The sequence below is a fragment of the Microbacterium sp. ZKA21 genome (genome assembly GCF_050434165.1).
GTDB lineage: Bacteria > Actinomycetota > Actinomycetes > Actinomycetales > Microbacteriaceae > Microbacterium.
Map to the genome: position 1 here is coordinate 113234 of NZ_JBNPVV010000002.1, position 57671 is coordinate 170904.

Annotated in this window: 47 protein-coding genes (2 of these 47 running past the window's edge); 27 read left to right on the forward strand and 20 right to left on the reverse strand. The window is 68.8% G+C overall.

All coding sequences use genetic code 11. The annotated features are described in order from the left end of the window. The 10 genes from M2317_RS04880 to M2317_RS04925 form a co-directional block, all read left to right on the forward strand. On the forward strand, positions 1-548 hold the end of the coding sequence (locus M2317_RS04880) for an ABC transporter substrate-binding protein (protein WP_429457862.1). 772 nt of this gene lie to the left of the window's left edge; 548 of the gene's 1320 nt are visible here — the last part of the coding sequence; the start codon falls outside the window, past its left edge; the stop codon is at positions 546-548. 79 nt (positions 549-627) lie between these two features. Further along, positions 628-1638: a carbohydrate ABC transporter permease gene (locus M2317_RS04885; RefSeq protein ID WP_429457864.1), complete on the forward strand. Its 1011-nt coding sequence runs from the start codon at positions 628-630 to the stop codon at positions 1636-1638. Further along, a complete protein-coding gene (locus M2317_RS04890) occupies positions 1635-2525 on the forward strand; it encodes a carbohydrate ABC transporter permease (protein ID WP_429457866.1) in 891 nt (296 codons plus the stop codon). Before M2317_RS04885 ends, M2317_RS04890 begins: the two co-directional genes overlap by 4 nt. After that, complete coding sequence (locus M2317_RS04895) at positions 2522-3229, forward strand: hypothetical protein (RefSeq protein WP_429457868.1); 708 nt, start codon at positions 2522-2524, stop codon at positions 3227-3229. Before M2317_RS04890 ends, M2317_RS04895 begins: the two co-directional genes overlap by 4 nt. Further along, the gene (locus M2317_RS04900) at positions 3226-5232 is read left to right on the forward strand and encodes a glycoside hydrolase family 36 protein (protein ID WP_429457869.1); all 2007 of its coding nucleotides are present in this window, start codon (positions 3226-3228) and stop codon (positions 5230-5232) included. Before M2317_RS04895 ends, M2317_RS04900 begins: the two co-directional genes overlap by 4 nt. Beyond that, positions 5229-6122, forward strand: a complete 894-nt coding sequence (locus M2317_RS04905; protein WP_429457871.1) for a family 43 glycosylhydrolase — start codon at positions 5229-5231, stop codon at positions 6120-6122. The genes M2317_RS04900 and M2317_RS04905 overlap by 4 nt, the downstream gene beginning before the upstream one ends. After that, a complete protein-coding gene (locus tag M2317_RS04910; protein ID WP_429457873.1) occupies positions 6119-7129 on the forward strand; it encodes a hydroxyacid dehydrogenase in 1011 nt (336 codons plus the stop codon). Before M2317_RS04905 ends, M2317_RS04910 begins: the two co-directional genes overlap by 4 nt. After that, positions 7126-8667: a glycoside hydrolase family 43 protein gene (locus tag M2317_RS04915; protein ID WP_429457875.1), complete on the forward strand. Its 1542-nt coding sequence runs from the start codon at positions 7126-7128 to the stop codon at positions 8665-8667. Before M2317_RS04910 ends, M2317_RS04915 begins: the two co-directional genes overlap by 4 nt. A gap of 62 nt (positions 8668-8729) precedes the next feature. Beyond that, the gene (locus tag M2317_RS04920) at positions 8730-10127 is read left to right on the forward strand and encodes a glycoside hydrolase family 28 protein (protein WP_429457876.1); all 1398 of its coding nucleotides are present in this window, start codon (positions 8730-8732) and stop codon (positions 10125-10127) included. Between the two features lie 37 nt (positions 10128-10164). After that, a complete protein-coding gene (locus tag M2317_RS04925) occupies positions 10165-13956 on the forward strand; it encodes a carbohydrate-binding protein (protein WP_429457878.1) in 3792 nt (1263 codons plus the stop codon). Between the two features lie 51 nt (positions 13957-14007). On the opposite strand, the gene M2317_RS04930 is transcribed toward M2317_RS04925, so the two are convergent. From M2317_RS04930 to M2317_RS04960, 7 genes are all read right to left on the reverse strand, one after another. Beyond that, entirely contained in the window at positions 14008-15096 is a 1089-nt protein-coding gene (locus tag M2317_RS04930) for a LacI family DNA-binding transcriptional regulator (protein ID WP_429457880.1), read from the reverse strand. 51 nt (positions 15097-15147) lie between these two features. Beyond that, positions 15148-15903, reverse strand: coding sequence for an alpha/beta fold hydrolase (locus M2317_RS04935; protein WP_429457882.1), 756 nt, complete (start codon positions 15901-15903; stop codon positions 15148-15150). Positions 15904-16029: 126 nt separating this feature from the next. Further along, positions 16030-17553, reverse strand: coding sequence for an alpha-N-arabinofuranosidase (locus M2317_RS04940; protein ID WP_429457884.1), 1524 nt, complete (start codon positions 17551-17553; stop codon positions 16030-16032). A 31-nt stretch (positions 17554-17584) separates the two neighbouring features. Beyond that, positions 17585-18496, reverse strand: a complete 912-nt coding sequence (locus tag M2317_RS04945) for a carbohydrate ABC transporter permease (protein WP_429457885.1) — start codon at positions 18494-18496, stop codon at positions 17585-17587. Then, positions 18496-19443, reverse strand: coding sequence for a carbohydrate ABC transporter permease (locus M2317_RS04950; RefSeq protein ID WP_429457887.1), 948 nt, complete (start codon positions 19441-19443; stop codon positions 18496-18498). Before M2317_RS04950 ends, M2317_RS04945 begins: the two co-directional genes overlap by 1 nt. After that, on the reverse strand, positions 19440-20777 hold the full coding sequence (locus tag M2317_RS04955; protein ID WP_429457888.1) for a substrate-binding domain-containing protein: 1338 nt from the start codon (positions 20775-20777) through the stop codon (positions 19440-19442). Before M2317_RS04955 ends, M2317_RS04950 begins: the two co-directional genes overlap by 4 nt. A gap of 145 nt (positions 20778-20922) precedes the next feature. Then, entirely contained in the window at positions 20923-21969 is a 1047-nt protein-coding gene (locus M2317_RS04960) for a LacI family DNA-binding transcriptional regulator (protein WP_429457889.1), read from the reverse strand. A gap of 102 nt (positions 21970-22071) precedes the next feature. On the opposite strand from M2317_RS04960, the gene M2317_RS04965 reads away from it, so the two are divergent. Further along, positions 22072-24267: a family 43 glycosylhydrolase gene (locus M2317_RS04965; protein WP_429457890.1), complete on the forward strand. Its 2196-nt coding sequence runs from the start codon at positions 22072-22074 to the stop codon at positions 24265-24267. Between the two features lie 189 nt (positions 24268-24456). Here the strand turns inward: M2317_RS04965 and M2317_RS04970 are convergent, their stop codons facing one another. The 3 genes from M2317_RS04970 to M2317_RS04980 form a co-directional block, all read right to left on the reverse strand. After that, the gene (locus M2317_RS04970; RefSeq protein WP_429457892.1) at positions 24457-26049 is read right to left on the reverse strand and encodes a DUF222 domain-containing protein; all 1593 of its coding nucleotides are present in this window, start codon (positions 26047-26049) and stop codon (positions 24457-24459) included. A 132-nt stretch (positions 26050-26181) separates the two neighbouring features. Beyond that, the gene (locus M2317_RS04975) at positions 26182-28029 is read right to left on the reverse strand and encodes a glycoside hydrolase family 127 protein (protein ID WP_429457894.1); all 1848 of its coding nucleotides are present in this window, start codon (positions 28027-28029) and stop codon (positions 26182-26184) included. 30 nt (positions 28030-28059) lie between these two features. Further along, entirely contained in the window at positions 28060-28905 is an 846-nt protein-coding gene (locus M2317_RS04980; protein WP_429457896.1) for an NAD-dependent epimerase/dehydratase family protein, read from the reverse strand. 57 nt (positions 28906-28962) lie between these two features. Between M2317_RS04980 and M2317_RS04985 the strand changes: the two genes are divergently transcribed. From M2317_RS04985 to M2317_RS05015, 7 genes are all read left to right on the forward strand, one after another. Beyond that, a complete protein-coding gene (locus tag M2317_RS04985; RefSeq protein WP_429457897.1) occupies positions 28963-29973 on the forward strand; it encodes a LacI family DNA-binding transcriptional regulator in 1011 nt (336 codons plus the stop codon). A gap of 95 nt (positions 29974-30068) precedes the next feature. After that, positions 30069-30788, forward strand: coding sequence for an L-ribulose-5-phosphate 4-epimerase (locus tag M2317_RS04990; protein ID WP_429457899.1), 720 nt, complete (start codon positions 30069-30071; stop codon positions 30786-30788). Further along, a complete protein-coding gene (locus tag M2317_RS04995) occupies positions 30785-32383 on the forward strand; it encodes a xylulokinase (protein WP_429457901.1) in 1599 nt (532 codons plus the stop codon). Before M2317_RS04990 ends, M2317_RS04995 begins: the two co-directional genes overlap by 4 nt. 11 nt (positions 32384-32394) lie before the next feature. Further along, positions 32395-33912, forward strand: a complete 1518-nt coding sequence (gene araA / locus M2317_RS05000; RefSeq protein WP_429457902.1) for an L-arabinose isomerase — start codon at positions 32395-32397, stop codon at positions 33910-33912. Further along, positions 33912-34835, forward strand: a complete 924-nt coding sequence (locus M2317_RS05005) for an aldose 1-epimerase family protein (RefSeq protein ID WP_429457904.1) — start codon at positions 33912-33914, stop codon at positions 34833-34835. Before araA ends, M2317_RS05005 begins: the two co-directional genes overlap by 1 nt. Before the next feature lie 17 nt (positions 34836-34852). Next, a complete protein-coding gene (locus M2317_RS05010) occupies positions 34853-36127 on the forward strand; it encodes a glycoside hydrolase family 27 protein (RefSeq protein WP_429458708.1) in 1275 nt (424 codons plus the stop codon). Between the two features lie 283 nt (positions 36128-36410). After that, positions 36411-37439 carry a LacI family DNA-binding transcriptional regulator gene (locus M2317_RS05015; protein WP_429457905.1) on the forward strand — a complete coding sequence of 343 codons (1029 nt, stop codon included), beginning with the start codon at positions 36411-36413 and terminating at the stop codon, positions 37437-37439. Positions 37440-37443: 4 nt separating this feature from the next. On the opposite strand, the gene M2317_RS05020 is transcribed toward M2317_RS05015, so the two are convergent. Further along, positions 37444-39585, reverse strand: coding sequence for an alpha-galactosidase (locus M2317_RS05020; protein WP_429457907.1), 2142 nt, complete (start codon positions 39583-39585; stop codon positions 37444-37446). Beyond that, the gene (locus M2317_RS05025) at positions 39582-40607 is read right to left on the reverse strand and encodes a LacI family DNA-binding transcriptional regulator (protein WP_429457909.1); all 1026 of its coding nucleotides are present in this window, start codon (positions 40605-40607) and stop codon (positions 39582-39584) included. Before M2317_RS05025 ends, M2317_RS05020 begins: the two co-directional genes overlap by 4 nt. 284 nt (positions 40608-40891) lie before the next feature. Here M2317_RS05025 and M2317_RS05030 point away from each other — a divergent pair, with 284 nt between their 5' ends. The 7 genes from M2317_RS05030 (at position 40892) to M2317_RS05060 (ending at position 49561) form a co-directional block, all read left to right on the forward strand. Beyond that, the gene (locus tag M2317_RS05030) at positions 40892-42217 is read left to right on the forward strand and encodes an ABC transporter substrate-binding protein (protein ID WP_429457911.1); all 1326 of its coding nucleotides are present in this window, start codon (positions 40892-40894) and stop codon (positions 42215-42217) included. A 19-nt stretch (positions 42218-42236) separates the two neighbouring features. Beyond that, positions 42237-43229: a carbohydrate ABC transporter permease gene (locus tag M2317_RS05035; RefSeq protein ID WP_429457913.1), complete on the forward strand. Its 993-nt coding sequence runs from the start codon at positions 42237-42239 to the stop codon at positions 43227-43229. Next, positions 43226-44125: a carbohydrate ABC transporter permease gene (locus tag M2317_RS05040; RefSeq protein ID WP_429457915.1), complete on the forward strand. Its 900-nt coding sequence runs from the start codon at positions 43226-43228 to the stop codon at positions 44123-44125. Before M2317_RS05035 ends, M2317_RS05040 begins: the two co-directional genes overlap by 4 nt. Then, complete coding sequence (locus tag M2317_RS05045) at positions 44122-46587, forward strand: glycoside hydrolase family 2 protein (protein WP_429457917.1); 2466 nt, start codon at positions 44122-44124, stop codon at positions 46585-46587. The genes M2317_RS05040 and M2317_RS05045 overlap by 4 nt, the downstream gene beginning before the upstream one ends. Next, complete coding sequence (locus tag M2317_RS05050; protein WP_429457919.1) at positions 46584-47600, forward strand: glycoside hydrolase family 113; 1017 nt, start codon at positions 46584-46586, stop codon at positions 47598-47600. The genes M2317_RS05045 and M2317_RS05050 overlap by 4 nt, the downstream gene beginning before the upstream one ends. Positions 47601-47704: 104 nt before the next feature. Continuing rightward, the gene (locus tag M2317_RS05055) at positions 47705-47842 is read left to right on the forward strand and encodes a hypothetical protein (protein WP_429457920.1); all 138 of its coding nucleotides are present in this window, start codon (positions 47705-47707) and stop codon (positions 47840-47842) included. 147 nt (positions 47843-47989) lie between these two features. Continuing rightward, positions 47990-49561, forward strand: a complete 1572-nt coding sequence (locus tag M2317_RS05060) for a hypothetical protein (protein ID WP_429457922.1) — start codon at positions 47990-47992, stop codon at positions 49559-49561. Between the two features lie 3 nt (positions 49562-49564). On the opposite strand, the gene M2317_RS05065 is transcribed toward M2317_RS05060, so the two are convergent. Then, positions 49565-50230 carry a type 1 glutamine amidotransferase domain-containing protein gene (locus tag M2317_RS05065; RefSeq protein ID WP_429457923.1) on the reverse strand — a complete coding sequence of 222 codons (666 nt, stop codon included), beginning with the start codon at positions 50228-50230 and terminating at the stop codon, positions 49565-49567. A 102-nt stretch (positions 50231-50332) separates the two neighbouring features. On the opposite strand from M2317_RS05065, the gene M2317_RS05070 reads away from it, so the two are divergent. Continuing rightward, on the forward strand, positions 50333-51241 hold the full coding sequence (locus tag M2317_RS05070; RefSeq protein ID WP_429457924.1) for a LysR family transcriptional regulator: 909 nt from the start codon (positions 50333-50335) through the stop codon (positions 51239-51241). Positions 51242-51245: 4 nt separating this feature from the next. Here the strand turns inward: M2317_RS05070 and M2317_RS05075 are convergent, their stop codons facing one another. From M2317_RS05075 to M2317_RS05105, 7 genes are all read right to left on the reverse strand, one after another. Continuing rightward, the gene (locus M2317_RS05075; protein WP_429457927.1) at positions 51246-51818 is read right to left on the reverse strand and encodes an antibiotic biosynthesis monooxygenase; all 573 of its coding nucleotides are present in this window, start codon (positions 51816-51818) and stop codon (positions 51246-51248) included. An 88-nt stretch (positions 51819-51906) separates the two neighbouring features. Further along, entirely contained in the window at positions 51907-52698 is a 792-nt protein-coding gene (locus tag M2317_RS05080) for an ABC transporter ATP-binding protein (RefSeq protein ID WP_429457928.1), read from the reverse strand. Beyond that, positions 52695-53783 carry a FecCD family ABC transporter permease gene (locus tag M2317_RS05085; protein ID WP_429457930.1) on the reverse strand — a complete coding sequence of 363 codons (1089 nt, stop codon included), beginning with the start codon at positions 53781-53783 and terminating at the stop codon, positions 52695-52697. The genes M2317_RS05080 and M2317_RS05085 overlap by 4 nt, the downstream gene beginning before the upstream one ends. Continuing rightward, the gene (locus M2317_RS05090) at positions 53780-54808 is read right to left on the reverse strand and encodes an iron chelate uptake ABC transporter family permease subunit (protein WP_429457933.1); all 1029 of its coding nucleotides are present in this window, start codon (positions 54806-54808) and stop codon (positions 53780-53782) included. Before M2317_RS05090 ends, M2317_RS05085 begins: the two co-directional genes overlap by 4 nt. A gap of 10 nt (positions 54809-54818) precedes the next feature. Continuing rightward, positions 54819-55709 (reverse strand): siderophore-interacting protein, encoded by an 891-nt coding sequence (locus M2317_RS05095; protein ID WP_429457934.1) that lies wholly within the window; start codon positions 55707-55709, stop codon positions 54819-54821. Beyond that, entirely contained in the window at positions 55706-56671 is a 966-nt protein-coding gene (locus tag M2317_RS05100; RefSeq protein WP_429457936.1) for an ABC transporter substrate-binding protein, read from the reverse strand. The genes M2317_RS05095 and M2317_RS05100 overlap by 4 nt, the downstream gene beginning before the upstream one ends. 103 nt (positions 56672-56774) lie before the next feature. Continuing rightward, a complete protein-coding gene (locus M2317_RS05105; protein ID WP_429457938.1) occupies positions 56775-57563 on the reverse strand; it encodes a helix-turn-helix domain-containing protein in 789 nt (262 codons plus the stop codon). A 56-nt stretch (positions 57564-57619) separates the two neighbouring features. Between M2317_RS05105 and M2317_RS05110 the strand changes: the two genes are divergently transcribed. Next, a protein-coding gene (locus M2317_RS05110) for an ABC transporter transmembrane domain-containing protein (protein ID WP_429457941.1) crosses the window boundary here: on the forward strand, positions 57620-57671 show its start. It continues 1523 nt past the right edge of the window; only the first 52 of its 1575 coding nucleotides appear in the window; it begins with the start codon at positions 57620-57622; its stop codon lies beyond the right edge, outside the window.

Sequence of the window (57671 nt, forward strand, 5' to 3'; positions counted from 1 at the left end):
CCACGACCCTGCTCGTCAACGACCAGGCGGTGATGGCGACATCGTCGGCGGGCCTGGGTCGGCTCATGGACATCAGCAAGGTCGACCCCGACTTCAACGCCGGCATGTTCATCATCCCGGCGCAGGACGGCAAGATCTACGTCCTCAAGAACAGCCCCATCGGCGACACCGCCGGCGGACTCGCGATCTCCTCGCAAGCGGCGGAGGACGAGGACGTGATGGCGTCTTCGGTGGAGTTCCTGACCTATTTCTACTCAGTGGATGCCGCGAACCTCATGCAGGAGAACGGCTGGCTGTCACCGAACATCGCCAAATCGGATGAGGTCACGCAGAACGACACGATTCCTGGCGCCGCCGACTACTTCGCGCTGCTGGAGAACCCGAACCTCGTCTGGTACGAGAACGAGCCCGAGCTGAGCACCATGAGTGCCTTCAACACGTTCTTCCGGCAGACGCGCATCGAGATGCAGGACAAGCAGACGACGATCGATCAGATGATCGAGAAGTCCCAGGCCGAGCTCGACAAGCAGGTCGCAGCCGCCGGCTGACCTGCCTCGGGGTCCGAGCGACGTCGTCGCCGCTCGGACCCCCGACATCCGTCCACGTCCCGTGCCCGTAGGAGGACACATGAGCGATCAGAGCTCGATGGAGGGTGGTGCCGGCGTCGTCAGCGCCACAGCACTGCTCACCGGCGAACAGCCCCTCAAAGGGGCGCCCGATGCACCGCCGCCACCGGCATCGCGACGACGCGGTCTGCGCGTCGCGACGCGGGGGCGACTCGTGCTCCTCGGTTTCGTCGCGCCCGCGCTCATCATCTACCTGCTGATGGTCATCGTCCCGTCGTTGCAGTCCGTGCAGCTGAGCTTCACGAACTGGGACGGCATCAGCGACTCGTACGACTACGTCGGCACAGCCAACTACGAGGACATCCTGTCCAGCGACCGCTTCTGGAACGCGGTGAAGAACACCCTCATCCTGGGGCTCGGCTCAGCACTCGTCATCAACCTGATCGCGCTGGTCGTCGCCCTCATGCTCGACAAGCTCAATCACGCCCAGGGGCTGTTCCGCACCGCCGTGTATCTGCCGGCCCTGGTCAGCGCCTTCATCATGGCGACGATCTGGAAGTACCTGCTCAACTACAACTTCGGCATCGTCAACACGATGCTGCGAGACCTCGGGCTGCCCGATTGGGCGCGCGATTGGCTGGGTGACAGCAGCATCGTCGTCTGGGTGATCCTCTTCATCACCTGCTTCACTCTCGGCGGCAACACCACACTGATCTATCTCGCGAACCTGCAGTCGGTGCCGCAGGAGCTCCTGGAAGCAGCGCGCATCGATGGGGCCGGCAGCTGGAAGGTGTTCTGGAACGTCACGTGGCCGATGATCGCCGGCGCCGTCACGGTCAACATGACGCTGGCGATGATCGCCGGGTGGGTGATCTTCGATCAGGTCATGGTGCTGACCTCGGGCGGTCCTGGCTTCGTGAGCGAGACCATGGCGTTCTTCATCTACAAGGTCGGCTTCGGCGAGTACCGGGCCGGATTCGGTTCGGCTGCTGCGGTCGTCCTGTTCCTCGTCGTGATCATCAGCACGGTCGGTGCGAACGCCTACATGCGCAAGAGGGAGATCCAAGCATGAGTGCTGCAGACGCCACGCGCGCGCAGGTGCTGCCGAAGAAGACGCGGACGCCGCGCGAGAAGAAGAGATGGACGATCGGCGAGATCGTCGTGATGATCGTCCTGTCGGTTCTCGTGATCGCCGTGGCGTCCCCCGTCATCTACGCGCTGCTGCAGTCGTTCCGGTCGTACTCGGAGATCACGATCGACCCGATGGGCCTGCCGACGCAGTTCACCTTCGACAACTACATCGCGCTGTTCCAGCAGACCGACTACGCCGAGGCGCTGCTGAACACCTTGATCATCACCGTCGGCACGGTAGTGCTGCTGGTTGCGATCGTACCGATGGCCGCATACGGCATCGAGCGCGTCGGCGGATGGACCGGACGCTTCCTGTACGTCCTGTTCATCGCCGGACTCATGATCCCGTTCCAGGTCCGAATGATCCCGCTCGTCAAGGGCTTCAACGACGTGGGCCTGTACAGCACCCTGACCGCGGTCATCCTCGTGCACCTCGGCGGCGCCGCGAGCTTCGGCATCCTGTTGTACTGCAGCTTCATCAAGGGCATCCCGGTCGAGGTCGAAGAAGCGGCGCACGTCGACGGCGCCGGTCGTCTGCGCACGTTCTGGCTCATCGTCTTCCCCATGCTGATGCCGGTGACGAGCGCCTTCGTGATCATCCAGGCGCTGGGGCTGTGGAACGACTTCTTCATCCCGCTGGTGTTCCTCGACTCGTCGTCGGCCGGAACGATCAACGTGGCGATCAACCGCATGGTGGGGCTGCTCACCTCGCAGTGGCAGCTCATCTACACCGGTGCGATCCTGGCGATCATCCCGTCGATCGCGATCTTCGCCGGCTTCCAGCGCTACTTCATCAAGGGCATGTCGGTCGGGGCGGTGAAGGGATGAGCGCCGTGACGACCTCGAAGATCGGCCGTGTGCTCGGCTATGACGGCGCCATCGCCACGCTGTTGCTGACGGTGTTCCAGTACTTCCTCGCTTCTGCCTCCTTCGTCGCGTGCCTGATGCCGGCGCTGGTGTTCCAGGCGCTGGTGGGGTGGCAGCTGACCCACCTCGCGCTGTGGCTGGGGGCAGTGTCGCTGCTCCCGCTCGCGCCGGCGCTCCAGGCGCTGGTCATCGCCGCCGATCGGCTGCTGACGCAGGGCGCGACCGCCCATGCCGGGCGGGTCTTCTGGCGGGCGTTCGCGGATGCCGTGCGCGCCCGCCGGGCGGCGGCACTCGCCGTCGGCGCCGGTGTCCTCGTGCTCGGCTACGACGTCGCGCTTCTCGGTGCGGACGCCGAAGTGCTCCTGGGTGGTGCCGCCCTGGCCGCCGTCGCCGTGGTCGTGCTGCTCTCCTCGATCTTCGTGGTCGCCGCAGGGTCCGAGCTGCGCGGCGTCGCGCTCGCCGTCGCCGCGGGGCGGATCGCACTGCTGCGCCCGCATCTCGCGCTGGTCTGGCTGCTGATCGCCGGCATCGCGGTTTTCGCGACCACGCTGCCCGTCGTGGGTGCGGTCGCATGGTTCTCCGCACCGGCGCTCGCCGCTGTGGGCGCCGTCATCTGCAACCGCACGCTGGGGTTCGCGAGTGCGCACGAGCGGGTGGGCGCATGACGGCCCGGCTCGGGGACGTCGTCGTCGGGTGGAACGGCGACGGGCCGGCGACGGTCTCTGTGCACGGCAGTCGTCCGGTGCCCTTCATCGAGATCTTCACCGCAGCCGAGCAACGCGCTCGGACGAGCCAGGCGTACGTCCGCTCGGCCGTCGGATCGCGGCTGCGGCCCATCGACACCGAGGTCGGTCCCGATGCCGTGACGATCGTGCAGCGCGACGAGCGCACCGGGCTCGAGGTGACGAGCTCGCTCACACTCTCGGGAGCGGCGCTGCGCGTGCAGCACGCCGTCCGAGCGTCGACCGAGCCGGTCGTCGTCACCGCCGTCAGCTCGCTCACCTTCGGCCTTGGCGAGAGCGCCGACGCGGGCTCGGCCTACGACTTGCTGACCGCGCGCAGCGAATGGCTGGCCGAGAACCGCTGGCACCGGCGCCCGCTCACGGACGAGCTTCCTCCGCTCTCGCTGTCGATCCACGGGCAGGACGGGCGAGGGCACGCTTCCCTCACCAGCCACGGCGCGTGGCCGACGGGAGAGCATCTGCCCGTCGGCGCGCTCGTCGATGGTTCCGGCGACACCATCGCCTGGCAGATCGAGAGCGGCGCCGGCTGGCACGTCGACATCAGCCAGGGCCTCGACGGCCTCACGGTCTCGCTCCTCGGTCCGACGGATCTCGAGCACCAGTTCGCCTACACGCTGTCCGGTGATGACATCTTCGTCACTGCTCCGGTCGCGCTCGCCGTCGGTGCGGGCATCGAGACAGCGTTCGCCGGTCTCACGACCCATCGGCGGGCGATCCGTCGGCCGGACGGATCGGCACTCCCTATCGTCTACAACGACTTCATGAACACGCTGATGGGGCAGCCGAGCTCTACGGCGCTGCGCCCCCTGATCTCGGCGGCGGCGGATGCCGGGGCCGAGGTGTTCTGCATCGATGCCGGATGGTTCGCGGACCCGGAGATCGGCGACTGGTGGGACACCGTCGGGGAATGGCGGGAGGCGACGAGCCGCTTCGACGATCGCGGTCTTCGCGGGATCATCGACGACATCCACCTGGCGGGCATGCGATCAGGGCTCTGGCTCGAGCCCGAGGTCGTCGGGGTTCGAAGCGCCGCCGCCTCGACGCTCCCGGAGGACGCGTTCTTCCGTCGCTTCGGCGCCCGGGTGCGCGAGCACGACCGATACCACCTCGACTTCCGTCACCCGGCGGCGCGCGCCCATCTCGACGAGACCGTCGACCGTCTCGTGAGCGACTACGGAGTCAGCTTCCTGAAGCTGGACTACAACATCAACCCCGGCGCAGGTACCGAGTGGCTCGCGACAGCAGCCGGCGACGGCTTGCTCGGACACGTCCGAGCCTTCGGTGAATGGCTGGACGACGTGCAGGCGCGGCATCCCGGTCTCTTGATCGAGAACTGCGCCTCGGGCGCGATGCGTGCGGACTACGCGTTCCTGTCGCGGACGCACGTGCAGTCCACCAGCGATCAGCAGGACTTCCGCTTCTATCCGCCGATCGCGGCATCCGCGCCCGCATCGATCCTGCCCGAGCAGTGCGGAAACTGGGCATACCCGGCTGTCGGGATGACGGATGCCGAGACGGCGTTCACGCTCGTGACCGGACTCAGCGGTCGGCTGTATCTCTCCGGATTCCTCGGCGAGCTGCGCGACGCACAGCGGGAACTCGTCTCCGAGGCCGTCGCGCTGCACAAGCAGCTGCGTGCCAGCCTTGCGGATTCGCAGCCGTTCTGGCCGCTCGGTCTCCCGAGCTGGGAGGACGATGCCGTGTGCCTCGGACTGCGCAGCGGGGCGGAAGCGCTGCTGTTCGTCTGGGACCGTGCGGGCTACGTCCGCTCCATCGAGTTGCCGGGGATCTTCGGCGACGTCGTGCAGCTCTTTCCCGAGGGCGACACCTCGTGGACCCTCGATCACGCGAGCGATGGCATCCGCATGGACACCAGCGCGGGGGTCGGGGCTCGTGTGTTCCGTGTCCGGGAGGAACTGGCATGAGCGCCGGCATCCGGACGGGCGAGCTCTTCATCGACGACCGAGGGCGGGTCGCCCAGCTCCACGGCATCGGCATCCAGCGCGTCGGCGAGCACTGGTACGTCTGGGGCGAGGACAAGACCGCCGGCGATCGGTTCACCGCGGTCGCGTGCTATCGCTCGGACGACCTCGCGACCTGGGAGTTCGTCGGCGACGCGCTGCGCGCCGGCGACGGCGACCTCGCACCGGACCGCATCATCGAGCGTCCGAAGGCCCTGCAACGGCCGGACGGACGATGGGTGCTGATCCTGCACGTCGAGAGTGCCGACTACGCGGACGCGAAGGTCGGATACGCCGTCGCCGACCGGCCCGAGGGGCCGTACGAGTACCTCGGAAGCGAGCGTCCGCTCGGCAATATCAGCCGCGACATCGGCGTCTACCAGGAGGACGGCGTCGGCTATCTCCTGTCCGAAGACCGTGAGAACGGTCTGCACATCTATCGCCTGCGGACCGACTACTGCGGCGTGGACACCATCGTGGCGACGCTGCGTCAGCAGGACCGACCCGAGATCGGGTACGAGTCGCCTTCCCTCGTCAAGCACGGCGGCGTCTACTACCTCTTCGGATCGGATCTGACCGGGTGGGATCTCAACGACAACAAGTACGCCACGGCGACGGCGCTCGAAGGGCCCTGGTCGACGTGGCAGGACTTCGCACCGGCCGGCAGCCGCACCTTCGACTCGCAGGTCAGCGTCGTGCTGCCGGTGGATGGTGGGCACGTCTACTTCGGCGACCGGTGGGATCGCGACGACCTCGCATCCTCGGCGCCCGTGTGGCTGCCGCTGCGAATCGAAGACGGTCGCGCCGAGCTGGTCTGGCGCGATGAATGGAACCTCGAGGAGATGACGACGTGACGGCTCGCCCGCGCGCAGAGGCAGCGATGAACCCGCCCGCGCTGATGGACAACCTGTTCGGCCCGCATCGGTCGCGATTGGAGGACCTGGTCGACCTGTCCGGCGATGTGCTCACCGACTTCACCAGCGCAGACGCGCTGGTGCGGCTCGCCGATGCCGAGATCCTTCTCGCAGGGTGGGGCTGTCCGCGCATCGATGCCGACCTGATGGACCGGATGCCGCGGCTCGGGGCCGTGGTCTTCGCCGGTGGATCGGCCGCTGCTGTTCTCGACACGGCGGAAGCGTCCCGGCGCGGCATCGGCTTCACGAACGCCGGCGAGGGCAACGCGCAGGCCGTCGCCGAGTACACGGTGGCCACGATCGTGCTCGCGGGTAAGCGGGCGCGCTATGCCGAGCAGCTCTACCGGGATGGGCGCGTCTTCATCGACCGCGAGCGCGAACTCGCCGACACGGGAAACTTCGGCCGTACCGTCGGCCTCATCGGAGCCTCACGGATCGGTCGGCGAACCGCGCAGCTGCTGATGCCCACCGACGTCCGCGTGCTCGTCTACGACCCGTATGCGTCCGAGACCGAAGTGGCGACGCTCGGTGCGCAGAAGGTCGGGCTCGACGAGCTTCTGAAGGCATCCGACATCGTGTCGCTGCATGCGCCGGCATCCGCGGAGACCGACCGAATGATCGGTTCCCCCGAACTGGCGCTGCTCCGAGACGGAGCCGTCCTGATCAACACGGCCCGGGGGTCGCTCATCGACCATGCGGCGCTGCGCGTCCACGTGCGCACCGGCCGGATCGACGCCATCCTCGATGTGACGGATCCGGAGCCGCTGCCTGCCGACGACGAGCTGTGGAGCCTGCCGAACGTGATCCTCACACCGCACATCGCGGGTGCCACCGGCAACGAACTGCATCGCCTCGGTCGCGACGTCGTCGACGAAGTCGCCCGCTACGTCGCGGGCGAGCCGTTCCACGCCTTCGAGCAGGTGCCGGGGTTCGCGAGCGCGCGATGACAGCGTCCGTGCCGAACCCGATCCTGCGGGGCTTCAACCCCGACCCGTCGATCCTGCGCGTCGGGGACGACTACTACATCGCCACGAGCACGTTCGAATACCACCCGGCCGTTCGATTGCATCACTCGAAGGACCTGCAGACCTGGACGGTCATCGGGCATGCGCTGGATCTCGATCTGCGCGGCATCCCTGATTCGGGAGGCGTGTGGGCCCCGAGCCTCACGCACGCGGACGGGAAGTTCTGGCTCGCATATTCGATCGTCCGCACGATGGACGGCGACGACAAGGACATCGACAACTATCTCGTGACCGCCGAGAGCATCGACGGCCCCTGGAGCGAGCCGGTGCACCTGGGCTCCCGCGGGTTCGACTTCTCGTTCTTCCACGACGCGGACGGCACGCACTGGATCACCGGCGTGCAGTGGGACCAGCGGCCGGAGCACCCATCGTTCGGGGGGATCGTGCTCGAGGAGTACTTGCCGGACGAGAGGCGGACATCGGGAAACGCTGCGCTGCTCTATCAGGAACCCACGCTGGTCGAGGGGCCGAACCTCTACCGCATCGGCGACTGGTACTACCTGCTGCTCGCCGCTGGCGGCACCGGGTGGAACCACGCGATCACGATCGCGCGCTCGCAGGAACGCACCGGTCCCTACGTACGCGACCCCGAGCCGTTCGTGCTGACGAGCCGCGACGCCCCCGGCATCCCGCTGCAGAAGGCCGGCCACGGTGAACTGATCCAGACCCCGGACGGCAAGTGGATGCTCGTGCATCTGGCCAGTCGGCCGACGCTGCATCTCGGCGAGCGGTACAGCACTCTCGGCCGGGAGACCTGCCTTCAGCACGTCGTGTTCGACGACGACGGCTGGCTGCGGCTGGCCGACGGCGGCCATCACGGCTTCGTCGCTCCCGGAGCGCCGCGGGAGTCCTCCTGGGTCGAACGGTTCGGCGGCTCGGTGCTCGACGGGCGCCGGTGGTCGACGTTGCGTGCGCCGCTCGCGTCCGGATCGCTCACCGAACGGCCGGGGTGGCTCCGGCTGCGCGGCGGACACTCCACGGCATCCGTGTTCGATCAGTCGATGATCCTCACGCGCGCGGAGGAGCACGAGATCGACTTCTCGGCGGTGGTGGATGCCGAGCCGCGCTCGACCAGGGAAAGCGCAGGGATCATCGCTTGGTACGACCGGGCCGGATGGATCCAGGTGCAGCTCACCTGGGACGCCGAGAACGGGCGGCATCTTCGGGTTGTATGCCGTGACGGTTCGCGCACCACTCGGTCGGGGGCCGTGCCGCTCGCCGACGGCCCCGTGCGCCTGGTCGCGCGCCTGCGGGGGCCGGATCTGACGTTCGCCTGGACCGATGCCGGTGGCGAGGAGCATCCGATCCCCGGCGTCTTCCCGGCGTGGACGCTGTCCGACGACCACGGCGAAAAGCTGCGGTTCACCGGCCTGTTCCTCGGCGTCCGCGCCGAGGACCTCGACTCGCGCGGCTGGAGCGCCGACTTCGGCGACCTCACACTGATGCAGCGCGAGGTCTGAACCACCCATTCGAGATGTGCTTCTCGTCGAGCTGTCGACGGGGAGTCCGGAGCAGGAGCCAGATGATGCGATCGACCTTGGACCCCCGTAACCACGGCGCGGTGGGCGACGGCACGACGAAGGACACCGCAGCGCTGCAGGCGGCGCTGGACGCCTGCGCGGACGCCGGTGGCGGGCGAGTGGTGGTCGAACACGGCACCTACCTCACGGGGACGCTGTTCCTCCGCTCGAGAGTCGAACTGCACATCGCTGCATCGGCGCGGCTGCTCGCCAGCGCCGACATCGAGGACTATCCCGAGAACGTCCACCACAACCGCTACCGGAACGAGCCGGACCTCGACCGCTGTCTGCTGTTCGCGGAGGACGTCGAACACGTCACGCTGAGCGGGCCGGGCGAGATCAACGGCAACGGTCCCGCGTTCCCGCGGGTCGGACCGCCTCCGCGAGCCATGATGCTGCGCACGCTCCGGGCGAGTCACGTGCGGGTGCGCGACCTCCAGCTTCTCGACGCTCCGGGCTGGACGACGGCGTTCCTGGACTCGCGCTGGATCTGGGTCGAGAACGTGCGGATCCACAACGATTCGAATCTCAACGGCGACGGGCTGAACTTCGACGGGTGTGAGCACGTCTACGTGCGCGGATGCCACATCACCGGCACGGATGACAACATCTGCCTGCAGTCGTCGAGCCGCGAGTACCCCACGCGCGACATCCACATCAGCGACTGCGAGCTGAGTTCGGTCTGCGCCGGCATCCGCATCGGTCTGAAGTCCATCGGCACGATCAGCGATGTCACGATCCAGGGCATCACGATGACGGGCGTGCTGCGCGAAGGCGTGAAGATCGAGTGCACCGAGGGCGGAGTCATCACCCGCATCGCGATCAGCGACCTGATCATGCATGACGTCCGCCGCCCGCTCTGGTTCCTCTTGAACAATCGTTTCGAGCCCGACGACCTCGGCTCCTCCAAGGAGCTGGAGAGCATGCCGGAGATCGGGGAGCTCTCCCACATCCGGGTGTCGGGTCTGACCGCGGTCGACTCCGAGGAGATGGCCCACGAGCAGTGGCGATTCGATCATGACATCCAGGGAACGGCCGAGTTCGCGGGGATCCGAGTGGACGCGGCGCCGACCGCGCCGATCCGGTTCCTCACGCTGCGCGACATCACCTACGTCCCGTGGGGCGGGGTGCAAGTGCCGTCGCATCCGCTGGAGGAGTATCCGGAAGTGGTCGACGCTCTGCGGGAGAGTGCCGACGGCTCATCATCCAACTACTTCCCGACCTGGAGTCGGACGACGTTCGTCGACGTGCGCAACGTCGAGGCGCTCCGGCTCGAGGCGGTGCTCCTGCAGGCTCGGCAGCCCGATGCGCGACCCCCGTACCTCATCGAGGACTGCACCGTGCTCGCAGAAGACGTCACCGTGCTCGATGCGACTGAATCGCGGACATCGGTGCTCTGAACGAGCACGAACTCGCAAAGAAAAGGGAGAGAGATCGATGAAGATCCACGAACGACCTGCGATACGTCGGGTGATCGGCGCCGTCACTGCGGGGCTGATCGTCCTCGGCGGAGCTGCGGTGGCGACGCAGCCCGCGACGGCGGCCGAGGCGCCGCCGGAGATCGTCACGACCGTCAGCGACGCGGGGTTCACACACCCGGGCATCGGCTTCACCGCCGATCAGCTCGGGAACATGCGCACGCAGGTGCTCGCCGGTGTCGAGCCATGGTCGAGCTATCACGAGGCGATGACGCAGACGCGCTACGCGGCCGTGGATTTCCGGGCCGAGAACGCTCAGCCGGGCACCGATCTGCCGAAGAACGACGCCTACGCCAGTGCCGGCATGCGGTCCAGCGCCCTGAGGGACAGCCTCGGCGCGATGGCGCAGGCGCTGGAGTACGTCGTCACCGGTGATGAGCGATACCGTGCGAACGCGCTCCACGTCCTGCGGACCTGGAGCAGCCTGGACCCGGAGAAGTACGAGTACTTCGGCGACGCGCACATCCACACGGGTGTCCCGCTGTACTACATGCTGATCGCCGCCGAGGTGATCCGGGGCACCGAGCCGGTCAACACCGAACTCGACGGATACGACCTGCGGTGGACGGCCGAGGATCAGCAGCGGATCGAGGACAATCTCGTCCGCCCCGTGATGGACACCTTCCTGTACTCGCAGAACAGGTTGTGGAACCAGCATCTCTACGGGGTCATCGGGATGGTCGCGGCCGCGATCTTCCTCGATGATGCCGACCTCTATGCCGAGCGCGTCGAATGGTTCACCGTCAACGCCGGGTATGAGAGCGAGCACGACCTGTACGGCGGGAACGTGAACGGCTCCCTCGCCGAGCTCTTCCGCGAGATCCCGGCCGATGATCCGGCGAATCCCACCGGAGAGAGCTTCATCCAGCACATGGAGATGCTGCGCGACCAGGCGCACGGTCAGGGAGACGTCGACATCCTGGTCGCGCTCGCCCGTATCGTCGAGACGCAGGGCACGAAGCTCGATCCCGTGCACGGCACGGTGTCGGATGCCGCAGACGCCGTCTCCGCCTACGACTTCCTCGATCACCGCATCCTGGATGGCGCTGACACCTTCTATGCCTTCATGACGGGTGAGGAGGTGCCGTACGTCCCGGCGACGGAGGGCGGCGCCATCTCCCAGGCCTACCGTGGACGGCTGCAGGACCCGCTCAGCGAGACGTACCTGCAGTATCGCTATGTCGCGGATGTCGATGTCGAAAACGAAGCCCCCCACGTCGCCGAGCTGTACGAGCAGCGTGATGGCCCGCTGTATCACTACGGGACCGGCATCCAGAACTTCTGGAACGACCGAGGGTCGGACTACACCGGAGCCGAGTACTGGGTCGCCTTCCCCGAGGAACTCGCGGACGCGGAGGACACCGTCTCGCCGGTCGCCGACAGCGCTGAGCTGTCGGTCGAGCAGTTCGGCATCCCGTTGGGAGGAGGAGCGCAACGCGCGGAGGATGCCGACGGGGCGGCGTACATCCGCCTGGACGCCGGCGCGGATGACGCGCAACTCGCGGTGCGCCGTGCCGTCTGGGGCGATCGGAGCACGCGGTCTCTGGTCGGCGTGCGGGTCCGCAGCGACAGCGTCGCCCGGTTGGAGGCTTCGCGGACGTCGACGGATGAGCCGTTCGCCGAGGTGGTCGTCCCGGACACCGATGGCGCCTGGCGATACGTCTGGATCGATCTCGACCAGGCGAAGACGCCTGGTGCTGTGGGCGACAACATCGTGTTCCTCAGAGCGCACGGCTCGGATGCGCGCGTCGACGTCGCGGGCGTGCTCGCCCAGGCCAACGGCACGCTGACCCCGCCGGAGTTCGCGGACGCGCCCGCCCTCGACATCGTCGCGGTGGCAGGCGAGACGCTCATGCGGGGGCTCGAGACGACGGATGCCGGCGGCGAGACGGTCTCGCTCGCGCTGCAGGACGCACCGGTGGGCGCTGAACTCGTCGGAGCGGAGATCTCGTGGACGCCGGAGCGGACCGGCACAGTGAACATGGTCGCGGCAGCGTCGGATGGGACGACCATCACCGCCCTGCCGATCGCGATCTCTGTCGTCGAAACCAGGGCGGCGGCGATCGAGGCGTGGAATGCGCAGGTCGGCGACCAGGCGGAGTACACGGCGGCGAGCTGGGCGTCGTTGAGCGCCGCACGCGACCAGGCCATCGAGGAGGCGGCCACCGCGGATGCCCCGCAGTTCGCCGCGCTCCTGGACCGGCTCGGCGATGCCGTGGCGGGGCTGGTGCCGCTGAGTCCAGAACTGTCGGACGGATCGCTCGACTATCGGACGCTGGTCACAGCACCACCGCTGACGACCGCGCAGCTGATCGCGCTGACGGACGGGGACAACCAGACCCATTGGGGTGATCAGCGCGTCGTGAGCATCGCGTTCGACTTCGGACCCGGGTTCCGCGTCAGCGCGGACCGGTTCGGGTTCCAGGCCAGGGACACTTTCGCGAATCGTTCGGAGGGGACGAACGTCTACGGTTCCGACGACGGGACGAGCTGGACGCTGCTGACCGAGCATCCGAACGCAGGACAGGATGCCGAGATGGAATGGGTCGACGTGCGCACCGAGGTGCGCGACGAGCGCTACCGCTTCCTGAAGTTCCAGGTCGATGAGCCCGGGGTGCCGTCGGACCCGAGCTATCCCGGCCTGTGGAGCATCGCGGACATCCGTATCGACGGTGTACGCAGCGAGGCCGCTGGTTCGATGGACACCGTCAGCATCTCGTCACCGGATGCCGTCGCCGGGCGCGTCGTCGCGGACGATCAGGTGGAGCTGCACCTGGCTGGCCCCGCCGAGAACTCCGATGTCGCGGTGACGGTGCTCGGAGTTCCGGCGGAGGTGACCTCGCCTGCCGCCGGTGAATGGCTGGCGACGGCCACGATCCCCGCAGATGCCGAGACCGGCGGCGCGGTCTCGTTCGCTGTGCACTTCCGGACCTCTGATGGCGGGCCGGCGGACGGAATCTTCGCGACCACCGACGGATCCGAGCTGTACCTGTCGAGCGACATAGGTCAGGTCGACGATGCGTTCCGTGCGGCCGCGTCGCTGCGGCCGGATGGGCAGGCCGACCCGGCATGGAGTCAGTACGCCGCGCGGATGCTGGACGGCGATCCTGCGACCCATTCGGATACCCGACTGAACGCGGGAATCTATGGGAACGTGTGGGACTTCGGTGCGGCTCAGGTCGTTTCGCTGACGGGCGCCGAACTGCTGGTGCGGCAGGACGGCTACGGCACATCGCGGATCGCCGACATGCGGCTGGAGGGGTCGAACGACCTGCAGACGTGGACGCGCCTGACGCCTCGTGCTCCCGCAAAGACGCTCGACTGGCAGCAATGGCAGGTCGATGCGGATGCTCCGTTCCGCTACGTCCGCATCGCGAACGGCCAGATCCTCGGCGTCGCGGAGCTGCACCTCTTCGGTGACGTCGTGCCGGTCGACCCGCCGGTGCCGGCCTGGGACGCGGAGTCGACGTACGGCGCCGGCGATCAGGTGTCGCATGACGGGAAGACCTACGTCGCGCAATGGTGGTCGAGGAGCGAGGTGCCGGGAAGTACAGCCACCGGATCGTGGATGGAGCAGGGAACGCTCGTCGTCGACGCCGGCGAGGAGGTGCGCGCCTGGACCGCATCCTGGGTCTACACCGGCGGCGAGATCGTGGCGCACGACGGACACGCCTTCCGAGCCGAGTGGTGGACCCGCAACCAGAAACCGGGAGATCCATCCGGTCCCTGGGTGGATCTGGGAGCGTACTGACGGTGAAGGGCCGGCCGAGCATGGTCGGCCCTTCGCATCATCGTCTCCGGTCTACCCGCGTGCGCGCCCGGAAGACCCGCGCACGATCAGTTCGCTCGGCAGCACGATCGGTCCGTCGTACGGCATCCCGACCGCGATGCGTCCGGCGAGCTCGCCGACCTCGTGGAACGGTGCCCGCACCGTCGTGAGCGACGGAGTGAGGTCGGCGACGAGCTGCATGTCGTCGAAGCCGACGACCGACACCTGCTGCGGGATGGGGATGCCGGCCTCGTGCAGCGCACGACACACGCCGACGGCCATGATGTCGGTCTGGCAGACGATCGCCGTGACGTCCGGATGGGTCGCGACGAAGTCGCGGGTGGCGCTCGCGGCCTCGTCGGACGTGTTGCCGCTCGGGATGCTGAGCGCCTCGTCGAAGGGGATCCCCGCTTCGGCCAGTCCGTCCTGGTATCCCAGGAAGCGCTGATGGGACGTCGTCGTCTCGTCCAGGGAACCCACGAACGCGATGCGTCGGTGTCCGAGGCCGACGAGGTGCGCGACTCCGCTGTGCACGCCGCCGCGGTGGTCGTAGTCGATGGACGCGATGTGCGGAAGATGGGGCAGCGCTGCACGGCCGCAGAGGATGAGCTGAGCGCCCACGCGGCTGAGAGCGTCAGCGTAGCGTTGGGCGCGTTGCTCGAACTTCTCGGTGGCCGGTGTCGCTCCGACGAGGAGAACCGCGGCTACGCGCTGTTCGGTCAGCGTGTCGATCAGGGCCGCTTCTCGCTCGACGTCGCCGCCGGTGGTGCACATCGTGAACAGATGTCCGTTGGCGGTCGCGACATCCTCCGCGCCGGCGGCCATCGAGGCGAACGTCGGGCCGACCATCATGCTGGACACGAAGGCGATGCTGCGCATCCCGACACCCATCATCGACCGGGCGAGGCCGTTGACGACGTACCCGAGCTCCTCGGCCGCTGCCAGCACTCGCGCATGGCTGGCCGCCTTGCCGGCGGCGCGGCCCGCCAGCACCCGGGATGCCGTGGCGCGCGAGACGCCGGCCAGGCGCGCGACGTCGGCGAGGTTGGCTCCGCCGGCCCTCTCCGGCCCAGGCGACGCGTTGCGCCGTGCGGGGGTCTCATCGCCCGTGGTGATGCTCACAAGGGAAATCTACGCGATGGATGGCGCGTTTCCGCCGTTGGCGGCAACTAGTTACAGGTCTGTCGTCCACGACTTCGTCTCGAGAGCGAACCGCGCGGGGTCCTCGAGATGGAGGAAGTGCCCGTGTCCATCCCACCGTCGGACGACCGATCCGGTGGGCGGCAGCAGAGCGCGTTCGATACCGGCTCCGCGTTCTGAGGAGTGGAATGCCAACAGGGGGCGCACGCGGCGTCGCGCGACCGCTGTCGTCGCCTCGAGGAAACCGATCGCGTCGGCGGCGAGGTACTCGGATTCCAGATACGACGCGAGCACGTCGGCGTGCGTGGCCTGCAGATCGGCGAGGATGTCCTCTCGTTCCTGACTGCCGAGCACTCCGAAGCCGGACTCGAAGAAGTCGACGAGCGCACGCGGACCGGCAGAGCGGATGGCGGCCGCCAGCGTCCGCATGCTCGCGGCCTCGCTCTCGTCCGCGCCGTACGCCGGATCGACGACGACCTCAGCGGCGACGAGATCCGGGCGCCTGGCGTGGACCAGAAGGCTGACCTGACCACCGAGGGAATGACCGACGACGACGGCCGGGGTGCCGGTCTGTTCGGCGACCGCGATGACGTGATCGGCCGCACTCGCGATCGTCGCGTCATCGGAGACCATGCCGATCGGCGAGCCGGGAAGGTCGACCGCGCTGATCGGAGTGCTGAAACCCGCCGTCAGCAGTTCCGGCAGCACGCGCTCCCATGCGTGCGAGCTGCCGCCCCAGCCGTGGATGAGGATGAGCGGCGTGTGAGCGGAGACGGTCGGATGGGTCACTCGACAATGATGCCGCGCCGTCGGCGAGAAACCACTTTCACGACGAGAAACCACCTCCCACGTGGTTCCTCGCGCGGGAAGTGGTTTCTCGTGGGCGTGAAGTGCGGACGCGCCGCGCCGCCGGGGCTACGACAGCTCGATCACCGACCAGGACACCGGCGGCAGCGTCGCGCGGACCGCGCCGTCGACGACCTCGACTCCGGCGAGCGGCACCATGCCGACACGGTCGGGCGCGGTCTCGAGGTTCGCCGTCAGGCGGTCGCCGCCCTCGGGGATCGTGAGGACCTCGGCGCTCGCGACCCGCAGCGCGCCGAAGCCGCGCAGGTCGAGAGTGAGGTCGCTGGACGCCTCCAGCGAGCGGTTCGCGACGAACACCACGACGCGGCCGGTCTCCTCGTCCCAGGTCGCGGCCGCATCCACGGCATCCACGTCGCCGTAGCGCTTGGTGCTGATCTGCGTCGCGTTGACGGCGAGACGCAGGATCCGCCCCTTCGCCAACCTGGCCACGCGCTCGAACGGCCAGAAGCTGGTCTGCCGCCACGCGGGTCCGCCCTCCTCGGAGCGGATCGGCGCGATCACGTTGACCAGCTGCGCCTGGTTGGCGATCTGCACGCGGTCGCCGTGCCGGAGCAGACTGTTCAGCAGGGTGCCGACGACGACGGCATCCGTCACGGAGTAGGTGTCCTCGATCAGGCGGGGGTGCTGCTTCCAGCCGGCCGCCTCGATCTCGTCCGCCTCCACGCTGTTGTACTTGTGCTGGTCCCACACGTTCCACTCGTCGAACGAGATGTTCACCTGCTTGGTGTGCTTGCCCGCTGCCTTGACCGCGTCGACCGTGGCGATGACGCCCTCGATGAAGGCGTCCATGTCGACGGCATCCGCCAGGAACGACTCCGTGTCGCCGTCGTGCTCCTGGTAGTAGGCGTGCATCGAGATGTAGTCGACCTCGTCGTACGCGTGCGTGAGCACGGTGTGCTCCCACGTGCCGAACGTCGGCATCCCGCGGTTCGACGATCCCACCGCGACCAGTTCGATCGACGGGTCGACGAGCTTCATCGCCTTGGCCGTCTCCTGGGCGAGCCGGCCGTACTCGGCCGGGGTCTTGCCGCCGATCTGCCACGGACCGTCCAGCTCGTTGCCGAGGCACCAGAGCTTGATGTCGAAGGGATCGGCCGCGCCGTTGCGGCGGCGCAGATCCGACCAGTACGTGCCGCCCGGGTGGTTGGCGTACTCGACCAGCGCGCGCGCCTCGTCCATGCCGCGGGTGCCGAGGTTGATGGCCTCCATCACCTCGACCTCGGCCTCCCGCGCCCAGTCCACGAACTCGTGCAGGCCGAACGCGTTGGTCTCGATCGTGTGCCACGCGCCGTCCATCCGCACCGGGCGATCGGCGACGGGACCGACGCCGTCCTCCCAGTTGTACCCGGAGACGAAGTTGCCGCCCGGATACCGGATCACGGTCGGTCCCATCTCCCGCACGAGGGCGAGGACGTCGCGGCGGAACCCGCGTTCGTCCGCCTGCGGATGCCCCGGCTCGTAGATGCCGGTGTACACGCAGCGCCCCATGTGCTCGACGAACGATCCGAAGAGCCTCCGGGGCACGTCGGCGATCGTGAAGTCGCGGTCGATGGTGATGCGGGCCTGAGACATTGCTCTCCTTGGTCGATGGGTCTCGTGGGGGCTACTGACCGCCGAAGCCGCTGGTCGCGACGCCCTTGACGATCTGCTTCTGGAAGATGATGAACACGATGATCAGAGGCAGGGCTGCGAGCACGGCCTGCGCCATGACCTGCGCGTACTGCACGCCGTATGCGCTGATGACCGTCTGAAGCCCGACCGGCAGCGTCATGAGCGTGGTGTCGTTGATGACGAGGAACGGCCACAGGAAGTTGTTCCACGCGCCGATGAACACGAAGATCGCGACCGAGGCCAGGATCGGCCGGGACAGCGGCAGCACGATCGACCAGAAGATCCGGAACCGGCTCGCACCGTCCACCCTGGCCGCGTCCTCGAGTTCGATCGGGATGGCGTCGAAGAATCGCTTCAGGATGAACACCATCGCCGGCGCCACGACCTGCGGCAGGATCAGACCCCAGTAGGTGTCGATCATGTTGAACGTGAGCATCTGGTAGAACAGCGGGATGATCAGCACCTGAGGCGGCACGACGATCGACGCGATGATCACGGCGAAAAGCCACTTGCGTCCGGTGAAGTCCAGTCGTGAGAACGCGTACGCGGCCAGGGCGGAGATCGCGAGGGTGATCACGGTGACGGCCACCGACGTCCAGAGGCTGTTGAACGCCCAGATGTAGACGTTGCCCTGCGACAGGATCGCGACGAAGGCTTCGACCGTCGGCCCCGAGGCGCCGATCCAGGACGGGTCGCCGGATGCGGCATCCGTCTCGGTCTTGAAAGCCGTGGCGACGGCCCACAGGAACGGCAGCAGCCAGCCGATCGCCATGAGCAGCAGCACGATGAACGCCGTGACGCGCAGCGGGCCGAAAGGCTTCTGACCAGGTGCGTGCGAGTGGCGGGCGCGGCGGGGCTTCGCGACCGTGATCGCCTCGGTCGGAGAGAGAGTTGCGGTGGACATCACTGCTCCTTCCGGCGGCGCGTGACCAGAGCCTGGGCGACGCCGATGATGACGATGATTGCGAAGAACACGTAGGAGATGGCGGCCGAGTATCCGAATCGGTAGCTGACGAATCCGGCCTCGTAGATGTACTGGACGATCGACCGCGTGGTGTCGCTCGCGACGCCGCCGAGCATCTGATACGCCTGGTCGAACAGCTTCAGGGATGCCAGGATCTGCAGGATGAGGATCAGCACGGTGGCCGGCCCCAGCTGCGGAAGCGTGATCGACCAGAACTGGCGCCACGCTCCTGCGCCGTCGAGAGATGCCGCTTCGTACTGCTGCGGCGGGATGTTCTGCATCGCCGCGAGGTAGAGGAGGAAGTTGAACCCGACCGTCCACCACACCGTCGCGATGACGATCGACAGCATGTTCGTATCCGGGTTCTGCAGCCAGGCGATCGGCTCCAGGCCCAGGGAGGTGAGGATGTTGTTGGCCGCACCGATCTGCGGATTGAAGATCCACACCCAGATCTGCGAGATGACGGTCGACGCCAGCAGGTACGGCATGAAGAACGACAGCCGCCACAGCCATTGCCCTGGGATGCCGCGGTCGACCAGCGCCGCCATGAGCAGTGCGATCACGACGAGGGGGACAGTGGACAGCAGCGTGAACCACACCGTGTTCCACAGCGACTGCCACATGACCGGGTCGGTGAGGGCTTCGGCGTAGTTCGCGAAGCCGACCAGTGAGCCGCCGGCACCCGTGAGCGACTGGTCGGTGAAGCTCAGATAGATGCCGTGCACGATCGGCCAGACCAGGAACAGCAGGAACGCGATGACGAACGGCGCGAGGAACGCCCAGCTGATCAGCTGCTCGCGCTTGACCGGTCCGGACTGGCGGCCGCGGTGGTCGGTGGCCTTGCCGGTCACGATGACGCGTGTGGACGAGGAGGCGGTGGTGGTCATGACTTCCACGTCCCTTCCGGATCGGCCGGGTTCGGCTGGGCGAGCATGGTGTTCACCCGCGACTCGAAGCGGTCGATGGCCGCAGCGGGGTCGTCTCCGGACAACAGGACGCCCTGCACTGCGGCACCGAACTCGCCCTGGAAGTTCGACCCGGATCCGGTGAACCAGGCCACCGGGTCGTACACGACGTGCTGCGCCGCCTCGGCATAGTGCGCCTGCGGGATGAGGTCGGCGTACTCCGGCGATTCGGTGACCGGCAGGAACGCCGGGATGTGCCCGGCCTCGGCCCACCCGAACGAGCCCTTGAGCATGTCGGCGACGAACTGATACGTCAGGTCGCGCTTGACCGGGTCCGCGCTGGTCTGATGCGGCAGCACGAACGAGTGCGAGTCGGCGTACACCGCCTGTTGTCCGTACAGTGCCGGGATCATGGTCGCGTCGAAGGGGATGCCGGCGTTCTGCATGGTGCGCAGCTCCCAGACGCCGGTCATGAACATGCCGCTCTTGCCGGATGAGAACTCGGCGACGGCGGTGCCGTAGTCGGCTTGCGTGTTCGCGATCTCCCCGTCGAGCATCGTCTGCATGAAGGTGAGGACCTCCACCGCGGCATCCTTGTCGATCACGGCCTTGCCACCCACCGGGAGTTCGATCTCGAGACCGTGCTGTGCATACAGGCCGTAGAAGAGCCGCCACATCTGAGCGCCGTCGCCGAGGTAGCCGTACGACAGGGCGTGCTCGCCGGACGACCCGGCGATCTCGCGGAGCTGATCGAGGTACTCTTCCGGCGAGCTGGTCTCGGTGAGCGAGCCGTCCGATTCGAGCACCCCGGCCGCGTCGCAGATGTCGGTGTTGAACATCAGGACGAACGGATGCGCGTCGAGCGCGATGCTGTACATGCCCTCGCCCACGAAGCCCTTCTCCCAGATCGGCTTCGGGAACGTGGAGCTGTCGACGCCGAGCTCGGCCAGCTTGTCGAGATCCCAGGTGTCGAGAAGGCCACCGGGGGCCCAGCCCACGGTGCGGGTGGCGTGCATGATCGCGACATCCGGTGCGCGTCCGCCGGCGCCGGCCATGGCGAGCTTGGTGTAGTACGGCGTCCCCCACGCGAGAACGGTGGGGCGGATGTAATACGCGTCCTGAGCCTTGTTCACGCCGTCGAGCAACGACGTCATCGTGACGCCGTCACCGCCGGAGAGCAGATGCCAGAACTGGAGGGTCCGGGTGTTCGAGCCGGTGGCGGCACCAGGGGCGCAGCCCGCGAGCAGCATGCTGCCGGCGGCCACCGATGCGGCAGCGAGGAACTGCCTTCGGGACAGATCGAGCGGGGGCGTCATCGTCACTCCTTCGTGACAGTGGTCGTTGCTTCGGTTGGGTCGAGCGGTCTCATCATTACATCGTGGTAATCCGGTGCGCAAGCGTTCGGTGGAACTGGCCGCGGATGCCGCGGCGCATGTGCCGCCGAATCCGTGATGGGCGCAGTCAGCGAGGGTGGCCGGACGGCCCGTGCGCAGTGCTGGCGCGTTCGAGCAGCTGATGCGAGAGCGTGAGCGAACGCGGCGGCGTCGACGGGTCATCGATCCGGGAGAGCAGCAGGCTGAGCGCGGCCTCGGCGAACGCCCGCCGATCGAACGCGATCGTCGTCAGCGAGGGAGAGGTGAACTGCGAGAACTCGACGTCATCGAACCCCGTGACGATGACCTCGCCCGGGACGTCGATGCCGTGACCGTGCAAGGTGTGCAGGGCACCGGCGGCCATCGAATCCGTGAAGGCGATCACGGCATCGAAGGCGATTCCGCGAGCGAGCAGCTCCTTCATGCCCTCGGCGCCGGCGGCCATCGACCATGGCAGTCGGTTCACTTCGCGGGCGCGATCGATCGGCAATCCCGCCTCGCGCAGCGCGTCATGCACGCCCTCGAGGCGGAGCCTGCTCGTCGCTGTGGCGACCTCGCCGCGCTCGTCGGCACCGATGACCGTGATCCGACGCGCACCGCGTGCGATCACGTGCCGTGTGACGTCGGCGGCGGCCAGGCGGCTGTCGATGAGCACCTGGTCCGTGCGGTGCTGCTCGACCTCGCCGATCACGACGATCGGGGGCAGCCGGTCGGCATAGCGGATGACGCTGTCCTCCAGACGGATCGGATTCAGGATCAGACCGTCGACGAGGTGGGCGCGTGCGCGCGAGAGCAGTTCCTTCTCGCGGTCGGGCTCGAGCGCGGTCTCCTCGATCTGCACGGCGAGCCCGCGCTCGTGGGCGGCCTCGACGATCCGGTGCACGAGCTCGGCGGAGTAGGCCGTCGCGAGATCGGGGAGCGCGAGCGCGATGATGCCCGAGCGACCTTGACGCAGCCCGCGGGCGCTCAGGTTGGGGACGAAGTCGAGCTCGGCCATGGCCGCTTCGACGCGCGCCCTGGTCTCCTCGCGGACGACGATCGTGCCCGTGACGACGTTCGAAACGGTCTTGGGCGAGACGCCGGCAAGAGCGGCGACGTCCTTCATCGTCGCGCGCGTCGGCGTCGTCGCTGTCATGCGGGCCAGCCTAACGGTGGGCCGACCAGGCGCAAGTACAACGTTGTAGAGTTGACGGACTGCCGGGGTGCCGGCGCCGTTCCCGCAGCAGGAGGATTCCGCATGACCGTCAGCGCCGATCGTCTCGCCGAGCAGTTCGTGCTTCCGCCGGTCATCGCCTCCGGCTCCGCCCTGCCCGATGCGCCCGCCGGCGCTGCGGTCGCCGTCACCGCGGTCACCGGTGACGGTGTGAGCGTCGAGGACGGCATCATCCGCCTCGCCGGTCTCGCGGCCGTGACCGCGCAGATCGACGTCGCCGTCACCGAGGTCGTGTCCGGCGCGAACATCATGCGGCGCTTCGCCGTCACGGTGCTGCCTGCTGCGGCCTCCGTCGATCTGCTCGCCTACAGCAGGACGCCCACGAGCCAGACCGAGGCCAACAACGCCGATGTGGCGCTGAGCATGCATCTCGCGCTCGGGGGCGCCGACGGCTGGGCGCCGCTGAACGAGAACTACGGCATCTTCTTCCCGAAGACGTCGGAGCCGGTGCCGGCGAACGGCCCGGATGAGTCGCTGATCCGCAGCCTCCGCGACCCGCACCTGTTCGCGCTCGCCGACGGTGGTTACGGCATCGTCGCGACCCGGGTCGCCCGCGGCGGCGCATCCGACGGCACGCAGGCATCGTCGGTGCTGTTCGCTCGCACGGACGACCTGCTGTCGTACACCGAGGTCGGGATGCTGGATCTCGGCGTCGCGGATGGCGTGAACGACCCGGCATCCGTGTGGGATTCCGCAGCCCAGCGCTATGTCGTCAGCTGGACGAGCGACTCGGGCGTCACGAACTACACGACCTTCGCCGACCTGGCGGATGAGAGCACGCGAGGCGACGTGCGCCGCGGGACGATCGCGGCTGCGGCCGGCCCCTCGGCGGACGGCGTCGCCGACTACGCCACCGGAAACGCGCTGCCGATCCCGGCCGAGACGGCCGAGAAGCTGCAGGTGCGGTTCGGCCCGATCGTGAACACGAGCGCGAAGGTGCTCGACCGCGTGACCGTCGCGCAGGACGCTGCGATCTCGGCATCCGATCTGCCGGAGCGGGTCGAACTCGGCTACAGCGACGGCTCGGAGGCGACGCGTGCGATCGCCTGGAACGCGGAAGAGCTCGCGGCCGTCGACACCGCGGTGCCGGGCGAGTACACCGTCACCGGCACCGTCAAGCAGCCCGAGTACCCGACTCCGTTCGCGGACGAGCGCGCCGATCCCTCGGTGTTTCGCTACGAGGCGAACGGCCGAGTGCGGTTCCTCATGATCGCGACCGAGGACCTCAACCTCAATCCGGTCGACCCCGCCAATGGTCCGCACATGCCGATCCGCATCGCCGACACGATCGACGACCTGTCGGACGACGCGATCGCCGCGGGACGCAACGTCGAGATCGACCTGCTCAGGGCGGGCGACGAGGATGCGGCGGGCAACGTCATGACCGGATGCTTCTGGGCGCCCGAGTTCCACGTGATCGACGGGAAACTGTCGATCCTGTTCATGCCCTGCTACGACGGTGACAACGGTCGACCCGACATGTGGACCGGGCGTGCCAGCATCATCCAGCTGCTGCAGGATGCTGAGGGCAACGACCTGGACCCGGCTGTGCCGGCGAATTGGAGCAGGGCCGAGCCGGTGGTGCGCGCGGACGGCAGCATTCTGAACCCGGTGCAGCAGATCTCGTTGGACATGACGTTCTTCCAGGACTCCGGGACCTCGTACTACGCCTGGCAGATGCTCGGCGCGATCTATCTCGCCGAGGTGGATCCGGCGAACCCGACGCGTCTGGCCACCGAGCCGGTGCGGATCCTCGCGCCCGAGTACGCGTGGGATAACACGATCGCCGAGGGGCCGAACGTGCTCGAGCGCGACGGCACGCTCTACCTGCTGTACTCCGGGTCGACCGTCGGCGACACGTACACGACGGGGCTTGCGATGGCTGCGGCGGACGCGGGCGCGGACCTTGCCGACCCGGCATCCTGGACCAAGCTGAACCATCCGGTGCAGAAGTCCGGCATGTTCAACGGCGAATGGCAGCTGGGCACCGGCCACGGTATGTGGTCGTCCGATGAGGACGGCAACCTGCTGTACGTCTTCCACGCGCGCACCGACCACAACGGCCTGACCGGACGCGACATGTTCGTGCGCCGCGTGCATTTCTCGGCCGACGGGATGCCGGTGCTCGACCAGGAATCCGCCGAAGAGGTGGCGCCGGAGAACCGGGCGGTGACGGTGACGGTGACCGTCGCGCCGAAGCCGGCGTTCTCGTCGAGCTGACGAGCTTGCTGCGGCGGGCACGGTCACGAACCAGACGATACGACTGACGAACTCGTCGGCGACGGAAGCGTCGTTCGTGGACTCGTCTGCATACGGCGAGGCGTCGAGAACGTGCTTCGTCTGCGTTCCCTCCCGCTGCGTCCGCCGGCTCGGGTGCGGAGCACCGCACCCGGGCATCCAGCTCCGTTCTCAGCCGCCGACCCATTCCGGGAGGAGCGGTCGGGGAGTGCGCCATTTCTGTTCGGGGTCCCACCAGGCGGGTCCGCGGATTTGGGGTTTGCCGTCGACCATGCGGATCTGCCATCCCGAGATGTCGATGGTGCGGTGGTGCCAGTAGCACAGCGGTACCCCGTTGTCGGTGTGGGTGGGGCCGCCGCGGGAGTGTTCCTCGACGTGGTGGATCTCGCACCAAGATGCGGGGACGTGGCAGCCGGGGATGATGCATTCCTTGTCGCGCAGGGTGATCGCTCGCCGCTGGTAGGCGTTGAAGAGGCGGTCGGTGGTCGTGATCCCGACGATGCGGCCTTCGTCGAACAGGACGCGTTGGATCATCCCCTCGCAGACGGTGTGCGCGGCGACGGAGACGGGGACCGGGGCGTCGGCACCGGCGATGTGCGCCCAGCCGGTGCCGTGCGCGAAGTCGGATGCTTCGACTTGGACCACGAGCGTCGGGGCGGCGCCGCCGAGGCTGGGCATGTCGTCGTGGCGGGCGGCGATGGAGAGGGCTGTGGCGAGGGCGTCGTGCTGTTTCTGCGGCCTGGTGCGGGAGTCGATCACGGCACGGGGGTCGCTGTTGAACGGGTCCTCCGGCGACCCGCACCCACCGGGCAGCGCATCGCCCATGTCTGCGCCCACGCCCGCACTGCCGCTGCCGGCTAAGGTGCCGGCACTATCGATACTTCCGGCGCCGTCGGCGCTGGTGCGGCTGTCGCTGTCGGTGAACGCGACCCCCAGATCAGCGGGGCCGGTGGTTCTGGGGTTGGTCTGCGCGTCGATGATGAGTTTCAGTTGCGCGTATACCTCGGGCAGCAGGGCGCCTCGGATCGGGTAGACGCCGTCGCGGAGCCGCCCGAACGTGAGCGATCGGTTCACCGCGGCCTGCGCCTCGGACGGTGCAGACCCGTCCGGGTCGAGATAGGTGGCGATCAGTTGCGCGTACTGGCGCAGGTCATCCGGCGTCGCCGCCGGACCCGCCTCGGCCCGACGGGCCTCGGCCGCGTCGGTCTCGGCATCCGCGCCGCCCGGGTCTGCCACGGTGTCGTCGATGCCGCGGGCGCAGTCCGCCAGCGCGGCATCGGCCCGTAGTCGGTCCTGTCCGTCGATCCGGCCCCTCGTGCGGTCGATCGGATCGATCGCGGCCAACAGTCCCGCGATCCCGACCACCCCGTCCAGCAGCGCCTCCCGCAACCCGGGCCACCGGGCCGGCAGTCGGGCCCCGGTCGTGATCTCCGCATTCCGGTTCACCGCCTCTGCGGCCTTCCCCACCCGCGACGCCCCGGACGCGTCGACCCGCAGCACCCGCTGCAGCAACTCGTTCATGTTCCGGCATCCGAACACCGCCGGGAACGTCGGCACCCCCGACACCGTCGGACGCCCATCCACGCACGCGACCGTCTCGGTCACCAGCGCATCCAACCGGCGCTGGGCTTCACCCGCGAGCCGCAGAACCTCCAGCTTCTCCGCATCCGACATCCCGTCCAGACCGGACGAACGCACCGCGGACTCGATCGACCCATCCAGGTCGGAGACGACCCTTCCGAGAACTGCCGCGGTGCTGTTCATAACTACTATTCAACACCCGGCCACAGACATTCGGGTCTCGAATATTTCTTCTGTGGATAACTCGAAATCGATGGCTGAACGGAGCTCTGACGACGCCGAAGGTTCACTCGAGCGAAAACGCGAGATGTAGCCTCACCTGGTCGGCAACCACACCCGCATCGTCGACGGGCCGCGCTGCGCCCAGTCGTGGTACGCGACCAGCGGAGCATCCACGACGGAACCGGTCGCGCGGTCGCGCACCGGCACGATCACCCCGCCGTCCGTCTCGACGGGGTCACCGGCGATCACGGCATCCACGACGTCGGCACCGAAGTCGGTCGACTCCAGCGCGAGCACCTCGGGCCCTCGCTCGACGACGACGCAGCCGCGGACGGCATCCACTCGGGGGTCCGGTTCCGTCACGCGCGGCGCGACGGGCAGGTCCAACTCGACCAGATCTCCGCTGCGGAACGCGCGGCGCACCGTGACGGAACCAGGAGCGACGGTCGACTCCGCACCATTCACTCGCAGCGTCGCCCCGTCCGCCCATGCCGGCACCCGCAGAGTCAGCGTCCACTCGCCGTCCTCGACGATCGTGAGCCGCACGTGCCCGTCCGCCGGGTACGCCGTCGCGACGTCGAACGCGACGACACGTCCGTCGGGCAGCGCCGTGCGCACCCGCGCCGCAGCGTACTGGTGCAGTTGCACGCCGTCGTCATCCGCCGTCGCGACGTAGGCGTCCAGACTGGCGAAGGTGCGGGCGACGTTCGGCGGACAGCACGACACCTCGAACCACGGCGCGCGCAGCGACGACGACGCGCGTGACGACGTCGCCGAGGGGTCGGCCGGCACCCCCGGCACCCGCTGATGCAGCGTGTTCGCGTAGTAGAACGCTTTCCCGTCGGGTGCGGGTGACGTCGCCACGACGTTGAACAGCGTCCGCTCGATGAGATCGCCGTACGCAGCGTCTCCGGTCGCCAGCAGCAGCCGCCACGAGAACATCACCGAGCCGATGCCGGCGCATGTCTCCGAGTAGGCGCGGTCGGTGGGCAGCTCCCAGTCCTCGCCGAAAGCCTCGTCCTGGTGATGGGACCCCTGACCGCCGGTGATGTACGTCCGGCGCTCGAGCGTGCGATCCCACTGCGCACGCAATGCGTCGAGCAGGCCGCCATCTGAGCACTCGACCGCGACGTCCGTCGCCCCTGCCGACAGATAGTTCGCGCGTACGGCATGGCCCCGCAGCACGTCGGCATCGCGCACAGGCACATCGTCCTGGTAGTACTTCCGACCCCACTCGATGTCGCGAAGCGAGCCTCGTCCGTGCCGCTCGATGAACAGCGCGGCCTGATCGATGAAGCGCTGCTCGCGCAGGGCGCGGCCGAGTTCCGCGAGCCCGACCTCGACCTCGGCGTGCCCGCAGATCGCATCGCGTCCGTCCGGTCCGAACTCGCGGCACACGAGCTCCGCGGCACGCCGGGCGATCCCGATCAGGCCGTCGTCGGCATCCGGTCGGGTGCGCACCCGCGCGACCGCGGCCTGGAACAGGTGCCCGAGGCAGTACAGCTCGTGGCCCCACTCCAGATCCGACCAGCGCGCGCCCTGGCCGGGCAGCCCGAAGTTCGTGTTCAGGTAGCCGTCCGGTTCCTGCGCGGCGGCGACGCGGGCGCCGATCGCACGGAAGCGCGCTTCGAGCGGAGAGGATGCCGCGGCATCCGTGCGTCCGATCTCCCACGCGAGCGCCTCGAGGTACTTGTAGATCTCGGAGTCCGCGAACTCCCGGCCCCGGCGACCGGCGGGGAGGGCGCCGGATGCCGCGAGATCGAAGTTGCCCAGCCATCCCTCGGATTCCAGGCGGGACTCGATGTGCGATAGCGTCGCCGATCCGTTCACGCTCTGACGATCGGCCCAGAACCCGCCGGTGATCGAGACCTCGTCGAGGCCGAGGGGGCGCAGTCGACCGCGAGTGGGGACGACGGGGGCGGAGATGCGGGTCATGGTCATCCTAGAAGTGTCGGTCGGCAGCTCGGCGCCTCACACGTGGTCGCGCCAGGAGTGCTGCGGATCGAAGCCCAGCACTCGTCGCGCCTTGTCGATCGCGAGCAGCGTCTCGTGCTCCCCGACCTCCCGCGTCACTGGGACACCGGGGAAGACCTCGGCGATGAGTTCGGCGTTCGGGCGCGACATCACAGTGTCGGCCGCCGCGATGATGAAACGGTCGAACCCCGGCTCGGCGACTTCCAGTGCACGCTGCACGGCCTGCGCCCCGTCTCGGGCGTCGATGTAGCCCCAGAGGTTCCACTTGCGCAGCAGCGCATCCCTGTCGAACGCCGGGAAGTCCGCATAGTCCTCCGGATCCATCACGTTCGAGAAGCGCAGGGCGGTGATCGAGGCATCCGGATACCAGCGCACGAGCTCTGTCGCCAGCTGCTCCTCGAGCGTCTTCACGAGCGAGTACACCGATTCGGGACGCGCCGGATACTCCTCGTCGACGGGGATGTACGGCGGCGGCACGTCGAACGGCAGCCCCAGCACGGTCTCGCTGGACGCGTAGACGATGCGTCGGATGCCGAGCCGCATCGCCGCCCAGAACACGTTGAAGGTGGCCGGCATGTTGTTGTGGAACGTCGCGACATCGCTGCGGATGCCTGGCGCGGGGATCGCGCCGAGGTGCACGACCGCGTCGATCCCGTCGTGCCGGTCGCCGACCGCGGTGAAAGCGTCGACGACCTGGCCGTAGTCGGTGAGATCGACCTGGACGAAGTCGGGGCCGCGAACGCCAGCGACATCCATTCCGATGACGTCGTAGCCGCCTGCCCGCAGCTCGCGTGCGACGACGCGGCCGAGCTTGCCTGAGGACCCCGTGAGAGCGATGCGCATGTCACCAGACTGGCACGACGGCGGGCGGATGGCTCCGCTGGCCATACACTCGACGGCGTGAGCGAGTCGATCAGCACCCAGGGTCGCACGGTCGGCGTGCGCGAGGTCGCGGTGCTCGCCGGCGTCTCGCGGCAGACCGTCTCACGCGTGCTCAACGACCACCCCGAGGTCGCCGCCGGCACCCGTGAACGCGTGCTCGCCGCGATGGACGAGCTCGGCTATCGCATGAACAACGCCGCCCGCGCGCTCGGCACACGGCGCACGCGCACCCTCGGCATCCTCGCGTCCGATGCCCTGCAGTACGGGCCGTCGCGGAGCATCGCGGCCATCGAGTCCAGCGCCCGCGAAGCCGGGTACTGGGTGAGTGCGGCCTTCGCGGATGCCGCGGACGACGCGGCCGTCGCCTCCGCCGTCAACCACCTGATCGCGCAGGGTGTCGAGGGCATCGTCGTCGTCGCGCCGCATGCGCGGACGCTGCTCGCACTCGACGTCTCACGCATCGGCATCCCCGTCGTCACCCTGCACTCCGCCGGCCGCGGTGCCCGAGGCCTGTCGGTCGACCACGCCGCCGGCGCGCGGCTCGCCGTCGCTGCACTGGCGGAAGCCGGGCACACCCGCATCGCGCATCTGGCCGGTCCCGTCGACTGGCTCGAGGCCGAATCCCGCGTCGAGGGCTTCCAGGCCGAGCTGGCCGACCGCGGGCTGCCGGCCGGGCGCGTGCTCGTCGGTGACTGGACGGCACGGTCGGGCTACGACGCGGCCGGCGAGATCCGCGACTCCGGCGCGACGGCCGTCTTCGCCGCGAACGACCAGATGGCACTCGGCCTGCTGACCGGGCTGCGCGAGATGGGCCTGGATGTGCCGGGAGACATCAGCGTGGTCGGCTTCGACGACATCCCGGATTCGGCGTACTACTGGCCGCCGCTCACGACGGTAAGGCAGGACTTCGGCGAACTCGCCCGTCGCGCCGTGGCCTCGTTGATCTCGGGGGCCGATGCCGCGGCATCCGATCTCGCACCCGTCGCGCCGGTCCTCGTGCCGCGGGCCTCCGTCGCGCCCCCGCGGTGAGCACCGGCCCACCGCCTTGACGCCGCCAGCCCCGCATGTCACACTACTGTGACCGGTCACAGTGACCGGTGATTCCGCTGCATGATGAGGTATCCGTGAGCAACGAAGCCCCTGTCTTCGCCCCTGAGATCGAAGCCGCCATCCAGACCGTCCGCGAGGACGTCGCCCGACTGCATGGCGAACTGGTCCGCTACGAGCTGATCGTCTGGACGGGAGGCAACGTCTCCGGCCGCGTCCCCGGCGCCGACCTGTTCGTGATCAAGCCGTCCGGCGTGAGCTACGACGACCTGACGCCCGACAACATGATCCTGTGCGACCTGGACGGCAACGTCGTCCCCGGCACTGCCGGCAGCGACCGGAGCCCGTCCAGCGACACCGCGGCGCACGCGTACGTCTACCGCCACATGCCCGATGTCGGCGGCGTGGTCCACACGCACTCGACCTTCGCCGTCGCGTGGGCCGCTCGCGGCGAGGAGATCCCCTGCGTCATCACGGCGATGGCCGACGAGTTCGGCGGACCGATCCCGATCGGACCATTCGCGATCATCGGCGACGACTCGATCGGCCGCGGCATCGTGCAGACCCTCACCGGTCACCGCTCGCGCGCCGTCCTCATGCAGAATCACGGCCCGTTCACGATCGGCACCGACGCGAAGGATGCCGTCAAGGCCGCCGTCATGGTCGAAGACGTCGCCCGCACCGTGCACTACGCCCGCGAAGCCGGCCCGCTGATCCCGATCCCGCAGGAGGCCGTGGACAGCCTCTTCAACCGGTATCAGAACGTGTACGGCCAGAGCTCGGACGCCCGCCGATGACCGCTTCGGCGGGCTCAGCGCGCGACGACCTCCTCACCGGCCGCACGAGCCTCGGCATCGAGTTCGGCTCGACCCGCATCAAGGCGTGCCTGATCGGCTCCGACGCCACCGAGGTGCTCGCCACAGGGTCGTTCTCGTGGGAGAACCGCCTCGAGGGCGGCCTCTGGACCTACGCGATCGACGAGGTGTGGCAGGGCCTGCAGGCCGCGTTCGCCGACCTCGTCGCCGACGCGCACGACCGCTACGGCGTGAAGCCCGTGACGTTCGCCGCGATCGGCATATCGGCCATGATGCACGGCTACCTCGCGTTCGATGAGGCGGGCGAGCTGCTGGTCCCGTTCCGCACGTGGCGCAACACCAACACCGGCGTCGCGGCCGCCGAACTGACCGAGCTGCTGGGTGTTAACATCCCGTTGCGCTGGTCGATCGCACACCTGCACCAGGCCGTCGTGGATGCCGAGATGCACGTCCCGGAGCTCGACTTCGTCACGACCCTCGCCGGCTACGTGCACTGGAAGCTCACCGGTGAACGGGTCCTGGGGGTCGGCGACGCCTCAGGCATGTTCCCGATCGACTCGGCGACCTGCGACTACGACGCCCGCATGATCGCGGCGTACGACGAGCGCGCCGCCGACCGGCTTCCCGCCTCGGTCACCAAGCTGCTGCCGGCGGTCCTTCCCGCCGGTGCTGCGGCGGGCACGCTCACGGCCGAGGGCGCAGCCCTGCTCGATCCGACCGGAGCGCTGCAGCCCGGCATCCCGCTGTGCCCACCAGAGGGCGACGCCGGAACCGGCATGGTCGCGACCAACTCGGTCGCCCCGCGGACCGGCAACGTCTCGGCCGGAACCAGCATCTTCGCGATGGTCGTCCTCGAGCACCCGCTCGCAGGCGTCCACCACGAGCTGGACCTCGTCACGACCCCCGCAGGTGACGCCGTCGCCATGGTGCACTGCAACAACGGCGCCAGCGAGCTGGCCGCGTGGGCAGGGCTGTTCACCCGCTTCTCGGCGGCCGCCGGACAGCCGCTGTCCGACGACGTCGTCTTCGAAGCCCTCTTCCGGGAGGCGCTCGAGGGCGAAGCGGATGCCGGTGGCCTGATCGCGTACAACCACCTCGCGGGTGAGCCGATCGCGGGCCTGACCGAAGGGCGCCCGCTGTTCGTCCGCACGCCGGACAGCGCCTTCACACTGGCCAACTTCATGCGCGCGCAGCTGTACGGCGTGTTCGGCACGCTCGCGCTGGGCATGCAGGTGCTCGCCGCAGAGGGCGTGGGTCTGGACCGCATGTTCGCGCACGGGGGGATGTTCCGCACCGCCGGTGTCGCCCAGCGCTTCCTGGCCGGAGCGCTCGACGCGCCGGTCGCGGTCGGAGAGCTCGCCAGTGAGGGCGGGGCGTGGGGCATCGCGGTGCTCGCGTCGTACCTCGCTCACGCGCAGGACGCCGACCTCGGCACGTTCCTCGAAGAGAGCGTGTTCGCCTCGGCATCCCTCTCCACAACCGACCCCGACCCGGCGGACGTCGCCGGGTTCGCCACCTACCTCGACCGCTACCGTGCGGGTCTGGCCATCGAGGCCGCCGCCACCGAGAACCTCTGAAGGATCCTGAAATGCCCAAGCTCACCACCTCCCTCGACGGCTACGAGGTCTGGTTCCTCACCGGAAGCCAGCACCTGTACGGACCCGAGACGCTCGCGCAGGTCGCCGACCAGTCGCAGGAGATCGCCCGCGTTCTGGATGCCGCGGGCGACGTCCCCGTGAAGATCGTCTGGAAGCCGGTGCTGACCGACTCCGCCGCGATCAAGAAGGCCGCCCTCGAGGCCAACGCCGACGACAAGGTCATCGGCCTCGTCGCGTGGATGCACACGTTCAGCCCGGCGAAGATGTGGATCGCCGGTCTCGACGCGCTGCAGAAGCCGCTCGCGCACCTGCACACGCAGGCCAACGTCGAGCTCCCATGGGCCGATATCGACTTCGACTTCATGAACCTGAACCAGGCCGCGCACGGCGACCGCGAGTTCGGCTACATCCAGACTCGCCTTGGCGTCCCGCGCAAGACGATCGTCGGCCACGCATCCGACCCTCGGGTCCAGCAGGAGCTCGGCACCTGGCAGCGCGCCGCAGCCGGCCTCGCCGCCTCGCGTTCGCTCAAGCTCGCCCGCTTCGGCGACAACATGCGCTTCGTCGCGGTCACCGAGGGCGACAAGACCGAGGCCGAGCTGCGCTTCGGCGTCCAGGTCAACACCTGGGGCGTCAACGAGCTGGCCGAGGCCGTCGCCGCGGCATCCGAGTCCGACATCGACGCCCTGGTCGCCGAGTACGAAGAGCTCTACGAGGTCGTCGCCGAACTGCGCAAGGGCGGCGAACGCCACCAGTCGCTGCGCGACGGCGCCGCGATCGAGATCGGCCTTCGGTCGTTCCTGGAGGAGGGCGGCTTCGGCGCCTTCACCACGAGCTTCGAGGACCTCGGCGAGCTGAAGCAGCTGCCGGGCCTCGCGGTGCAGCGCCTCATGGCCGAGGGCTACGGCTTCGGCGCCGAGGGCGACTGGAAGACGGCCGTCCTGGTCCGCATCGCGAACGTGATGGGTGCCGGCCTCCCCGGTGGCGCGAGCCTCATGGAGGACTACACGTACGACATGACCCCGGGTGACGAGCTGATCCTGGGCGCGCACATGCTCGAGGTCTCGCCGTCGCTGACCACGGCCAAGCCGACGCTCGAGATCCACCCGCTGGGCATCGGCGGCAAGGACGACCCGGTCCGCCTGGTCTTCACTGCGGATGCCGGACCCGCCGTCGTCGTCGCCATGAGCGATATGCGCGACCGGTTCCGCCTCACCGCCAACGTGGTCGAGAACGTCGAGCCGCGGGCCTCGCTGCCCAAGCTCCCCGTCGGCCGCGCCGTCTGGAAGCCGGCTCCCGACTTCAACACGTCGGCCGCCGCCTGGCTGACCGCCGGTGCTGCGCACCACACCGTCATGTCGACCGCGGTGGGGCTCGAGGCGTTCCGCGACTTCGCCGAGATGGCCGAGGTCGAGCTGCTCGTCATCGACGAGGACACCACGCTGGTCGAGTTCCAGAAGCAGGTCCGCTGGAACCAGGCCTACTACCGTCTCGCGCAGGGACTGTGATGTCGGCGGCCACGGAGCCGGTCTCCGGCGCGCAGTACGAGATCGCCGCGCACGGCTACCGCGCGGTCGTCGCGTCGGTCGGCGCCTCGCTGCGCGTGCTCGAGTTCGAGGGGCGCGACCTCGTCGTGCCGTTCGATGCGGATGAGGTCCGCCCCGGGTACCGCGGGACGACGCTCGCTCCGTGGCCGAACCGCATCGTCGACGGCCGCTACGCGTTCGCCGGCGTCGAGCACCAGCTGCCGCTGACCGAGCCAGGTCGCGGCCAGGCGCTGCACGGACTGTTGTCGTGGGCTGACTTCCGCCCGCAGGTCGTGGAGGCCGACCGGGTCGTGCTCGTCGCGGTCATCCAGCCGCAGGACGGCTACCCGTTCCGCGTCGAGGTGTCCAGTGAATACGCGGTCGACGCCGACGGTCTGCAGCAGACGGTCACGGCCCGCAACCTCGGTGCGGATGCCGCGCCGTGGGGCACCGGACCGCACCCGTACCTCGTGGCCGGCGACGGACGCGTCGACGACTGGACGTTCGCGCTTCCGGCATCCGAGGTCCTGACGGTGACGCCCGACCGGCTCAGCCCGGGCGCGGTCGAGCCCGTGACCGATCACCCGGAGTGGGACTTCCGCGCGGCGCGCGAGATCGGCGAGGTGTTCATCGACCACGCGTTCACCTCGCTCGATCGCGCGGGCGGCATCACCGAGGTGCGACTGACCGCGGCCGACGGCACCGGCGTCGCGATGCGCTGGGACGAGGCCTGCCCGTGGGTGCAGGTGCACACCGCCGACACCGGAATCGACGCGACGCATCGCATCGGCCTGGCGGTCGAGCCGATGACCTGCCCGCCCGACGCGTTCAATTCCGGCGTCGACCTCATCGTGCTGGAGCCGGGTGCCTCGCACGCGGCATCCTGGCGGATCGCCGCGCTGTGACCGTGTCGCGACCGCCGATGGGGTGGAACAGCTGGGACTGCTACGGCACCACCGTCACCGAGGCCGAGGTCATCGCCAACGCCGAGTTCATGGCCGAGCATCTGCTGCGCTTCGGCTGGGACACGATCGTCGTCGACATCGACTGGGCCGATCCCACCGCGCGGTCGCACGGCTACAACGCCGATGCGCCGCTGCACCTCGACGCGCACGGCCGGCTGATCCCCGATCCGGATCGCTTCCCGAGCTCAGCCGGTGGGGCGGGCTTCGGCCCCCTCGCCGCACGCGTGCACGAGCTCGGCCTGCGCTTCGGCATCCACACCATGCGAGGCATCCCGAGGCGGGCGGTCGCGCAGGACCTGCCGATCCTCGGCACCGATGTGCGGGCATCCGCCGTCGCTGAGGAGACCAACGTATGCGAGTGGAACCCCGACATGCTCGGGCTCGACCACGCGAACCCGGCGGCGCAGGCGTACTACGACTCGACCCTCGCGCTCTACGCCGAGTGGGGTGTCGACTTCATCAAGGCCGACGACATGCTCTGGCCGTACCAGGCCGCCGACGTCTCGGCGTATGCGACCGCGATCGAGCGCTCCGGACGCGACATCGTCCTGAGTCTGTCGCCCGGGCGCGACCTGTCGCTCGAGCGGCTGGATCACCTCCGCGAGCACGCCGACATGTGGCGCATCTGCGACGACCTGTGGGACCAGTGGTCGGATGTCGAGGCGAACTTCGCCCGATTCGCGCGGTGGGCTCCGTTCGCGGGACCCGAAGGCTGGCCGGACGGCGACATGCTGCCGCTCGGGCGCATCGGCATCCGCGCCGAGCGCGGCGAGCCGCGCGACGACCGGCTCACCCCGGACGAGCGCGTCTCGCTGCTGACGCTGTGGATCATCGCCCGCTCGCCGCTCATGATCGGCGGCGATCTGCCCTCGTCCGATCCGGCGACGATCGCGCTGTTCCAGAACGCGGACGTGCTGTCCGTCCTGTCGCGCTCGACGCGCAACCGCGAGGTCTTCCGCGAGGGTGCGCTGGTGCTGTGGGCCGCGGATGGTGCGGACGGCGAGCGCTACGCCGCCGCCTTCAATCTCGGATCCGCCCCGATGGATGCCGTACTGGATGCCGGAAACATCGGCTTCCCGGCATCCGGTGTCGCGACCGAACTGTGGACAGCGCGCGCGGTGCCGCTCGAACCGGTGGCCGTGCAGAGCGATGCCGCACGCGGAGTGGCCCCGGGCAGCGCCGTCCTGCGCGTGGCTCTGCCGCCGCACGGCGCGGCGCTCCTGCGGATCTGACGGGGCGCGGCGACCCCCGAAGTTCCCGTCGCAGTTGGTGCTGTTTCGGTGATCGTCAGCGGTGCTCCCGTCGCAGTTGGTGTCGCTTGGCCTCGGTCAGAGCGGCACAGACTGCGACCGGAATCCCGCTCGTCGCCGTGGAAGCGGCACAGGCTGCGACCGGAACCGGCGACGACGGGGCACATTCGGCCCCGCGAGACGTGCGTAGCGGCGCGAGGCGCAGCCTCCCGGCCGAGCCTCATCGCGCAGAAGAAGTCTCGCGGGTTGGGCGTAGGGTTCAAGAGTGAGCAGGACCACCGGGCGCGTGACGATCGCGGACATCGCGGCTCGCGCCGGTGTTTCGATCGGCGCCGTCTCGTTCGCGCTCAACGGCCGCAAGGGCGTCTCGGCCGAGACCCGCACACGCATCCTCGCCGTCGCCGACGAGCTCGGCTGGGCGCCGGCGAGTGCGGCGCGTTCGCTCGCCGGGGCGAAGACCGCGACGTTCGGGCTCGTGCTCGCCCGCGACCCGCGCAATCTCGGCGTCGAGTCCTTCTACATGCAGTTCCTCGCCGGCATCGAGACCGAGCTGTCGCTGCGCAATCACGGCCTGCTGCTTCAGGTCGTCCCCGATCTCGAGAGCGAACTCGAGACTCTGCGCGGCTGGCACAAAGCCCGCCGTGTCGACGGCGTGATCGTCACGGACGTGCGAGTCGACGATCCCCGCATCGACTACCTCGCCAAGACCCCGGCCCTCCCCGCCGTCGTCGTCGGCGACCCGAGCGTCGCCGAGGGGCTGACGACGGTCGGCACCGACGACGCGACTGCCGCCCGTGCGGCGGTCCGACACCTCGTCGAGCTCGGCCACCGGCGCATCGCGCGCGTCGCCGGCATGGTCGAACTGGCGCACACCCGCATCCGGGACGATGCCTTCCTCGACGAGATGCGGATTCTGGATGCCGAGCCCATCGTGCTGCACACCGACTTCACCCCGGCCGAGGGCGTCGAGGCGACGCGGTCGGCGCTGACCGCTCCGGACGCCCCGACCGCGATCATCTACGACAACGACATCATGGCGGTGGCTGCACTCGGTGTCGCCGCACAGCTCGGCATCCGCGTCCCCGATGATCTCTCGATCATCGCCTGGGACGACTCGGTGCTGTGCCAGCACACGTACCCACGTCTCACATCGCTGAGCCATGACGTCGTGAACTTCGGCGCGCACGTGGCGCGGCGGCTTTTCGACGTCGTCGGGGGAGCGGCGCCCGAGGCCGATCTCGACTCGACACCGGTGCTGCGTCCGCGCGAATCCACCGGACCGGCGCGGCCGTAGCCGGTCAGTCCACCGCGGTCAGGTGCAGCAGCAGCGCCTGCGCCGGCCACAGGGTCGGCAGCTGCAGGCCGACCCTCTCCAGCACGGCACCGGGAAGGGTGATCTCGCCCGCGCGCACCCATGGCGGGACGACCCAGCCACCCTTGGTCTCGCCGATCTCGTCGCGAACGCGCACCCGGTAGCGCCGATCTGGGTCGAGCCCGGGGAAGAGCAGCCGTTCGGCGCGGGCATCCTCGACGCTCGCGACGGTCGCGACGACGAAGACGGCGGCCGCGGCATCCGGCGTCACGTGCCCCGTCACCCGCCAGGCGCCATCGCGCAGGTCCGGGTGCACCACGCGCCCGCCGTGCACGATCGGGCGGAGTTCCTTGTACAGGGCCGTGAAGCGTCCGAGCGCGGCGGTCTCCTCGGCGTCGCAGCCGAGGATGTCCCATTCGAGCCCGGCACAGCCGAGCAGGCTCGTCGCGATCCGGTACGACAGGTCGGTGACGCGGCCCGAGCTGTGCGACTCGGTCGGCCCGACGTGCGCCCCGACCAGCTCGGGCGGCAGCAGCAGCCCGGTCCAGCGCTGGATGTCCTGCCGCTCGATCGGGTCGTTCGAATCGCTCGCCCAGACCCGGTCGGTCACCTGCAGGATGCCGAGATCCGTCCGGGCTCCTCCGCTGGAGCAGGATTCGATCTCGAGACCCGGATGCCGGGACTTCAGCGCGGCGATCAGTTGCAGGACGGCCGCCGTCTGGGCGTGGGATCCGGGGATGCCGTCGTGCACGCTCTCGATCAGATCGCGGTTGTGATCCCACTTGATGTAGTCGATGCCGAGCTCGCCCACGAGGGCGCTCATCTGCTCAAGGATGTGCGCCGCGGCATCCGGGTTCGCGAGGTCGAGGACGTACTGCGTGCGCCAGCTCAGCGCGGGGTCGTGCGCGAGATGCCGCGGGTCGTGCAGCAGCCAGTCCGGATGCGCGCGGGCGAGATCGGAATCGAGGCTGATCATCTCGGGTTCGAACCACAGCCCGAACTGCATGCCGAGGGCGTGCACCCGGTCGGAGAGCACCCCGAGCCCGTCCGGCCATGCCACGGGGTCGACTATCCAGTCGCCCAGGCTGGTGGTGTCGTCGTCGCGGCCGACGAACCAGCCGTCGTCGAGCACGAAGCGCTCCACGCCCACTTCGGCGGCGCGCTCCGCGAGCGCGATGAGGCGGTCGGGTGACTGACGGAAGTAGACCGCCTCCCACGTGTTCAGCGTGAAGGGCCGGTCGGTACGCGGATGCTGCGGGCGCGACCGCAGCCAGTCGTGCACGCGCGCCGCCATGGCGTCGAGGCCGTCCGCGCCGTAGGAGAACACGACCGTCGGTGCGGCGTACGCGGAGCCCGGCTCCATCACGAGTTCGCCCGGACGGAACAGCTCGCCGCCGCCGATCAGCGTGACGCTGTCGGTCACGCGATCGGTGCGATAGGTCGTGTCGCCGGACCAGGCCACGTGCGACGCCCATACGCGTCCCGAGCGCCAGCGCGGTGCCGCCTCGGACGCGATGAGCAGGGTCGCGGCATCGTGCCCCGGGCGTCCTCGGCGGGATTGGCGGGCGAGCGACCCCACGGGGAACCCGGTGGTGACCGGGCGCTTCTCCCTGCTCCACCGGCCGTCGAACGTCGTCAGATGCGAGACGGTCGTCGGAACGGGGAGCGTCGGCTCGAGCCACTCGACCTCGACGGCCGAGGCGTCAGACGCGCCACGGTGCTCGAGGGATGCGTCGACGAGCACGAGCCCGCCCGGTGCGATGGCGATGCGCTGGGTCAGTACGAGGCCGCTGGAGGAGTCGTGGGCGCTCACGTCCGCCGTGTCGGCGGTCGCCGTTGCGCTCACGAGTGTCCACCGCGGATGGTGCAGACGGCCGTCGCGGCGCAATTGCACACCGGGGCGCCCGCTCCACCCGTCGGCCTCCGCGGGCAGGAGATTCAGCTGCACCGGGGCATCCAGCGTGCCCGGCGCGCTCTGGCGCCCCACGGCGTCGGCCGCGGCCTCGAGATCGGTCGTGCTCAACGGGCCGAGCGCATCTCCCCAGTGCAGGATGCGGGGCAGAGCAGTGCCACGGGCGTCGACGACGAGGCCGACACCATCGCGTTCCAGCGTGAACAGCGCGCTCATGCGGTGTTCCCTTCCTGCGGCGGACGCTCGCCGGTGCCGCGCTCGATGATCCATGTAGGGAGTTCGATGCGGCGAGGAGGCCCGGCGGGATCCTGCATCCGCTCCATCGCCAATCGTGCGGCCTGACGGCCCATCTCGACCGGGTCGTAGGTGATCACCGAGACGCCGATGACATCGGCGGTGTCGAAGTCGTCGAAGCCGATCAGAGCGGTGCGCGTGTCGCCCCGCTCGCGCATGGCGCGCAGCGCTCCGATCGTCATGCGGTTGTTGCCGGTGATGATCGCGGTCGGGGCGTCGTCCGAGTCGAGCAGATCTCCGACGGTGGTCTCAGCGCGTTCCGTGCGATCGTCGCTCAGGCGGCACCACGCGTCCGTGTCGGGGATTCCCGCCTCCGCCATCGCGGCGCGATACCCCGCCACGCGATCGACCTGGGTGGAGACGCTCGAGGGGTTGCAGACGTAGCCGATGCGGCGGTGCCCGAGCGCCAGCAGCCTCCGCGTCGCCTCGTGCAGGATCCGGCGGTTCTCGAGGACGATCGCATCGGCGAGGACGTTGGTGGCCGCGCGGTCGATCGAGATCACCGGAGTGCCGAGCTGGCGCTCGCCTTCGAGGTACGCCTGGTCGTCCGCGACGGGGATGATCAGCAGCGCGCCGACGCGCTGCCCGAGCAGGGCGTCGACCACCCGCGACTCCCCCTCCGCGGTGTCGTCGGTCGTCGCGAGCAGCAGATGGTGGCCGTGCGGGGCGATCTCCGCCTCGATGCCGGAGGCGACCTTGTAGTAGAACGGGTTGCCGAACTCGCCCATCACGAACCCGACGGTGTCCGTGCCGCCGCCGCGGCGCAGATGCTGGGCGAGCGTGTTCGGGCGGAAGCGCAGGCGCGTCGCCGCCGCCTGGACGCGATCGGCGGTCGCGGCGCCGACGAGCTCGGGCTGGTTGAACACCCGGGAGACCGTCTTCGCGCTGACTCCGGCCAGGCGCGCGACATCGTCCAGGGTGGCTCGCGGCTGCACAGTCGTCATCGGAAGGGCTCTCGTTCGGAGGCGTGAATGCGGTCCATCGTAGCCATGAATCGGGTGATGACAACGACGGACAGCTCGTCCCGTCGAGCGAGGGGATGGGAATGCCGACAGGAAAATAGCAGATCAAAAGCCGAATCGAGGGCCCAGTTCTCGACTATCGTACGACGGATATTGCACTAAAGCGCTTTACAACTCGCCGAGTCTGTCCTACGCTGACATCCACATCCGGCGATCAGGGTCCTCAGATCCGCTGGCCGGCTGCCACCACATCAAGGGAGATTCACATGGCATCACGCAAGGCAATGGCTGGCCTTGTCGTCGCAGCGACGACCACCGCGCTCCTGCTCACGTCGTGCTCGAGCGGCGGCGGGACCGGGACCGACGCGGGGAACACGATCGACGGCGAGGTCAAAGGCGACATCAAGGTCGTCACCTGGCGCACCGACCTCGTCGAGGACGGCACTCTCGAGGCGTACGCCGAGGAGTTCAACAAGGAGTACCCCGACGTGAAGGTCACGTTCGAGGGCATCACCGACTATGCGGGCGAGATGCTCACCCGCATGAGCACGAGCAACTACGGCGACGTCATCGGCATCCCCGCGATCCAGCCAGACCAGTACGAGCAGTTCCTCGAGCCGCTCGGCGACACGGCCGATTTCGAGGACACCTACCGGTTCCTTCCGGCGGCGAGCTACGAGGGCACCCAGTACGGCATCGCCTTCGGCGGCAACGCGAACGGCGTCGTCTACAACAAGAAGATCTTCGAAGCGGCCGGCGTCTCCGAGCTGCCGACCAGCGAAGACGAGTGGCTGGACGCACTGCAGAAGGTCAAGGACTCGACCGAGGCCGTTCCGATGTACACGAACTACAAGGACGGCTGGCCGCTGACTCAGAGCTTCGGCAACCTGGGCGGCATCACGAACGACCCGGATGCTCCGATCACCCTCGCAGAGGACCCGGCGCCGTGGACCGAGGGCACCGACATGTACGCGATCGACGGTCTGCTGTACGAGACGGTCGCCGCCGGTCTCACCGAGGCCGACCCGCTGACGACGAACTGGGAGCAGTCCAAGGTCGACCTCGGCACGGGCAAGATCGCCACGATGCCGCTCGGTTCCTGGGCCATCTCGCAGATCAAGCAGGCAGCCGAGGACAACGGGGCCTCCGCGGACGACATCGGCTTCATGGCCTTCCCCGCCAACGTCGATGGCACCCAACTGGCCGTCATCGGCGGCGATTACAACCTCGCCGTCAGCAAACACTCGAAGTCGAAGGCCGCCGCCTGGGCGTGGATCCAGTGGGTCGTGTCCGAGTCCGGCTACACCGAGACGCAGGGCATGGTCTCTCCGCTGAAGGATGCGCCTCTGCCCGATTCGCTCGCCGATTTCGAGGCGGCCGGCGTCGAGCTCATGGAGATCAACGCGGCACCCGCCGGCAAGGAGGGCCTGCTGAACGAGGTCTCCAGCGACTCCCAGATCGACCTGTACGGCCCGATCTACCGTCAGAAGCTCATCGACGTCGCACGCGGGGCAGCCGACGGCGACAAGGAGAGCTACTTCGCCGAGCTGAACGAGCGCTGGGGCGCTTCGGTCGAGAAGCTCGCGGGCTGAGATAGAGGGCGGCAGAGACATGGCCATCGCAACACCGGGCGCGGCACCCGCGGACAGCACTGCCGCCCTCACGACACCCGCACGGGCGGGTCGGTTCGGCGGCACGCGCCGTCGGACCGACCCGACCCGCAGCGGGGCGGCGGGCAAGAGCCCGCTCCAGAAGCTCACCCCCTGGTTCTTCCTCGCCGGGGCGGTCGGCCTCCTCCTGCTGTTCACCTACTGGCCGGCGCTGAACCTCTTCTACTTCAGCGTCACCGACTGGGACGGCATCGACCTCGAGAAGAACTTCATCGGGCTGGACAATTACATCGAGGTGTTCACGGATCCGCGCATCTTCTCGGTGTTCGGCGTCAGCCTCTACTACTTCGCGGCGTCGTTCGCGCAGATGGCGATCGCGCTGTACTTCGCCACGATTCTGAGCTTCTCGACCAGGTTCTCGAACCTCTTCCGCGGCATCCTGTTCTTCCCCTATCTGATCAACGGCGTCGCGATCGGGTTCGTCTTCCTCTACCTGTTCCAGCCCGGCGGCACGCTCGACACGGTGCTCGGCTGGTTCGGGATGGTCGATCCGCCGCAGTGGCTCGGTGACCCGGACATCGTCAACTGGTCGCTGTCGGCGACGTCGGTCTGGCGCTACACGGGCATGAACTTCGTGCTCTTCCTCGGCGCCATCCAGTCCATCCCGCACGAGCTCTACGAGGCGGCCGACCTGGACGGAGCGAGCCGGTGGCAGCAGTTCTGGGCCATCATCTTCCCCGGCATCCGACGCGTGATCGGACTGTCGTTCATCCTCGCGATCTCGGGCAGCCTGGCCGTCTTCGAGATCCCGTTCATCATGACCGGCGGGGCGAACGGCTCCGCCACCTTCGTGATCCAGACCCTGCAGACCGCCTTCACATTCCGCAACGTCGGACTCGCATCCGCCATGGCGGTGGTGCTGCTGGCGATCGTGCTGGTCGTCACGTGGGTCCAGCGCAAGGTGTTCCCCGACGAGAAGGTCGACCTGACATGACCACCACGACCGATCGCACCATGCCGGTGCGCACCACCCCGCCGCGGACGATCCGTGGACGCTCGTTCCTCGATCGCCTGAAGGGCGGCAGCGCCACCACGGCGAAGTACACGAGCCTCGTGATCGCGGCGATCGTCACGCTTCTGCCGCTCTCGGTGCTGCTGTTCGCGAGCATGAAGACCGCCCCCGAGTACGCGCAGACGGGCCCCTTCGACCCGCCGGCGAACTGGCTGAACTTCGAGAACTTCGTCACCGCGTTCACGAGCGGCAAGATGCTCGAGGGCTTCGTCAACACCACGATCGTGCTGGTGGTGTCGCTGGTCGGCACCATCCTGCTCGGCACCATGGCCGCGTATGCGCTGGATCGGTTCGAGTTCCGCGGCAAGAAGCTGGTGTTCGCCCTGTTCCTCGTGGCGACCCTCATCCCCAGCGTCACGAGTCAGGTCGCCACCTTCCAGCTCATCAACGGGCTCGGCCTGTACGACACGAAGGCCGCGCTGATCCTGCTGTTCATGGGCACTGACATCATCGCGATCTACCTGTTCATCCAGTTCATGCAGTCGATCCCCGTGTCGCTCGACGAGGCGGCCATGATCGACGGCGCCAACCGCTGGACGATCTACTGGCGGATCGTGCTGCCGCTGCTGAAGCCCGCGATCGCGACGGTCGTCATCATCAAAGGCATCGCGGTGTACAACGAGTTCTACACACCGTTCCTCTACCTCCCGTCCGAGGGCATGATCTCCACGTCGCTGTTCCGGTTCAAGGGGCCGTTCGGTGCGCAGTGGGAGGTCATCGCCGCTGGCACCGTGCTCGTCATCATCCCCACCCTCATCGCCTTCCTCCTGCTTCAGCGCTGGATCTACAAGGGCCTCACCTCAGGAGCCGTCAAGTGACACTCGTTCGCACCCCGCTGCATTCCGACTGGACCGTCCGCGCCTCGCACGGACCGGCGCCCGAGGCCATCGACGGGCGGATCATCCCCGCCGCGGTCCCCGGCGTCGTGCACATCGACCTGCTGGCTGCGGGGCTCATCCCGGATCCGTACCTCGACGACAACGAGTCGCTGCTCGCCTGGATCGGGCTGGTGGACTGGACGTACGAGACGACCTTCGAGTGGTCGCCGGACGAGCGCACGCGGCACGATCTCGTGTTCGACGGCCTCGACACGGTGGCTCGGGTGCGACTGAACGGTCATGTCGTGCTCGACGCGGCCAACCAGCACCGCACCTACCGCATCGACGTGCGCGAGGCGCTCGTGGCGGGCACCAATCGGCTCGAGGTCGCGTTCCGCTCGCCCGTGCGGCACGCGAACGCGGTGAGTCAGGAGCTCGCCCCCCGGCCGCGCGCGTACCCGACGCCGTTCGAGGCGATCCGCAAGTCGGCCTGCAGCTTCGGCTGGGACTGGGGCATCGCGACCGCGACGAGCGGGATCTGGCGTCCCGTGCGCCTCGAGTCGTGGTCCGTCGCCCGGATCGCCGAGGTGCGCGTCGCCGCCGACCGCGCCGAGCAGGGCGGGCGTCTCACCGCCCGTGTGCTGATCGAGCGAGCGGATGCCGCCGACACCGCACCCCTGACGCTCGGCGTCTCGGTCAACGGCCGTACGGAGTCGGTGGAGGTCGCGGGCGACAGCGCCGACGTCGCCCTCGACGCGCCGGATGCCGACCTGTGGTGGCCGATCGGCTACGGCGAGCAGACGCTGTACACGGCATCCTTCACCCTGTCGGATGCTGATGGCGCGCGCGACGAGACCGAGCGTCGGATCGGCTTCCGGTCCGTGCGCTGGAACACCGAGACGGATGCCGAGGGCACCCCGTTCACCCTGGTCGTGAACGACCAGGAGATCTACGTCAAGGGTGTCAACTGGATCCCCGACGACGCGTTGTTCCCGCGCGTCGACCGGGCGCGTTACGAGCGCCGCCTTCGCCAGGCCGCGGCCGCGAACCTGAACCTCGTTCGGGTCTGGGGCGGCGGGATGTACGAGTCCGAGGACTTCTACGAGCTGTGCGACGAGCTGGGTCTGCTGACCTGGCAGGACTTCCTTTTCGCCTGCGCGGCCTATCCCGAAGAGGAGCCGATCCGCAGCGAGGTCGAGGCCGAGGCGCGCGACCAGATCGTCCGGCTCTCGGCGCACCCCTCGCTCGTGCTGCTCACCGGCAACAACGAGAACATCTGGGGCTACGAGGACTGGGGCTGGAAGCAGGAACTCGACGGGAAGACGTGGGGCGCGTACTACTACTACGACCTGTTCCCGCAGCTCGTCGCCGAACTCGCCGCGCACGTGCCGTACAGTCCCGGCAGCCCGTTCAGTCCTGGCGGGCAGCATCCGAACGCCGAGCCGCACGGCACCATGCACCTGTGGGAGCAGTGGAACCGGCAGGACTACCTCACCTACCGCGACCACGAGCCGCGTTTCGTCGCGGAGTTCGGCTGGCAGGGACCACCGGCGTGGTCGACCATGACCCGTGCGATCTCGGATGAGCCGCTGACGCCAGAGTCGCCCGGCATGATCGTGCACCAGAAGGCGATGGAGGGCAACGTCAAGCTCACCCGCGGTCTGCTGCCGCACTTCCGCGTGCCGGCCGACACCGACACGTGGCACTGGGCGATGCAGCTGAACCAGGCGCACGCCGTGCGTTTCGCGCTCGAGCACTTCCGTTCGCTCGCGCCGCACAACTCGGGCGCCGTCGTGTGGCAGCTCAACGACTGCTGGCCGGTGACCTCGTGGGCCGCCGTCGACGGTGATGAGCGGCTGAAGCCGCTGTGGCACGCGCTGAAGAACGCGTTCGCGCCGCGGGTCGTGACGATCCAGCCGCGCCCTTCGACAAGCTCAGGGACGGAGGCGGACCTCGGCGTCGTGCTCGGGAACGACACCGCTGCGGACTGGAGCGGCGACCTCCTCGTGCGCCGCGTGCGGTTCGACGGCACGGTTCTCGCCGAGCAGACGGTGCCGGTCACGGCATCCGCTCGGGGGGCCGCGACCGTCACGATCGCTCCCGACGTGGCGACGGCTCAGGATGCCGCGGGCGAGCTGATCGTGGCGAGCATCGGCGGGGCCCGCGGGTTCTGGTACTTCACCGAGCCGCGGGATTCGCAGCTGCCGGCGGCCGACCTCTCGGTCGAGACGGTCGCGGTCGACGGCGGCACCGAAGTGCGGGTGACGGCGAACAGCCTCGTGCGCGACCTGGCGGTGCTGGCGGACAAGGCGCATCCGGAGGCGTTCACCGAGGATGGCCTCGTCACGCTGCTGCCGGGGGAGACCGCGACGCTGCTCGTCCGGCACGCGGTGCCGATCGATGCTGCGGCGCTCGGGTCGGCGCGCGTGCTGCGCACCGCGAACGAGCTGGTCACCCGATGACCGGCGGCGCTTCGACAGGCTCAGCGACCGAGCTCGTGAGCTCCCCCGAGGGCGCCCCGAGCATGTCGAAGGGGGCAGGCCCGCTCAAGGGATACGTGGCCGGCATGACGTGGGGCTGGACGGGCATTCGCGGTACCTGGGCGGCGGACGCGGCATCCGACTCCATGGCAGCGATGGTCGACCACGGCGTCAACTGGACCGCGCTCGCGTACGCGGTCGAGCAGGCCACCGCCCAGTCGACCGAGATGCCGTGGGATCAGGCGCCGACCGTCACCGAGGAGGAGATCGTCGGCGCGATCCGTCGGGCGAAGGCGCACGGGCTGCAGGTGTGCCTGAAGCCGGTCGTCAACGTGAGCGACGGCACGTGGCGCGCCTACATCGGGTTCTTCGACTGGGACGTCCCCGGTGAGCCGAGCTGGGGCGACTGGTTCACGTCGTACACCGCGTTCATCCTGCACGCGGCCCGCATCGCCGAGGCCGAAGGCTGCGAGATGCTCTGCATCGGCTGCGAAATGGTACGAGCGGATGCCCGCGAGACCGAGTGGCGCACGCTCATCGCGGCCGTCCGCGAGGTCTACAGCGGCATCGTCACCTACAACTGCGACAAGTACCAGGAGGATCACGTCGCCTGGTGGGATGCCGTCGACGTGATCACCTCCAGCGGCTATTACCCGATCGACCGGTGGGATGCCGAGCTCGACCGCATCGAGAAGGTCGTCGAAGCATCCGGCAAGCCGTTCTTCTTCATGGAGGCCGGCTGCCCCTCGCGCACGGGATCGCCGGACAAGCCCAACGACTGGAGCCTGCCTGGCGAGCCGTCGGGCGAAGAGCAGCTGCGCTACTACCGCGCCATGTTCGCGGCGTGCGACGCGCGGCCGTGGATGCGCGGCTTCATGCTGTGGGACTGGCCGCCCGCGCTGTACTCCGAGGCGGAAGCCGCGGCGAATGACGACTACTGCCCCTACGGCAAGCCGGCCGGGCAGTTCCTGCGGGAGACCTACACCGGCCGCTAGCCCCCCGTTCGAATCGCTCGAATGACCCTTCCCTGACCGGACAACGGGTCATTCGAGCGATTCGAAACCGAACAACAAGGAGATTCGACCGGCCCGCCGGCTGGGTGCAGGATCCGGGCACCGTCGCGATCGATCTCACCACCATGAGCGCCGAATGCCAGGCGCTGCTCGGCGACGTGCATGGCGTCGATGTGTTCGTCAACGAGGGGCACCACGAGCTGGAGGAGGTCAGCGCCCGCTGACTCGAGGCGCGGTTCAGGTCCGTCACGCTTCCGGTGCGACGGACCGGCAGATCTCGGGCCTCCGGTCGTGCGCAACGGCATCGCTGGTGACAGGGCGGGGATCGACGGATCCCGCGGGGGACTCGCGCTTGGTCCTACGATGAGTTCGTGAACGAGACGCCGGAGAACTCCCAGCCCACGCCGCCTTCCGCGCCGGATCAGCCGGGTGCAGGTGATCACGGGTTCGAGGCCGTCACATCCTCGGGTTCGGTCGAGCCGGTGGCGCCGGTCCGGCCGGTGGCGCCGGTCGGGTCGGATGCTCCGGTCCAGGAGCCGGATGCCGCCCCTGACGTGCCATCGCAGGATGCCGCCGCTGCGGCATCCGCGGCATCCGACGCACCCCAGCCCCACGCGGCCCAGCCGGGCGCGACGCCCCCCGAGTCGGTGGCGCCCGACGCCCCGTCGGAGCCGGTGCCGTCGGCCGAGGTTCCGGATCAGCCGTACCCAGCTCAGCCATACCCCGCGCAGCCGTACCCTGGTCAGCCGAATCCCGGCGACCCGTACGCCGCGGCCCCCGGAGCGGTGCCGGCGCAGCCGTATCCCGGTGCGCCCGCCCAGGCGTACGCCGCGGCCGCCTACCCGGCCCCCGGTTACGATCCGAATGCGCCCGCATACGATCCGAACGCACCCGGTTACGATCCGAACGCACCCGGCGGAGTCCCGCCCTACGGCGGTTACCCCGGCGCCGCTCCCGCGCCGCGCAAGCCGCTGTCCAAGGGCGCGCTCTTCGGCATCATCGGCGGCGCGGCGGCCGTCGTGCTCATCATCGCCGCGGCGATCATCGTCCCCGCGTTGCTGCGCGGCCCGGCGGTCACGGCATCCGACGTGGTGGAGAACTACCTGACCGCACTGTCCGAGGGAGACGCCGAGGCGGCGCTCGAGTACGTCGACACCTACGGCGATGACGCCCTTCTCACCGACGAGGTCCTCGCGGCGTCGCTCGAGCTCGGAGCGATCGACGACATCGAGGTCGAAGACGTGTCCGACAGCGACGAGTTCGAGACCAGCGTGCCCGTCACCTTCACGATCGGTGGCCAGGAGGTCTCTCGTGACTTCCTCGTCTACAACTACACCGGCGACGACGAGGAATGGCACATCGCCGATGCGCTGATCTCGGTCTCCGGCTTCTACGGCTTCGAGGGCCTCGGTCTCACGATCAACGGCGCCGAGGCGCCCGAGAACGCCGCCGTCTTCCCCGGCACGTACGAACTCGCGCTCGGCGTCGAGCAGTTCACGATCGAGGGTGACACCACGACCTTCGTGGTCGCCTCCGACGCGGATGCCGAGGCCCTGTGGGACCTGCGGCCCGCGATCACGGAGGAGGGCACCGCCCAGTTCCGGTCGCTGGTGCGCGCATCGGTCGAGGAGTGCGTCGCGATGAACACCCTCACCACGCCCTGCGGTCTGGACCTCACCGGCATCGACCTCGACGGCGCCACGCCGGTGGACGGCACGGTGACCCGGACCATCACCGCCGAGGGGCAGGCGACGCTCGACAGTCTGACGGCCGAGGTCTCCTCCGGAGCGATCGTCACGTCCTACGACTCGGTCGACGTCGAGATGACGCTCCAGGGAGACCAGGGCGGCTCGCGCATGGACTTCGAGGTCCTGTTCGGCGGGTACCTGAACTCGCCGACGGTCGACTTCGCCGCCGAGACGCCCGTGGTCACCTGGGAGTGAGACTCAGGCCAGCGCGTCCAGCAGAGCGCGGGCGGCTGAGGCGGACGACTGCGGGTTCTGCCCGGTGATGAGTCCGCCGTCGACGACGACGTGATCGCTCCACGGCTCGGCGGCGGACACGTCCGCGCCCTGGGCCCGCAACGCGGACTCCAGCAGGAATGGAGCGCGGTCGGCGAGACCGCCCAGTCGCTCCTCCTCGTCGGTGAAGGCGGTGAGGCTGCGACCCGCGACGAGCGGCGTCCCGTCGGCGGTGCGCGCAGGCAGCAGGGCGGCGAGACCGTGGCAGACCGCGACCAGCGGACGGCCCGCATCGACGGTGGCGGCGATCAGCGCACCGGACGCCGCATCGGTCGCGAGGTCCTGCATGGGGCCGTGTCCGCCGGGGTAGTACACCGCGTCATACTGCTCGGCGTCGACGTCGGCGAGCACGAGCGGGGTGTCGAGCCCGGTGAGCGCGGCGATGGCCCCGGCATCCCCGTCCTGCAGGCTGCCGGCGTCGACGGCGGGAGCGACACCGTCGGGCGTCGCGAACGCGACGTGATGACCGGCCTCGGTCAGCAGGCGGTACGGCGTGAGCAGCTCTTCTGCCCAGTAGCCGGTCGGGTGCTCGGTGCCGTCCGTGAGCGTCCAGGTGCGGGCGCCGGTGACGACGAAGAGGATGGTGGACATGTGTTCTCCTGGGATCGAGCGGCATTCGGGAGGGGATGCCGCGGGCTGGCGATACCCGGATCAACGAGTGCCACGCACGGCTGATTCCGATACATTCTCGATATGAGCGATCGGAATTCCGATGGACTGGGTGACCTGGTCCTGTGGCGCAGCTTCCTGGCCGTGCACCGTTCCGGTTCGGTGTCGGCGGCGGCGCGGACGCTCGGCGTCGCCCAATCGACGGTCACCGCGCATCTGCAGGCGCTCGAGCGCACGGCGGGTGGAGCCCTGTTCACGCGAACCGCACGGGGCATGCTGCCGACCGCCCGCGCCGACCAGCTGGCGGCGCGCCTGTCGGATCCTTTCGATCGTCTCGCCGACGCGCTGGGCGGTGCCGGGCACGGCGCGGTGGTGCACAGCATCCGGATCGGTGCGGCCGCCGAGTTCACCGCCTCGATCATGATGCCGGCGCTGGCGGCGGCGGTCGCTTCGGGCCTGCAGGTGCACGTCACCACGGGGCTCGCCGATGATCTGCTCGATGCTGCCCGCGCAGGACGGCTCGATCTCGTGGTCTCGTCCGTCCGGCCGCGCGGGCGCGCGTTGGCCGCTGCCGGGCTCGTCGACGAGGAGTTCGTCCTGGTGGCGTCCCCGCACCTGCAGATCGATCCGGCCGACGTGGCGGAGCAGGGGCCGGTCGCGCTGTCGCGTTCGCCGCTGCTCGCCTACGCGCAGGACGTGCCGATCCTGCGCCGCTACTGGCGTCACGTCTTCGGTGTGCGGCTGGAACGTGAGCCGTCGCTGGTGGTTCCGGATCTGCGTGCGCTGGCCGCAGCGGCCAGCGCCGGTGCCGGCATCACAGTGCTGCCGACGTATCTCATCCGCTCCGAGCTGGCCGACGGCAGGCTGCGGATGCTGGTGGAGACCGATGATCCGCCCATCAACACGCTGTTCCTCGTCCGGCGGCCCGGAGCACCGGCCGAGGCATCCCGGATCGTCGAGGATGCACTCCGGCGGGCCGTCGCCGGGCTATGACGGCTCAGCGCGCCAGCCAGCCCCGCAGCATCCGCGTCACCCAGGGGAGCACCCAGTACGTCATGACCGGGGTCAGGACGAGGGTGGTCACGAGCACGCGCAACCAGATCGGCAGGTCGCCGAAGCCGGGCACCGGCGTCATGAGGTAGGTGAAGAGCAGATTCACGGGGAAGAATCCGAGCCAGATCGTGACAGCCTGCTTCCAGCGCACGGGCGCCGGTGCGTCGGGCTGCGCGTCGGCGGGGAGCGGGACGGCTCCGGTGGCCGGTTCATCGAACCAGCCCTCGATGCCGGTGCGTCGTTTGGCGCGCTCGCTGAGGACGAGGTTCTGGCCGGTCGAGTGCCATTCGGCGCGCTCGGCGGAGCTCTCCCAGGCCTCCAGAGTCTCCGCGTTCGCGAAACGGTAGAGCATGTACCAGACGTGCGAACTCTCGCCGGCGCGGATCCAGCCGGATCCGAGGAAGCCGGGGTGCTTGTTCGCGAGGTTCACCCCGGTCTGCACCCAGGCGGTCGCCTCGGAGATGTGGGCCGGGTCGACTTCGCGGCGGATGGAGACGGTGATGGGTTCGCTGGACATGGGTGGGCCCTCGGGAGAATCGGATGCTTGTGGCGCATACGAGTGTAAGCCGAGGTTGTTTCCGCGACGTTGCCGGAGTCTCGCCGGATCAGCGCGGCACGACCAGGGGTGTGCCGGTGTGCGGGTCGGGGATCACCGAGCACGCCAAGCCGAAGACCTCCTCGACGCGCTCGGCCGTGACGACATCGGCGGGTGCTCCGTACGCGACGACCTGCCCGTCGCGCATCATGATGATGTGATCGGCGAAGCGCGCGGCCTGATTCAGATCGTGCAGCACCGCGACCACCGTGCGTCCTTCGGCATGCAGGCGGTGGAACAGCCGAAGCAGGTCGTACTGGTGCGCGATGTCGAGGAACGTGGTCGGCTCATCCAGCAGCATGGTCGGCGCATCCTGAGCGAGCAGCATCGCCACCCAGACGCGCTGGCGCTGCCCGCCGGACAGTTCGTCCACGAGCCGGCCCGCGAGCTCGGTCGTCCCGGTCGCGGCCAAGGCAGCCGCCACGGCGGACTGGTCCTCTCGCGACCACTGCCGCAGGATCGTCTGATGCGGGTGGCGTCCACGGGCGACCAGATCGGACACCCGGATGCCGTCGGGGGCGATGGAGGTCTGCGGCAGCATGCCGAGCGTGCGGGCGATCTGCTTGGTCGGCAGCTTCGCGATCGCGTCGCCGTCGAGCAGGACCTCGCCGGCGGTCGGCCGGATCAGGCGCGCCAGCGCGCGCAGCAGGGTGGATTTGCCGCACGCATTGGGACCGACGATCACGGTGAAGGAGCCCGTGGGGATCTCGACGTCGAGATGCTCGGAGACGACGCGGCCGTCGTAGCCGATCGTCGCATCGTGCGCGGACAGGCGCGCAGGGGTGGTCAGGGTGGTGGTCAACGTCTTCTCGCTTCGTGGATGAGGAGCCAGATCAGGTAGATACCGCCGAGGCAGACCGTGACGATGCCGACGGGGAGCTGCGTCGGTGCGAACAGCCGTTGGGCGAGCAGGTCGCTCGAGACGAGCAGCAGGGCACCGACCGCGGCCGATCCCGTCAGGGTCACGCTCGCCGATCCGGTGAGCCGGCGGGCGATCTGCGGCGCGGCCAGCGCGATGAACGCGATCGGTCCTGCCATCGCCGTGACGACGGCGGTCAGGCCGACCCCGACGACGATGAGGGTGATCCGCACGGGGCCGGTGCGGATGCCGAGTGCCGCCGAGGCGTCGTCGCCGAGCTCGAGCATGTGCATCCGGTCCGCGAGGGCTGCCGCCACCACCGCGAGCGGCACGATGAAGCAGGCGGCGATGCCGACCTGCTCTGCGGTGATGAGGTTGAGCGACCCCGCGCCCCATGCGCTCGCCAGCAGCGCGATGTTGAGATCCGCATTGAGGATGATCCACGAGTTCAGCGAACCCAGCATCGAGGCGATGCCGATGCCGACGATGATGAGGCGGAATCCGTGAAAGCCCCGCTGGAAGGCGAGCAGGTAGACGACGAGCGCGGTCGCCATGCCGCCGGCGATCGCGGCCAGGGCCGTGGTCGCCGTGCTGACTCCGATCGTGGTGATCACGAGCAGCGCACCGGTGTACGCGCCCGCGTCGAAGCCGATCACGTCCGGGCTGCCGAGAGGATTGCGGGTGAGCGATTGGAAGATCGCTCCGCCGATGCCGAGCGCGATGCCGAACAGGATCCCGGCGGCCACCCGCGGCATCCGCCAGTCGAGGATCACGAGCTCGGCTCGGGAGTCGCCGAAGCCGAGCAGAGTCGAGATCACTTCCGAGATCGAGAACGACGACTCGCCGACGCCGAGCGCGACGAGTCCGACGACGATGGCCGCCGCGAGGATGGCGATGGCGACCACCGATGCCCGCACGCCGATGCGACGCGAGACGCGGGTCGTCTGCAGCGTGACGACACGGCGGCCGGCCGCCACGGGCCGAAGGTCGGCATCGGTGCGTGCCGCGTCGTCCACCGGCGCCGTCACAGCCCGCTCGCCTTGCGTCGTCGGACGAGAGCGATCAGGACGGGCGCCCCGATCACGGCCGTCACGATCGAGACCGGCAGCTCACCGGTGGGCATCACCAGGCGGCCGACGACGTCCGCGGTGAGCAGCAGGAGAGGCGCGGCGAACAGGGTGCCCAGAAGGATCCATCCCTGATGGGGGCCGACGAACCATCGCACCGCGTGCGGCACCATGAGCCCGACGAACGCGATGGGCCCTGCGGCGGCGGTCGCCGCACCGCAGAGCAGGGTGACCGCCACGATCGACAGAACGCGTGTCAGGACGACGCGCGACCCGAGCGCCGTCGCCAGGTCGTCGCCGAGTGCGAGCGCGTTCAGCGCCGGAGCGAGGCAGAACGCCAGGACGATCCCGATGGCGAGAAACGGCAGCACCGTGTACACGTCGGAGGTCAGCGAGGTGAGCGAGCCCGCGTTCCACGTGCGCATCGAGTCGAACGCCTTCGGATCGAGCAGGCCGACCGCCGCGACGACACCGCCCATCACGGCGCCGAGGGCGACGCCGGACAGGGTCATCCGCATGGGATCCGGGGCGCTGCGTCCGGCGGTGCCGATGAGGTAGACGAGCACGGTCGCCAGGATCGCACCTGCGAACGAGAACCAGATGTATCCGCTCGCGGCCTGCAACCCGAAGAAGGCGACGCCCACGGCCACACCGAGGCTCGCCCCGGCGTTGACACCGAGGATGCCGGGGTCGGCCAGCGGATTGCGGGTGAACCCCTGGATGAGTGCGCCGGCGATGCCGAGGGCGGCGCCCACGGCGATGCCGATGATCGTGCGAGGGACCCGCATCCCGCGCACGATCGCACCGGGGTCGCCGGCGCCGGAGGCGAGGCCGGCCCACACCTCGGCCGCCGACAGCCGTTGCGAACCGAACGCGAGGCTGGCGACGCATACGAGGACGAGGGCTGCGGCCAGGACGACCACGACCAGGCCCCGGCGCGCGACCGAGACCCGGGGTATGGACTCCTCGACGAGGACGGCGGTCATGCGGCGACGATCACAGGCCGAGCTTCTCCAGCTCGGCTTCGTACTCGTCCTCGATCTCCTCCTCGGAGCGCGTCTGGTCATCCCACATCGCCGTCAGGCGACCGAGGGTGGTCTCGTCGAGGCTGTTGTACTTCTCGCGCCACTCCTCGGCGTTCGCGGTCCAGTAGCCGATCACCTTGTAGGCGGTCGAGGGGAGCTTCAGCTCGTGGCGCAGGTGCCTGCGCACGCCGCGGGTGGCCTTCGTCTCCCCGGCCACCCAGACGTACCCCGGCCCGTCCGGCAGATCGGATGCGCGCAAGATATCCTCGATGCGGGTCGGGCCGTGTCCATTTCCGCCGTGGACCCAGTGCAGCTCGACGCCGTCGGCGACCGTGATCTCCAGCTCGTCGTCGGCCGAAGCGACCTCCACGACGACACGGGTGCGGACGCCGGTCGGGGCCGTCTCGGCGAGCCGTGCCGCGGCCGGAAGACCGGTCGCATCCGCGATCAGCAGCTGCCATTCGATGCCGTCCTCGGGGGCGTACAGCCCCTTCGGGGTGTTCACGCCGACGACGTCCCCCGGCCGCGCACGAAGCGCCCACGCCGCGGCGACGCCTCCGTCGTGCACGACGAAGTCGATCGTGATCTCCTGCGCTGCGGCATCCCACGCGCGCACGGTGTACGTGCGCATCGGTGCCGGTTCGACGCCCTCGGGGAAGTCCCAATAGCCGTCCTCCGTGGGGAACGGGAGGTTCGGCTCGGCCTGGTCGTCCTTCGGGAAGAAGACCCGGAAGTACTCGTCGCCGACGCCTGTCGAGACGAAGCCGTCCAATCCCTCCCCACCGAAGACGATGCGGACCATGCCGGGGCTCAGGCGTTCGACGCGCTGGGCGACGATGCGGTGCACGAGATTGACGCTCATCCGAGCAGCGCCTTCTCGACGATGGTCAGGAACGCGTCCTGGCCGCTGGGCGATCCGTAGAGCATCTCGTAGTTGTACGGGTAGTACTCGCCGCTCTTCACGAAGGGCAGGTTCTGCCACAGCTCGTTCTGCGACAGAGCCTCGTCGTCCTCCACCCAGAGCGTGCCGTCCTCCTCGGCACCCGTGAAGACCACGTCGATCCCTTCGAGCTGTCCGACCTGTTCCGGACTGAGCTCGGCGTATTCGTCGCTGGCGGGCAGTCCCTCCTCGGTCGCGTTCATGAGCGGCGACATCTCCAGGCCGAGGTCGGCGAACACCAGGCACGGCACGCCGTAGCAGGACGTGGTCACCTGACCATTGAAGTAGCCGACGTCGGCGACGACGGGATGGATGTCCGCGGCATCCAGGCGCTCGCGGATGTCCGAGACGCGAGCCTCGTACTGGTCGAGCCAGGCCTGCCACTGGTCCTCGCGACCGAGGTCGGTCGCCATCTGCTCCGCGACATCGCGCCAGTCGCCGCCGTCGAAGGCGTTGTAGGTGTAGGTCGGGGCGATCTTCTGCAGCTGCGCGTCGAGGTCCTTCTCGTAGCCGAGGCCGTTGAGGATGAAGTCGGGCTCGGCTTCGAGGACGGCCTCGAGGTTGAACTCGGGGTAGTTGCCGAAGGTGTCCAGTCCCTCCAGCTCGTCCTGCGGGAAGAAGTCGGGGAACGCGGTGAAGTCGTCGCGGATCGGCTGAGAGCCGGCGAGCTCGTAGCCGAGAGTGATGAGCAGATCCACGTCCGTCGTGTAGAAGCCGAGGGCGGCCGTCGGCTCGGTGGGGATCTCGACATCGGATCCGGCCGGGGTCGTCAACTCGATCGTCTCGGATGCCGTGGAGGAGGCATCCGAGCTGGCGGAGGCGCAGGAGGTGAGGAGCAGGGCCGTCGCCGCAAGCGCGACGAAGGACAGGGGTGTGGAGCGCATGGATCGTCTTCCAGGAGGGATTCGGGAGTGCAGGCCCAGATAAGGCTTGGCTAACCTATTATGAATCCGTCGGGTGTCGCACAGCGGACAGACCGTGTCGTGCTCAGGCCGACTTCCGGCCGGAATCATGCCGCGCCGAGGCGAACTCCCCCGGTGTACGGCCGAGTTCGCGCCGGAACGCCTGTACGAACGCGCTGGGCGTCGCGTACCCGGATCGCCGGCTGACGCTGGCGACGGTGTGGTCGGCCGCGAGCCACTCGATGGCCTTGCGCATGCGTGCGCGAGTCCGCCAGGTCGAGAAACTCATCCCGGTCTCGATGACGAACAGTCTCGAGAGATTGCGCCCGCTGGCGCCGACGTGGCGACCCCAGTCCTCGATCGACCGGTCGTCCGCGGGGTCGGACAGCAGCCCCTCGGCCACCTGACGCGTGCGCGGATCGAGCGGCAGGGGAAGATCGACGGTGGCGGACTCGACTGGTTCCAGCAGATTCAGCGCGAGCTCCTCGGCGTGCAGCCGCGGCGTCCGGGCGAGGTAGGGGGCCGCCTCGAGCCGATCGAGCAGCACGCGGACCACTTCGGGCATGGCGACGGCCGTCGTCGTCGTGCCGACGGCGTCCACATCGCTGTCGACGTAGGTGCATCGGAACGTCGTCCCCGCCGCGGCGATCACGCGATGGGTGACCCCCGCCGGGATCCACAGTCCGAGCGTGCCGGGAATCGCGAAGTATCCGTGGTCGGTCTCGGCGGTGAGTGCGCCGCGGGTGCCCCAGAGCAGCTCGTGATGGTCCGTATGCGCGTGCGGTTCCCACTCCACGGTGTCCGCGAGAGCGAACGCGTTCGTGCCGATCCGCCAGCGGGGTTGCGCGTCGAGGTCTTGTCCGCTCTGCGACATAATCTGTCTGCCTATCGTCTTGCAGTCATGGTTAGGCGAACCTAAGCTATCACGACGTGCCCTCCTCCGTATCGCCCTGGATCCGCGGCCGTCGGGGTCTGCTGATCC

Coding starts and splice junctions, on each gene's coding strand:
- M2317_RS04885 (WP_429457864.1), top strand. CDS start 628: ATGAGCGATCAGAGCTCGATGGAGGGTGGTGCCGGCGTCGTCAGCGCC.
- M2317_RS04890 (WP_429457866.1), top strand. CDS start 1,635: ATGAGTGCTGCAGACGCCACGCGCGCGCAGGTGCTGCCGAAGAAGACG.
- M2317_RS04895 (WP_429457868.1), top strand. CDS start 2,522: ATGAGCGCCGTGACGACCTCGAAGATCGGCCGTGTGCTCGGCTATGAC.
- M2317_RS04900 (WP_429457869.1), top strand. CDS start 3,226: ATGACGGCCCGGCTCGGGGACGTCGTCGTCGGGTGGAACGGCGACGGG.
- M2317_RS04905 (WP_429457871.1), top strand. CDS start 5,229: ATGAGCGCCGGCATCCGGACGGGCGAGCTCTTCATCGACGACCGAGGG.
- M2317_RS04915 (WP_429457875.1), top strand. CDS start 7,126: ATGACAGCGTCCGTGCCGAACCCGATCCTGCGGGGCTTCAACCCCGAC.
- M2317_RS04920 (WP_429457876.1), top strand. CDS start 8,730: ATGATGCGATCGACCTTGGACCCCCGTAACCACGGCGCGGTGGGCGAC.
- M2317_RS04925 (WP_429457878.1), top strand. CDS start 10,165: ATGAAGATCCACGAACGACCTGCGATACGTCGGGTGATCGGCGCCGTC.
- M2317_RS04940 (WP_429457884.1), bottom strand. CDS start 17,553: ATGTCTCAGGCCCGCATCACCATCGACCGCGACTTCACGATCGCCGAC.
- M2317_RS04945 (WP_429457885.1), bottom strand. CDS start 18,496: ATGTCCACCGCAACTCTCTCTCCGACCGAGGCGATCACGGTCGCGAAG.
- M2317_RS04950 (WP_429457887.1), bottom strand. CDS start 19,443: ATGACCACCACCGCCTCCTCGTCCACACGCGTCATCGTGACCGGCAAG.
- M2317_RS04955 (WP_429457888.1), bottom strand. CDS start 20,777: ATGACGCCCCCGCTCGATCTGTCCCGAAGGCAGTTCCTCGCTGCCGCA.
- M2317_RS04960 (WP_429457889.1), bottom strand. CDS start 21,969: ATGACAGCGACGACGCCGACGCGCGCGACGATGAAGGACGTCGCCGCT.
- M2317_RS04965 (WP_429457890.1), top strand. CDS start 22,072: ATGACCGTCAGCGCCGATCGTCTCGCCGAGCAGTTCGTGCTTCCGCCG.
- M2317_RS04970 (WP_429457892.1), bottom strand. CDS start 26,049: ATGAACAGCACCGCGGCAGTTCTCGGAAGGGTCGTCTCCGACCTGGAT.
- M2317_RS04975 (WP_429457894.1), bottom strand. CDS start 28,029: ATGACCATGACCCGCATCTCCGCCCCCGTCGTCCCCACTCGCGGTCGA.
- M2317_RS04980 (WP_429457896.1), bottom strand. CDS start 28,905: ATGCGCATCGCTCTCACGGGGTCCTCAGGCAAGCTCGGCCGCGTCGTC.
- M2317_RS04995 (WP_429457901.1), top strand. CDS start 30,785: ATGACCGCTTCGGCGGGCTCAGCGCGCGACGACCTCCTCACCGGCCGC.
- araA (WP_429457902.1), top strand. CDS start 32,395: ATGCCCAAGCTCACCACCTCCCTCGACGGCTACGAGGTCTGGTTCCTC.
- M2317_RS05005 (WP_429457904.1), top strand. CDS start 33,912: ATGTCGGCGGCCACGGAGCCGGTCTCCGGCGCGCAGTACGAGATCGCC.
- M2317_RS05010 (WP_429458708.1), top strand. CDS start 34,853: ATGGGGTGGAACAGCTGGGACTGCTACGGCACCACCGTCACCGAGGCC.
- M2317_RS05020 (WP_429457907.1), bottom strand. CDS start 39,585: ATGAGCGCGCTGTTCACGCTGGAACGCGATGGTGTCGGCCTCGTCGTC.
- M2317_RS05025 (WP_429457909.1), bottom strand. CDS start 40,607: ATGACGACTGTGCAGCCGCGAGCCACCCTGGACGATGTCGCGCGCCTG.
- M2317_RS05030 (WP_429457911.1), top strand. CDS start 40,892: ATGGCATCACGCAAGGCAATGGCTGGCCTTGTCGTCGCAGCGACGACC.
- M2317_RS05035 (WP_429457913.1), top strand. CDS start 42,237: ATGGCCATCGCAACACCGGGCGCGGCACCCGCGGACAGCACTGCCGCC.
- M2317_RS05040 (WP_429457915.1), top strand. CDS start 43,226: ATGACCACCACGACCGATCGCACCATGCCGGTGCGCACCACCCCGCCG.
- M2317_RS05050 (WP_429457919.1), top strand. CDS start 46,584: ATGACCGGCGGCGCTTCGACAGGCTCAGCGACCGAGCTCGTGAGCTCC.
- M2317_RS05065 (WP_429457923.1), bottom strand. CDS start 50,230: ATGTCCACCATCCTCTTCGTCGTCACCGGCGCCCGCACCTGGACGCTC.
- M2317_RS05070 (WP_429457924.1), top strand. CDS start 50,333: ATGAGCGATCGGAATTCCGATGGACTGGGTGACCTGGTCCTGTGGCGC.
- M2317_RS05075 (WP_429457927.1), bottom strand. CDS start 51,818: ATGTCCAGCGAACCCATCACCGTCTCCATCCGCCGCGAAGTCGACCCG.
- M2317_RS05090 (WP_429457933.1), bottom strand. CDS start 54,808: ATGACCGCCGTCCTCGTCGAGGAGTCCATACCCCGGGTCTCGGTCGCG.
- M2317_RS05095 (WP_429457934.1), bottom strand. CDS start 55,709: ATGAGCGTCAATCTCGTGCACCGCATCGTCGCCCAGCGCGTCGAACGC.
- M2317_RS05100 (WP_429457936.1), bottom strand. CDS start 56,671: ATGCGCTCCACACCCCTGTCCTTCGTCGCGCTTGCGGCGACGGCCCTG.
- M2317_RS05105 (WP_429457938.1), bottom strand. CDS start 57,563: ATGTCGCAGAGCGGACAAGACCTCGACGCGCAACCCCGCTGGCGGATC.